52 protein-coding genes (2 of these 52 only partly in view) are annotated in these 55,548 nt (G+C 63.4%); 28 read left to right on the top strand and 24 right to left on the bottom strand.

From position 1 onward, the window contains the following. The 4 genes from ACK3BK_RS20310 to ACK3BK_RS20295 all read left to right on the top strand — a co-directional run. Positions 1-305: the 3' portion of a sensor histidine kinase gene (locus ACK3BK_RS20310; RefSeq protein WP_186710949.1), read on the top strand. The gene continues 1,015 nt to the left of window position 1, outside the view; 305 of the gene's 1,320 nt are visible here — the last part of the coding sequence; its start codon lies off the left edge, out of view; its stop codon occupies positions 303-305. A gap of 151 nt (positions 306-456) precedes the next feature. After that, on the top strand, positions 457-1,137 hold the full coding sequence (locus tag ACK3BK_RS20305) for a class I SAM-dependent methyltransferase (RefSeq protein WP_112899077.1): 681 nt from the start codon (positions 457-459) through the stop codon (positions 1,135-1,137). A 7-nt stretch (positions 1,138-1,144) separates the two neighbouring features. Continuing rightward, positions 1,145-1,846 carry a lipopolysaccharide kinase InaA family protein gene (locus ACK3BK_RS20300; protein WP_186667329.1) on the top strand — a complete coding sequence of 234 codons (702 nt, stop codon included), beginning with the start codon at positions 1,145-1,147 and terminating at the stop codon, positions 1,844-1,846. Beyond that, a complete protein-coding gene (locus tag ACK3BK_RS20295; protein ID WP_054893826.1) occupies positions 1,843-2,079 on the top strand; it encodes a hypothetical protein in 237 nt (78 codons plus the stop codon). The genes ACK3BK_RS20300 and ACK3BK_RS20295 overlap by 4 nt, the downstream gene beginning before the upstream one ends. Positions 2,080-2,126: 47 nt before the next feature. On the opposite strand, the gene ACK3BK_RS20290 is transcribed toward ACK3BK_RS20295, so the two are convergent. The 9 genes from ACK3BK_RS20290 to ACK3BK_RS20250 form a co-directional block, all read right to left on the bottom strand. Beyond that, on the bottom strand, positions 2,127-5,210 hold the full coding sequence (locus tag ACK3BK_RS20290; protein ID WP_411383177.1) for a multidrug efflux RND transporter permease subunit: 3,084 nt from the start codon (positions 5,208-5,210) through the stop codon (positions 2,127-2,129). Positions 5,211-5,223: 13 nt separating this feature from the next. After that, on the bottom strand, positions 5,224-6,354 hold the full coding sequence (locus tag ACK3BK_RS20285) for an efflux RND transporter periplasmic adaptor subunit (protein WP_411383176.1): 1,131 nt from the start codon (positions 6,352-6,354) through the stop codon (positions 5,224-5,226). 207 nt (positions 6,355-6,561) lie between these two features. Further along, positions 6,562-7,659 carry a DUF1513 domain-containing protein gene (locus ACK3BK_RS20280; protein WP_186667326.1) on the bottom strand — a complete coding sequence of 366 codons (1,098 nt, stop codon included), beginning with the start codon at positions 7,657-7,659 and terminating at the stop codon, positions 6,562-6,564. Positions 7,660-7,661: 2 nt separating this feature from the next. Beyond that, positions 7,662-8,726: an imelysin family protein gene (locus ACK3BK_RS20275; protein WP_411383175.1), complete on the bottom strand. Its 1,065-nt coding sequence runs from the start codon at positions 8,724-8,726 to the stop codon at positions 7,662-7,664. An 18-nt stretch (positions 8,727-8,744) separates the two neighbouring features. Further along, the gene (locus ACK3BK_RS20270; RefSeq protein ID WP_411383174.1) at positions 8,745-10,172 is read right to left on the bottom strand and encodes a di-heme oxidoredictase family protein; all 1,428 of its coding nucleotides are present in this window, start codon (positions 10,170-10,172) and stop codon (positions 8,745-8,747) included. A gap of 239 nt (positions 10,173-10,411) precedes the next feature. Further along, complete coding sequence (locus ACK3BK_RS20265; protein WP_411383173.1) at positions 10,412-11,743, bottom strand: imelysin family protein; 1,332 nt, start codon at positions 11,741-11,743, stop codon at positions 10,412-10,414. Positions 11,744-11,903: 160 nt separating this feature from the next. Continuing rightward, positions 11,904-13,955 (bottom strand): putative bifunctional diguanylate cyclase/phosphodiesterase, encoded by a 2,052-nt coding sequence (locus tag ACK3BK_RS20260; protein WP_411383172.1) that lies wholly within the window; start codon positions 13,953-13,955, stop codon positions 11,904-11,906. Between the two features lie 307 nt (positions 13,956-14,262). After that, on the bottom strand, positions 14,263-14,859 hold the full coding sequence (locus tag ACK3BK_RS20255) for a superoxide dismutase (RefSeq protein WP_186710808.1): 597 nt from the start codon (positions 14,857-14,859) through the stop codon (positions 14,263-14,265). 192 nt (positions 14,860-15,051) lie between these two features. Then, entirely contained in the window at positions 15,052-15,651 is a 600-nt protein-coding gene (locus tag ACK3BK_RS20250) for a LysE/ArgO family amino acid transporter (protein WP_186667320.1), read from the bottom strand. Between the two features lie 127 nt (positions 15,652-15,778). On the opposite strand from ACK3BK_RS20250, the gene ACK3BK_RS20245 reads away from it, so the two are divergent. The 3 genes from ACK3BK_RS20245 (at position 15,779) to ACK3BK_RS20235 (ending at position 18,613) form a co-directional block, all read left to right on the top strand. Next, positions 15,779-16,669 carry a LysR family transcriptional regulator ArgP gene (locus tag ACK3BK_RS20245; protein ID WP_186667319.1) on the top strand — a complete coding sequence of 297 codons (891 nt, stop codon included), beginning with the start codon at positions 15,779-15,781 and terminating at the stop codon, positions 16,667-16,669. A 49-nt stretch (positions 16,670-16,718) separates the two neighbouring features. Then, positions 16,719-17,714 (top strand): NAD-dependent epimerase/dehydratase family protein, encoded by a 996-nt coding sequence (locus ACK3BK_RS20240; RefSeq protein WP_054893815.1) that lies wholly within the window; start codon positions 16,719-16,721, stop codon positions 17,712-17,714. Positions 17,715-17,800: 86 nt separating this feature from the next. Beyond that, positions 17,801-18,613: an ATPase gene (locus tag ACK3BK_RS20235; protein ID WP_411383171.1), complete on the top strand. Its 813-nt coding sequence runs from the start codon at positions 17,801-17,803 to the stop codon at positions 18,611-18,613. Between the two features lie 12 nt (positions 18,614-18,625). On the opposite strand, the gene ACK3BK_RS20230 is transcribed toward ACK3BK_RS20235, so the two are convergent. Beyond that, positions 18,626-19,819 carry a DUF2599 domain-containing protein gene (locus ACK3BK_RS20230; protein WP_411383170.1) on the bottom strand — a complete coding sequence of 398 codons (1,194 nt, stop codon included), beginning with the start codon at positions 19,817-19,819 and terminating at the stop codon, positions 18,626-18,628. Between the two features lie 521 nt (positions 19,820-20,340). On the opposite strand from ACK3BK_RS20230, the gene ACK3BK_RS20225 reads away from it, so the two are divergent. Then, on the top strand, positions 20,341-22,185 hold the full coding sequence (locus ACK3BK_RS20225) for a hypothetical protein (protein ID WP_411383169.1): 1,845 nt from the start codon (positions 20,341-20,343) through the stop codon (positions 22,183-22,185). A 126-nt stretch (positions 22,186-22,311) separates the two neighbouring features. On the opposite strand, the gene ACK3BK_RS20220 is transcribed toward ACK3BK_RS20225, so the two are convergent. Genes ACK3BK_RS20220 through ACK3BK_RS20210 form a run of 3 tightly spaced genes read right to left on the bottom strand, consistent with a single transcriptional unit; the run spans position 22,312 to position 24,869 of the window. After that, entirely contained in the window at positions 22,312-23,361 is a 1,050-nt protein-coding gene (locus ACK3BK_RS20220) for an alkene reductase (protein ID WP_186710816.1), read from the bottom strand. A gap of 19 nt (positions 23,362-23,380) precedes the next feature. Further along, positions 23,381-24,553 (bottom strand): MFS transporter, encoded by a 1,173-nt coding sequence (locus ACK3BK_RS20215; RefSeq protein WP_411383168.1) that lies wholly within the window; start codon positions 24,551-24,553, stop codon positions 23,381-23,383. 13 nt (positions 24,554-24,566) lie between these two features. Then, positions 24,567-24,869 (bottom strand): ArsR/SmtB family transcription factor, encoded by a 303-nt coding sequence (locus ACK3BK_RS20210; RefSeq protein ID WP_186667313.1) that lies wholly within the window; start codon positions 24,867-24,869, stop codon positions 24,567-24,569. A gap of 152 nt (positions 24,870-25,021) precedes the next feature. Between ACK3BK_RS20210 and ACK3BK_RS20205 the strand changes: the two genes are divergently transcribed. After that, positions 25,022-25,594, top strand: a complete 573-nt coding sequence (locus tag ACK3BK_RS20205; protein WP_411383167.1) for an ACP phosphodiesterase — start codon at positions 25,022-25,024, stop codon at positions 25,592-25,594. A 137-nt stretch (positions 25,595-25,731) separates the two neighbouring features. Here ACK3BK_RS20205 and ACK3BK_RS20200 read toward each other — a convergent pair whose 3' ends face one another. Together ACK3BK_RS20200 and olsB are read right to left on the bottom strand one after the other, a co-directional pair. Next, positions 25,732-26,523, bottom strand: a complete 792-nt coding sequence (locus ACK3BK_RS20200) for a lysophospholipid acyltransferase family protein (protein ID WP_186667311.1) — start codon at positions 26,521-26,523, stop codon at positions 25,732-25,734. Further along, positions 26,523-27,278, bottom strand: coding sequence for an L-ornithine N(alpha)-acyltransferase (gene olsB, locus ACK3BK_RS20195; protein WP_411383166.1), 756 nt, complete (start codon positions 27,276-27,278; stop codon positions 26,523-26,525). Before olsB ends, ACK3BK_RS20200 begins: the two co-directional genes overlap by 1 nt. A gap of 136 nt (positions 27,279-27,414) precedes the next feature. On the opposite strand from olsB, the gene ACK3BK_RS20190 reads away from it, so the two are divergent. The 7 genes from ACK3BK_RS20190 to ACK3BK_RS20160 all read left to right on the top strand — a co-directional run bounded on the left by ACK3BK_RS20190 (position 27,415) and on the right by ACK3BK_RS20160 (position 32,879). Next, on the top strand, positions 27,415-28,302 hold the full coding sequence (locus tag ACK3BK_RS20190) for an acyl-CoA dehydrogenase (protein WP_411383165.1): 888 nt from the start codon (positions 27,415-27,417) through the stop codon (positions 28,300-28,302). Between the two features lie 42 nt (positions 28,303-28,344). Further along, the gene (locus ACK3BK_RS20185; protein ID WP_411383164.1) at positions 28,345-29,433 is read left to right on the top strand and encodes a serine hydrolase domain-containing protein; all 1,089 of its coding nucleotides are present in this window, start codon (positions 28,345-28,347) and stop codon (positions 29,431-29,433) included. Further along, a complete protein-coding gene (locus tag ACK3BK_RS20180; RefSeq protein WP_411383163.1) occupies positions 29,430-29,726 on the top strand; it encodes an amidase in 297 nt (98 codons plus the stop codon). Before ACK3BK_RS20185 ends, ACK3BK_RS20180 begins: the two co-directional genes overlap by 4 nt. Positions 29,727-29,771: 45 nt before the next feature. Next, on the top strand, positions 29,772-30,353 hold the full coding sequence (locus tag ACK3BK_RS20175; protein WP_186667307.1) for a YceI family protein: 582 nt from the start codon (positions 29,772-29,774) through the stop codon (positions 30,351-30,353). Between the two features lies 1 nt (position 30,354). Continuing rightward, positions 30,355-31,512, top strand: coding sequence for a phospholipase D-like domain-containing protein (locus ACK3BK_RS20170; RefSeq protein WP_186710823.1), 1,158 nt, complete (start codon positions 30,355-30,357; stop codon positions 31,510-31,512). Between the two features lie 79 nt (positions 31,513-31,591). Next, positions 31,592-32,170 (top strand): DJ-1/PfpI family protein, encoded by a 579-nt coding sequence (locus ACK3BK_RS20165; protein WP_186667305.1) that lies wholly within the window; start codon positions 31,592-31,594, stop codon positions 32,168-32,170. 118 nt (positions 32,171-32,288) lie between these two features. After that, positions 32,289-32,879, top strand: coding sequence for a GNAT family N-acetyltransferase (locus ACK3BK_RS20160; RefSeq protein ID WP_186667304.1), 591 nt, complete (start codon positions 32,289-32,291; stop codon positions 32,877-32,879). Positions 32,880-32,974: 95 nt separating this feature from the next. On the opposite strand, the gene ACK3BK_RS20155 is transcribed toward ACK3BK_RS20160, so the two are convergent. Further along, positions 32,975-34,498 (bottom strand): fumarate hydratase, encoded by a 1,524-nt coding sequence (locus tag ACK3BK_RS20155; protein WP_065864229.1) that lies wholly within the window; start codon positions 34,496-34,498, stop codon positions 32,975-32,977. Positions 34,499-34,739: 241 nt separating this feature from the next. Between ACK3BK_RS20155 and ACK3BK_RS20150 the strand changes: the two genes are divergently transcribed. Further along, the gene (locus tag ACK3BK_RS20150; RefSeq protein WP_411383162.1) at positions 34,740-35,660 is read left to right on the top strand and encodes an iron-sulfur-binding ferredoxin reductase; all 921 of its coding nucleotides are present in this window, start codon (positions 34,740-34,742) and stop codon (positions 35,658-35,660) included. 102 nt (positions 35,661-35,762) lie between these two features. On the opposite strand, the gene pyk is transcribed toward ACK3BK_RS20150, so the two are convergent. After that, positions 35,763-37,217, bottom strand: coding sequence for a pyruvate kinase (gene pyk, locus ACK3BK_RS20145; RefSeq protein ID WP_054893799.1), 1,455 nt, complete (start codon positions 37,215-37,217; stop codon positions 35,763-35,765). Between the two features lie 238 nt (positions 37,218-37,455). On the opposite strand from pyk, the gene ACK3BK_RS20140 reads away from it, so the two are divergent. From ACK3BK_RS20140 to sbcB, 3 genes are all read left to right on the top strand, one after another. Continuing rightward, positions 37,456-37,839, top strand: a complete 384-nt coding sequence (locus ACK3BK_RS20140) for a tetratricopeptide repeat protein (protein WP_186667302.1) — start codon at positions 37,456-37,458, stop codon at positions 37,837-37,839. A 114-nt stretch (positions 37,840-37,953) separates the two neighbouring features. Further along, positions 37,954-38,313 carry a PilZ domain-containing protein gene (locus ACK3BK_RS20135; RefSeq protein ID WP_411383161.1) on the top strand — a complete coding sequence of 120 codons (360 nt, stop codon included), beginning with the start codon at positions 37,954-37,956 and terminating at the stop codon, positions 38,311-38,313. A gap of 49 nt (positions 38,314-38,362) precedes the next feature. Further along, a complete protein-coding gene (gene sbcB, locus ACK3BK_RS20130; protein ID WP_411383160.1) occupies positions 38,363-39,799 on the top strand; it encodes an exodeoxyribonuclease I in 1,437 nt (478 codons plus the stop codon). Between the two features lie 57 nt (positions 39,800-39,856). Here sbcB and mvaT read toward each other — a convergent pair whose 3' ends face one another. After that, positions 39,857-40,234 carry a histone-like nucleoid-structuring protein MvaT gene (gene mvaT / locus ACK3BK_RS20125; protein WP_411383159.1) on the bottom strand — a complete coding sequence of 126 codons (378 nt, stop codon included), beginning with the start codon at positions 40,232-40,234 and terminating at the stop codon, positions 39,857-39,859. Positions 40,235-40,538: 304 nt separating this feature from the next. Between mvaT and purU the strand changes: the two genes are divergently transcribed. Further along, on the top strand, positions 40,539-41,390 hold the full coding sequence (gene purU, locus ACK3BK_RS20120; protein ID WP_411383158.1) for a formyltetrahydrofolate deformylase: 852 nt from the start codon (positions 40,539-40,541) through the stop codon (positions 41,388-41,390). A 15-nt stretch (positions 41,391-41,405) separates the two neighbouring features. Next, a complete protein-coding gene (locus tag ACK3BK_RS20115; RefSeq protein ID WP_238343260.1) occupies positions 41,406-41,639 on the top strand; it encodes a hypothetical protein in 234 nt (77 codons plus the stop codon). On the opposite strand, the gene ACK3BK_RS20110 is transcribed toward ACK3BK_RS20115, so the two are convergent. The 4 genes from ACK3BK_RS20110 to ACK3BK_RS20095 form a co-directional block, all read right to left on the bottom strand. Further along, positions 41,545-42,537: a lysylphosphatidylglycerol synthase transmembrane domain-containing protein gene (locus ACK3BK_RS20110; RefSeq protein ID WP_186718805.1), complete on the bottom strand. Its 993-nt coding sequence runs from the start codon at positions 42,535-42,537 to the stop codon at positions 41,545-41,547. The two genes, ACK3BK_RS20115 and ACK3BK_RS20110, sit on opposite strands and share 95 nt — an antisense overlap. Next, on the bottom strand, positions 42,534-43,298 hold the full coding sequence (locus ACK3BK_RS20105) for a DUF2334 domain-containing protein (RefSeq protein ID WP_411383157.1): 765 nt from the start codon (positions 43,296-43,298) through the stop codon (positions 42,534-42,536). The genes ACK3BK_RS20110 and ACK3BK_RS20105 overlap by 4 nt, the downstream gene beginning before the upstream one ends. Beyond that, the gene (locus tag ACK3BK_RS20100) at positions 43,291-44,412 is read right to left on the bottom strand and encodes a glycosyltransferase family 4 protein (RefSeq protein WP_411383156.1); all 1,122 of its coding nucleotides are present in this window, start codon (positions 44,410-44,412) and stop codon (positions 43,291-43,293) included. The genes ACK3BK_RS20105 and ACK3BK_RS20100 overlap by 8 nt, the downstream gene beginning before the upstream one ends. Before the next feature lie 171 nt (positions 44,413-44,583). Then, positions 44,584-46,458: a methyl-accepting chemotaxis protein gene (locus tag ACK3BK_RS20095; RefSeq protein ID WP_411383155.1), complete on the bottom strand. Its 1,875-nt coding sequence runs from the start codon at positions 46,456-46,458 to the stop codon at positions 44,584-44,586. A 168-nt stretch (positions 46,459-46,626) separates the two neighbouring features. Between ACK3BK_RS20095 and ACK3BK_RS20090 the strand changes: the two genes are divergently transcribed. Next, on the top strand, positions 46,627-48,102 hold the full coding sequence (locus ACK3BK_RS20090) for a helicase HerA-like domain-containing protein (RefSeq protein WP_411383154.1): 1,476 nt from the start codon (positions 46,627-46,629) through the stop codon (positions 48,100-48,102). 58 nt (positions 48,103-48,160) lie between these two features. Here ACK3BK_RS20090 and ACK3BK_RS20085 read toward each other — a convergent pair whose 3' ends face one another. Beyond that, positions 48,161-49,633 carry an inorganic phosphate transporter gene (locus ACK3BK_RS20085; RefSeq protein ID WP_186667292.1) on the bottom strand — a complete coding sequence of 491 codons (1,473 nt, stop codon included), beginning with the start codon at positions 49,631-49,633 and terminating at the stop codon, positions 48,161-48,163. 315 nt (positions 49,634-49,948) lie between these two features. Then, positions 49,949-50,149 carry a hypothetical protein gene (locus ACK3BK_RS20080; RefSeq protein WP_081255307.1) on the bottom strand — a complete coding sequence of 67 codons (201 nt, stop codon included), beginning with the start codon at positions 50,147-50,149 and terminating at the stop codon, positions 49,949-49,951. Positions 50,150-50,564: 415 nt separating this feature from the next. Between ACK3BK_RS20080 and pcaR the strand changes: the two genes are divergently transcribed. The 5 genes from pcaR to pcaF form a co-directional block, all read left to right on the top strand. Further along, positions 50,565-51,434, top strand: a complete 870-nt coding sequence (gene pcaR, locus ACK3BK_RS20075) for a pca regulon transcriptional regulator PcaR (protein ID WP_186667291.1) — start codon at positions 50,565-50,567, stop codon at positions 51,432-51,434. Between the two features lie 301 nt (positions 51,435-51,735). Next, complete coding sequence (locus ACK3BK_RS20070; protein ID WP_411383153.1) at positions 51,736-53,082, top strand: MFS transporter; 1,347 nt, start codon at positions 51,736-51,738, stop codon at positions 53,080-53,082. Positions 53,083-53,409: 327 nt separating this feature from the next. After that, positions 53,410-54,258, top strand: coding sequence for a CoA transferase subunit A (locus ACK3BK_RS20065; protein WP_186667290.1), 849 nt, complete (start codon positions 53,410-53,412; stop codon positions 54,256-54,258). Next, the gene (locus ACK3BK_RS20060) at positions 54,255-55,034 is read left to right on the top strand and encodes a CoA-transferase subunit beta (protein ID WP_186667289.1); all 780 of its coding nucleotides are present in this window, start codon (positions 54,255-54,257) and stop codon (positions 55,032-55,034) included. Before ACK3BK_RS20065 ends, ACK3BK_RS20060 begins: the two co-directional genes overlap by 4 nt. Next, positions 55,031-55,548: the 5' end (the start) of a 3-oxoadipyl-CoA thiolase gene (gene pcaF / locus ACK3BK_RS20055; RefSeq protein WP_411384499.1), read on the top strand. 688 nt of this gene lie beyond the right edge of the window; the window shows 518 of its 1,206 coding nt (coding positions 1-518); it begins with the start codon at positions 55,031-55,033; the stop codon falls past the right edge of the window. The genes ACK3BK_RS20060 and pcaF overlap by 4 nt, the downstream gene beginning before the upstream one ends.

The following is a 55,548-nucleotide window of genomic DNA, read 5'->3' as shown; positions in this document are numbered from 1 at the left end:
CGCATTACACCGATACCGGTTATATCCGCCTGAGCCTGGAGGCTCATGGTTTCAGTGTCGAAGACAGTGGCGTGGGCATTCCCGAGGAACAGCGCGAGGCAATGTTCAAACCTTTCGTGCGCGGTGACGAGCGGCGTGGCGAAGGGCTCGGCCTGGGGCTTTCACTGGTGCAGCGGATCTGTGACGACCAAGGCTGGCGCGTGACCCTGACCGCCACCTCGCCCCACGGCTGCCGCTTCCAGGTGGACCTGAGCCAGGGCACCGCGCTGTCGCATGAGCAGGAAACCGATGCCACGTTGCAGTAGAAATCGGGGCAGTACTACGGCCCCGATACAGAATGTTGTGTAATGCTTCGTAAGAATTAACCCTTTCGTGTGACAGTTTTTTCACATGGCGATGACCTGATGCCAACGCTTGCCCACCTAATGTGGTCGGCATTGAGTCAGGAGATGTCCCATGCGTAGCCCTATCAAACTCGAGTTTTCCGAAAAGTACGATCAGCAGCACGCCCGTGAGTACTTCATCAAGCATCAGGATGGCCTGGCCCGTCGCCTTTCCCACACCCGTGACGAGCAGCTTGCTCGCCGCGCCCTGACGCTCGCCGGTGAGCCGGGCCTGGTACTCGACCTGCCATGCGGCGCCGGCCGTTTCTGGCCTTTGCTGGCAGAAAAACCCAACCGCGTGATCATTGGCGCCGACAATTCCGCCGCGATGATCGAGACAGCTTGTGCGTCGCAACCGCCAGCCGTGGTCGAGCGGGTACGCCCCTTGCAGACCTCAGCCTTTGCCATCGACCTGCCGGACAACTCGGTAGACAGCATTTTCTGCATGCGATTGTTCCACCACATCGGTGATCCGGCCCATCGCAAGACAATTCTTTCTGAATTTCAAAGAGTTAGCCGCGATAGTGTGATCCTGTCGTTGTGGGTGGATGGCAATTTCAAGGCATGGCGTCGCAAGAAGCTCGAACAACGACGCAGCGCCAAGGCGGAGCAGGACAGTTACCAGAATCGCTTTGTGTTACCTGCTGCTACGGTTGAAGAAGAATTTGTGACAGCAGGCTTCAGGATTCAGGAACGTCTCGACTTCCTGCCGTTCTATGCCATGTGGCGAGTCTATGTATTGCGAAAGGGGTGAGGGATCCATGGCAACAACTCAGGGGCAGGTGTCGCAATTCGACTTCTACTGGCAACAGCAGGGGGAATGGGTCGAGGAGCCCAATCAGCGACGTGGCGGCGAAAGTGGCGTGCAACGCCTGGATGATGGCAACGGCCACCTGCTCTATGCCAAGCGCCAGGTCGGGCACATCTACCGCAGCCTGCTGCATCCTTTTGGTCGGCCCACGGTGTTGCGAGAGCTGGACGCCCTGAACAGTTTCGAGCAGTTGGGGGTTCGGGTGCCGCGCATCGTCTTTGCTGGTGCCGAGCGCGACGCCGAGCACCAATGGCGGGCACTGCTGGTCAGTGAAGCGCTGGATGGATTCGTCGATCTCGACACCTGGCACGCCCAGGGCGCCCGTGAGCATTACCCGCAGGTGCTGCATGAGCGCATGCTCAAGGACCTGGCTGACAATCTGGCGCGGATGCATCTGGGCCACTGGCAGCACGGCTGCCTGTACGGCAAGCATGTGTTCGTCAAGGTGAGCGGCGAAGGCGAGCAGGCGCGGGCCGAAGTGGCTCTGCTTGACCTGGAGAAGTGCCGCCGCCGCATCAGTTGCCAGCGCGCGGCCTACAACGACCTGCGCCAGCTGCGCCGCCATTCGTCGTTCAATGAAGCGGAGTGGCAAACCTTGCTCTACTTTTATGAGAGGGCGTTTGGCAGCGCTGTCAAAGGGTTAGGTCGATGAAACTAGAAATAGCTCGAGCTTTGTTCCTGGTGGCCGCGCTTGGCGTGACCAGCGTGGCCGTGGCGGCCTGGGAGGTGCCACGGCCGACCGTGTTCAGCAAGAGCGACGCGGCGGGTCAGTGTGCCACACCGAGGGTGACAAAGCCGGAGCAGGCGCAGGCCCAGGCTCAGCCGGATCATGACCTGCTGTTGTTCCTGTTTGGGATGCGCCAGGGGCTGCGGCCGTTTGGTTGAGCCATCTAACACAAGGCCCCGCAGAAGCGGGGCCTTGTTGTTTCTGGCTAATGGGTTTGTCGTCTTTCCGGGCGTGGGGTTGTGCCGTCCATCCCTTGGCGCTCGTCCGCCACCGTCCGATGCGCCAGCAAGGTGTACACGCAGGGCAGTACGAACAAGGTAAACAGCGTGCCGATCGACATGCCGGTGGCAATCACGATACCGATGTCGAACCGGCTCACTGCGCCGGCACCCGTTGCCAGGATCAGTGGCACCATGCCGAATACCATTGCAGCGGTGGTCATCAGCACCGGCCGTAGACGGATCGCCGCGGCTTCCTCGATCGCCTCGCGCACCCCCAGGCCCTTTTCCTCGCGCAGCTGGTTGGCGAACTCGACGATCAGGATGCCGTGCTTGCTGATCAGCCCGATCAATGTCACCAGCCCGACCTGGGTGTAGATGTTCATGCTCGAGACGCCGAGAAACAGCGGCAGCAGTGCGCCACAGATCGACAGCGGCACGGTCACCAGAATCACCAGTGGATCGCGGAAGCTTTCGAACTGTGCGGCCAGCACCAGGAAGATGATCGCCAGGGCCAGACCGAAGGTCACCCACAGGGCACTGCCTTCCTGGACGAACTGCCGCGCGGCGCCGGCATAGTCGAAGGCAAAGCCCTCCGGCGCCTCCTCGCGGGCGATGTTGCGGATGGTATCCAGCGCCTCGCCCATGCTGACCATAGGTACGCCCTGGATGATCGCCGAGTTCAACTGCTGGAACTGGTTGAGCTGGCGTGGTCGGGCACGTTCGCTGAGGGTGATCAGGGTCGACAGGGGCAATAACTGGCCCTGATCGTTCTTCACGTAATAGTTGTTCAGCCAGCCGGCGTTGTCGCGGTAGGCCCGTTCGACCTGGGCGATCACCTTGTAGCTGCGCCCTTCGAGGGTGAAACGGTTGATCTCCGCCTCGCCCAGCAGGGTGGCCAGCGTTCCACCGAGGGTGTCCATCGACACCCCCATCTGCGCCGCCTTGGCCCGGTCGATATCGACCACCACTTCGGGCTTGTCGAAGGCCAGGTCGATGTCGAGGAAGGCGAACTTGCCCGAGGCCTGGGCGCGCTCCTTGATGCGCTGGGCCACCTCCAGCAGGGCAGGGTAGTCGCCTGCGGTGTTGAGCACGAACTGGAACGGCAGGCCTTCGCCAGTACCCGGCAACGATGGCAGGTTGAAGCCGAAGATCTGCAGCCCGCCTATGTCCTCGAGCTTGGCCTGCACCAGCGGCAGCAGTTGCATCTGCGTACGTTCGCGCTCGTTCCAGGGCTTGAGCAGAAAACCGCCAATGCCGCTTTGTACCCCATTGAAACCGTTGATCTGGAACGAGGAGTAATACTCGGGGAAGGTCTTGAACAGTGGTGTGAAACGGTCGGTATAGGCGTTGAGGTAATCCAGGTTGGCCGGCTGCGGCGAGCTGCTCATCATGAAGATCACCCCCTGGTCTTCATTGGGCGCCAGCTCGTTCTGGGTGAACTTGAGCAGTACCGGGATCAGGCACAGGATGATCACGGCGAAGACGATGACCACCGGGCGGCTGTCGAGGGTGCCGTGCAGCAGGCGCTGGTAACGCACTTTCAGGCGCTCGAAGATCTGGTCCAGGCGATGGGCCAGGCCTTTCTCGCTCTGCTCGGGGCGCAGCAGCAGGGCGCACATCATCGGTGACAGGGTCAGGGCCACGATTCCGGAGATCACCACCGCACCCGCCAGGGTCAGGGCGAACTCCTTGAACAGCGCGCCGGTCAGCCCGGTGAGGAAGCCGATCGGTGCGTACACCGCCGCTAGGGTGATGGTCATCGACACCACCGGCATGGCGATTTCCCGCGCGCCTTCGAGGGCGGCGTCGAACGGCGTCTTGCCCTCCTCGATATGGCGGTGGATGTTCTCCACCACGACGATCGCGTCGTCCACCACCAGGCCGATGGCCAGCACCATGGCCAGCAAGGTCAGCAGGTTCAGCGAATACCCCATCATCTGCATGAAGAACAGCACGCCGATCATCGACAGCGGGATGGTGATCACCGGGATCAGCACCGAGCGCAGCGCACCGAGGAACAGGAACACCACGACGATGACGATCAGCACCGCTTCGCCGAGGGTCTTGATCACTTCATCGATGGAGGCCTGAATGAACAGCGTGGCGTCGTAGGCGATGGAGACTTTCAGTGCCGAGGGCAACTGGCTTTGCAGGTCCGGCATGATTCGCCGCACCTCCTTGATCACCTCCAGCGGGTTGGCCGAAGGCGTGGCCTTGATGCCGATATAGACAGACGGGATGCCGTCGAAGGAACTGACCGTGTCGTAGTTCTCCGCGCCCATCTCGATGCGCGCCACATCGCCGAGCAGCACACGACTGTCGCCGACGGTCTTGACCGGCAGGGCGGCGAAGGCTTCGGCGGACTTCAGTTCGGTGGTGGCATTGACGCTGGTGACCACGTATTCGCCTTTCACCTCGCCGGCGGCAGCCAGGAAGTTGTAGCGGCGCACCGCGCTGGTGACATCGGTGGCCGAAAGGCCGAACCCGGCCAGCTTCACCGGGTCGACCCAGATGCGCATGGCGAACACCTGGTTGCCGAGGATTTCGGCTTCGGCCATGCCTGGCAGGGTCGCAAGCTTGGGCTGGATGACCCGTGACAGGTAGTCGGTGATCTGCGGGTTGCTCATCTCGCTGCTGTAGAAGCTGATGTACATCAGCGCCGAGGCATCGGCGGCTTCCTTGCTCAGGACCGGGTCTTCGGAGTCCTGCGGCAGCTTGTTGCGCACCTCGTTGGCCTTGGCCAGCAGTTGGGTGAACAGGCGATCCGTGTCGGCACCGATGCGAGCGTAGACCGAGATCACCGAAAAGTTCTGACGGCTCACCGAGGTCATGTAGTCGATGCCGTCGGCGCTGGCCAGGCTCTGCTGCAGCGGTTGCGTGATGTAGCCCTGAATGGTCTCGGCGTTGGCACCGGGGTAGGCGGTGGTTACCGTGATCAGGGCGTTTTCCATCTGCGGGTACTGGCGGATCTGTAGCTTGCTCCAGGCCTGGAAGCCGAGCAGCAGGATCAGCAGGCTGACCACGCTAGCGAGCACGGGGCGGCGGATGAACGGGTCGGTGAATGCCATGCCAGCCTCCGCGTCAGTGGGTGGCAGCCGCGCCTTGGGCGTCGGCGGGCGACAGGGGCGGGTCCTGGCTGATGCGTATCGCAGCGCCGGGGCTGAGTTTGAGCTGTCCGGCAGTGACCACCTGCTCGCCGGCCTGCAGCCCCTTGCGCACCACCACCACGCCATCGCGGCGCTCGCCGGTCTGTACGGTGCGCTGTTCGGCAACCAGTTGTGTCTGGCCATCGTCGGCCTTCTTCTCGCCGACCACATACACCGAGTTGCCGTAGAGGGTGTAGGTGACCGCGCTCTCCGGCACCACCACCTGCAATTGCGGGTCGGGCAGCAGCACCAGCAGGCTGGCGAACATGCCCGGTAGCAGCTTGCCGTCCGGGTTGGCCAGAGTGGCGCGCAGCAGCAGGTTGCGCGTACTTTCCTCGACCTTGGGATTGATCGCGCTGAGGCGGGCGGGGAAGGTCTGGCCGGGGAAGGCCGCCACCTGCACCAGCACCTGCTGGTCGAGGGACAACTGTGGCAGTGCCTGTTCGGGCACGTTGAAGTCGACGTAGAGGCTGGAAAGGTCCTGCAGCGTGGCAATCACCGTGCCGCTGGCCAGATAGTCGCCGACATCCACCTGGCGAATGCCGATGGTGCCGCTGAACGGCGCCTTCATGCTTTTTTTGGCCAGCGAGGCCTTGAGCTGTTCGACCACGGCCTGGTTGCGCCGGTACTGGGCGGTGAGGCGGTCGAACTCACCGCGGGAGATGGCCGAGTCGCCTACGAGTTGGCTGCCGCGGCCGAAATCGACCTTGGCCAGGCCCAGGTCGGCCTGGGCGGTGCCCAGCAGCGCGGCCTCCTGTTCGCTGTCCAGTTCGAGCAGCAGTTGCCCGACCTTGACCTGTTGCCCGGAATCGAAATGCAGGCGCTTGACCGTTCCGGCCACTTCCAGGCTGAGCTCGACGCCCTGCAGCGCCTTGAGGCTGCCGACCGCGGGCAGGCGCTCCTGCCACTGGCGTTGTTCGGCCTTGGCGGCGGCGACGCTGATCGCGGGTTTGGGAGCGGAAAAGACCTGGATCTGGCGGTAGATCGAAAAGGCCTTGATGCCCCCCAGGGCGAGCACGATCAGCAGCACCACGGCCAACATGATCAGCATGCGGCGGCGTAGCATGGTCCGGTTCCTTGGATGTGATTGTTATGGGTATGGCACGAACACGGGCGATCCTGCCCACGTGCGGATGAAGGCAAGTATTGACTGTTTTTCGGGAAGTGGGAGATCTATCGACTGGGCAAGGCGAGCCTGCTCCCACCACCCGTGGATGCCGGGCCTGTGGGAGCGGGCTCGTCCCGCGATAGGGCCGGTGTGGCCAGTGCTGAATCAGACCAGATGCAGGTGATTGTCCCAAAGCCCGGATGGCAGATTCATGGGCTGCCCGACCAGCTCTGCCTTGCGGCAGTCGTAATAGCGGCAGCGCCCCTGCCCGGAGGTGACGACGAAGCCGTCCTTGACCGCGCCGACGCCGGCGCAGTCGGGCATCGGTGCATCGAGCTTCACCGCGCCGCTGTCCAGGTCCCAGATGAACAGGCGGTTGGCCCGCGGTGCGGTCAGTGCCACCAGGCGCAGGTCACTGTGCACGGCGACGCTGGCGGTGTACTGGGCCATGGACTGCAACTGATGCTCCGGCACCGGGAACGGCTTGAATGCCTCGCCCGGGCGTTTGATCGCCAGCAGTTCGGCGGTTTCTTCAGAACCTCCCATGAACTGCTGACAGGCAAGGACGGTGCCGTCGTTGCCCACCGCGAGATGGCGCACGCTGTTCATCTGCTGGGCCAGCGTCTCCTTGCTAAGCAGCGTGCCATCACGCTGCATCAGCACCAGGCTCGGCTCCATGGCGTCGAGGTTCATCTCTACCCGGCTTTCGGCCTCGGTGCGGATGCCACCGTTGGCCACCACCAGGGTTTCGCCGTCGGGCATCCAGGCCACCTCATGGGGGCCGACGCCATGGGTGGAGATCTCTCCGCTGTGTACCAGGCGCTGACCCTCGAAGCGGTAGACGCCGAGCACCCCGCGCCCGGGGTCGGTGGTGTCGTTTTCGGTGGCGTATAGCCATTCGCCATCCTTGTGGATGACCGCATGGCCGTAGAAGTGCCGGTTCGGTTGCGAGGTGAGCGTCTGCAGCAGACGCCCGTCGCGCAGGTCGATCAGGTAGCTTTCGGTACCCGGGCGACGGGCGACGAACAGGGCGATCGGCTGCTCGGGGTGATGGATGATCGCATGGCAACGCTGGGCCACCTGGGTGGCGAACACCTGGGTACCGTCGAGGCGGTAGCCTACGGCATGGTGGCCGCCATCGGCATCGTCACGCGCCGACAGCAGCAGGGGCTCGCTGCCCTTGTTGCGCAGCAGGGTCCAGCCGCCGAGCGTCAGGGCGCTGAGCAGCACGCTACCGAGTTTGAGGGCCTGGCGTCGCAGCATGATCAGTCACCGTCGTTGGCATTGAAGCCCAGCTGGATGTTCAACGCCTTGGCCAGCTCACCTTCGTGCAGGCGATGGACGACGTTGAGGCTGTCGTAGATCTGGTTGAGGGTCTGTTTGCCGGCATCGTCGGCGAGCAGTTCGCCCAGGGTCTTCTGGTTGTCGGCCAGCAGTTTGACAGCGGTGGCGTAGGCATCGTCGATCTTTTGCGCCAGCGCGCTCTGATCCTTGCCCAGCAAACCGCGCAGGCCTTTGTTGTCGACGCCGGTCCAGACGGCTTCGGCAGCCTTGAGCGAAGCCTCCAGGCTCTTGAGCGAGGAGTGGCTGCGCCAGGCTTCGGCCTGCAGGGGCTGAGGGATGCCCTTGCTCTGACGGCCCATGGGGGCGCCGAGTTTCTTCTTCAGCGTGTCCAGGGCGGTAACCTGCGCGCGCAGCAGGTCGGCGATCGCTTCATGCGAATCGGCGTAGCGCTGGTTGGGGAACTTGGTCATCTGCGACAGCATGCCATCGGTGCTGTTCCAGCTCTTGAGAATGTCTTCGGCCAGGGCTTTCTGGTGTTCGGCGATGGCCACCAGCAGCGGGCAGTAGCGGGCTTTCTGCTCGGCGGTGGCGATGTCCGGCTTGCTGTCGAAGAGGATGTACTCGTAGGCCGACAGGCCACGGACCACGACGCTGGCCTTGCCGAGAGCATCGGCATCGACCGGCTTGTCGCCGCTGACCAGTTGCTCGACCTGGCGACCGACCAGGTTCTTCTTGTCGGGCCAGAACTGCACCTGCCAGGCGCGGTTGCCTTCGGCCAATGGGCCGACCAGCAGCGGCTGCAGTTCGGCCCAGGCCTTCTGCGCGTTGAGGAAGTCGGCGCGGGCGGTGTCCAGGCTCTGCTTGCCTTCGCAATAGGCCAGGGCGCTGGCGGCCAGTTGGCGGTCGGCCTCGACCCAGCGGCTGTAGGTCGGCAGGATCACCTGCTGGGCGATGGCGGCGGAGGTCACCGCCTGCTGGTCCTGCGGCGAGCAGGCGCCCAGGGCGATGGCGGCGAGGCTGGTGAACAACAGTTTGGGTCGGAACATGCCCGGCTCCTTGCGCGTTTAAAGTGAGTTCAGGAAAGCCAGCAGCGCGGCGCGTTGCTCGGCATTGAAGGTCAGTACGTGACGGCGTGCAGCCTCGGCTTCGCCACCGTGCCAGAGCACGGCCTCGAGCAGGTTGCGGGCGCGACCGTCATGGAGGAACTGGGTGTGGCCGCTGACGGTTTCGGTCAGGCCGATACCCCACAGCGGCGTGGTGCGCCAATCCTGGCCACCGGCGGCGAACTCGCTGCGGTTGTCGGCCAGGCCCGGACCCATGTCGTGCAGCAGCAGGTCGCTGTAGGGGCGGATCACCTGGTTGGCCAGTTCTGGCTCGACGTTGTCGTTACCGGTGGTGAACTGTGGTGTGTGGCAGCCCTGGCAGCCCGCCTGGAAGAACAGGTTCTTGCCGGCCAGCACCTGCGGCGAATTCACCTCGCGGCGTGCAGGCACCGCCAGGTTGCGGGTGTAGAACGTCACCAGGCGCAGGATGTTGTCGCTGACTTCCTTTTCGCCGTTGTCACCGTCACCGTTGGGTGCGGCGCGGCATTCGACCTGCGCCGGCGTGCAATCGTCCTCGGGCTTGAGCGTGCTGGTCAGGCCCATGTCGCCAGCGAAGGCGTGGACGTTCTGCTGGTTGACGTTGGGCTGCCCGGCTTTCCAGCCGAAGCGGCCGACCACGGTCTTGCCCTGGGCATCGTCCCAGACCCGGTTGGCGCGGCCGCGGATGCCGTCGTTGTTGCGATCATCCGGGTCTTCGTTGGCCAAAAGCGCAGCCTCCGGGATGGCCTCGAGCAGTCCGAGGCCGATCATGGGCGGGGCGACGCGGGCGGAGATACGTGTGTCCGGATGCATCGGGCCGTAGCCGAGCTGGGTGATCTCCACGGTCGGGCGGCGCAGTTCGACCTGGTGGCCATCGTTGAACCTGACCGTTTCGTGCTCATAGCTGACCCGCACCTTGCCTTCGGGCGGCACGCCTGGGATCGACATGTCTTGCAGTTGCGTGCCGTAGACCGGCTCGGGAACCACGCCGAGGCGCTCGATTTCCTTGACGAACTGCGGCTGGTCGGGGATCGACAGGCGCACCAGCATGGAGACGGCATTGCGGGCGTCGGCCTCAGGCGGATGACCACGGCCGTCGCGGATGTGGCAGTTCTGGCAGGCGTTGGTGTTGAACAGCGGGCCCAGGCCATCGCGGGCAGTGGTGGTCGAAGGCGCAATCACCCAGGGGCTGCGGAAGAAGCTGTTGCCGACGCTGAAGTCCAGGCGTCGCTCGGGCGTGAGGTTGGCCGAGGGCATCGAGAAGGCGTTGCGGTCGCTGCGCAGGATCGTCGCCTTGCCGCCGGACAGCGCTTCGCCGGGCTCGGCCTGGGTGAAACGCGGAGCGTCGTCACAGGCGGCCAGGACGGTGACCAGCAGCAGAAGTGGGAGTCGGGACAGCGACGAGGACATCGAGAATCCTGGGCGTGAGCGAAAAACCGGCGTGCAAGCTTAGCAAAATGGGGATGTTTGAATAAGAGCAATTTGCAATTGCCTGCTGAATCCGCTGGCGACCCCTTCGCGGGCAAGCCCGCTCCCACAGGTACCAGTGGGAATGGGCTTGCCCGCGAAGGGGCGGGTTTGGTCAGCGCAAAGCCCGGACATGAAAAAGGCGACCCGAAGGCCGCCCCTTTCAACCCTTCACCCTGGCATCAGAACTCGTGGTCTGCGGTGTCCGGGTTCAGGTTGTCGATGCCCAGCTTGCCGGCGGCCTGCTCGATGGCACCGGTCTGCTTGACCAGTGCGGCGATGGCGTCGCGCACCACCTGGTTGCCTGCAGCGTTGTCGGCAGCGATCAGCTGGTCGTAGTGCTCGCCCTTGAGGGCGTGGTCGACGATCACCTGGATCTTCGCTTCGGTGTCCTGCAGGTCGGCCTTCAGGGTGGCGTCGGTGGCCGGGTCGACCTTGGCTACCAGCGACGACAGGCTCGGGCCGCTGACCTTGGAGCCGTCCGGACGGGTGTACTCGCCCAGGTAGACGTTGCGGATGCCCTTGGCGTCGTAGAAGTGCGACCAGTGGGTGTTGTCGCTGAAGCAGTCGTGCTCGTCTTCAGGCGAGTTGGCTTCCAGCGAGACCTTCATGCGCTCGCCCGCCAGTTCGCCCAGCGACAGGCTGCCCATACCGAACAGCATCTTGCGCAGGCCATCCTTGACCGGCTCGGCTTCCAGCGAAGCGCGGTAGTTGTCGGCGACGTTCGGTGCCCAGTTGCCGACCATCTCTTCGAGGTCGCTCACCAGCAGGTCGGTGACGGCCTTGAGGTAGGCGCGGCGACGGTCGTTGTGACCACCGGTGGCACCCTGGCCTTCGAGGTAGTCCGAAGCCGGACGGTTGCCTGCGCCTGGGCCCGTGCCGTTGAGGTCCTGGCCCCAGAGCAGGAATTCGATGGCGTGGTAGCCGGTGGCGACGTTGGCTTCGGAACCGCCCAGCTCGTTCAGGCTGGCCAGTTTTTCGGGAGTGATTTCCTTGACGTCGACCTTGTCTTCGCCGACCTGGATCTCAGGGTTGGCGATGATGTTGGCGTTGGCAGCCGGGTTGCCCAAGGCGTGCTCGTAGCTTTTGTCGACGTAGTCGATCAGGCCTTCGTCCAGGGGCCAGGCGTTCACCTGACCTTCCCAGTCGTCGATGATGGTGTTGCCGAAGCGGAAGGCTTCGCTCTGCAGGTAAGGAACGCGGGAAGCGACCCAGGCGTCCTTGGCGGCCTTCAGGGTTTCATCGTTGGGCTTGGCCAGGAAGGCGTCGATGGCGGTCTTCAGTTGCTTGGCGGTGCTCAGCGAGTCGCTGTACACGGCATGGACCATTTCGGCGTAGTGCTTGACCACGGCCTGGGCAGCAGCTTCATCGACAGCCCCCGGTGCGGCGGCGGTGCTGGCGGCAGGTGCCTGGGCTTGCGGAGCGGCGGCCTTGTCGTCCTTGCCTTCGCCGCAGCCGGCGAGAGCGATGGCGATGGCCAGCAGACTGGCGGAGGCCAGAGGCATTCGAATCATTGTTGGTTTCCCTGCGTCGTTTGGTTGGACCATGTGTTGGAAGCGCTGCGCCGTGGCACGCGAAACCGCAACATAATGCGAAAGATTTGCATTTGATGTAAAGGGTTGGCCGTGCTTTTCGTGCAAATGTCGTTTCCAGGGTCGTCAATGACGACCACGCTCAGAGTGCCGAGACCTGGTTGCGTTGGGCGTGCTTGAGGAAGGCGGTCAGCTCGCGCGAGGGCAGCGGCTTGCTGTAGTGGTAGCCCTGACCCTCATGACAGCCCTGGGCGATGATGTAGGTTTCCTGCTCGGCGGTTTCCACGCCTTCGGCGATGACCTGCATGCCCAGGCTTTTGCCCAGCTGGATGATGGCACGGACGATGGTGGCATCGTCATCGTCGTCCAGCAGGTCCTGAACGAAGCTCTTGTCGATCTTGATCTTGTCCAGCGGCAGCGACTTCAGGTAACTGAGCGAGGAGTAGCCGGTGCCGAAGTCATCGATGGCGATCAGCGCCCCTGAGCGGCGCAGGCTCAGCAGGTGTTGCGCGGCGGTGCTGATGTCTTCCATCAGGCCAGTCTCGGTGACTTCCAGCTCCAGGCTGCGCGGTGGCAGACGGTAGGCCTGCAGCAGGTTGTTGACCACTCGCGGCAGCTCGTTGTGGTGCAGTTGCACGGTCGACAGGTTGACCGCCATGCGCAGCTCGCTGAAACCCAGGTCGTGCCACTCGCGCAGTTGGCGGCAGGCCTGGTCGAGCACCCATTCGCCGATGGCGATGATGTTGCCGTTCTGTTCGGCCAGCGGAATGAACTGGTCCGGCGGGACCATGCCCAGCTCAGGATGCTGCCAGCGCAGCAGCGCCTCGACGCCGACCACGCGGTGGTCGCGGTAGCTGATCTGGGGTTGATACACCAGGTAGAGCTGGTTGCGCGGCAACGCCTCGCGCAGGTCTTTTTCCAGCTCGCGGCGCCGACGCATCTCGCTGTCGACGCTGGCAATATAGAACTGATAGCGGTTGCGCGAGCGGGCCTTGGCCAGGGTCATGGTCTGTTCGGCCTTTTGCAGCAGCTTCTCGGTGCTGTCGCCGTCTTCGGGGAACAGGGTGATGCCGATGGTGGCACGCAGGCGGATTTCCTGGTGGTCGAGGGCGAAGGGCACCTCCAGGTCGTCGAGAATGCTCTGTGCCAGCTCGGCGGCCTCGTAGGGCTGTTCGATGTTGGCCTGGACCAGGGCGAACTGGTCGCCACCCAGGCGAGCGAGGGCGCCGAGGCGGCCGCTGTGGGCGCGCAGGCGGTCGGCCAGGGCCAGCAGCAACTGGTCGCCGACCTGGTAGCTGAACTGTTCGTTGATGCCCTTGAAGTCGTCCAGGCCCACGCACAGTACGGCCACACGGTGCTGCAGACGCCCGCCATCGACGAGAATCTTGTCCAGTTGCTGTTGCAACTGCTGGCGGTTGGGCAGGCCGGTAAGGAAGTCGTACTGGGCCATGCGCTGCAGGCTGTTTTCCGCCTCGTGGCGCAAATGGGTGTTGCGTTCGATGGAGGCCAGCAACTGGTTGGCGGTGTCGACCCACAAGCCGAGCTCGTTGCGTTCGTGGCCCTTGAGTTGGGGAATCTGGTGCTGGCTGGGGCGATCAGGGTTGATCTGGGTGAGGTGCTCGATGATTTTCGACAGCGGTTTGGTCAGTAGCCAGTGGTACACGAGGTAAAGCACCAGGCCCATGGCCAGGGCGCGCAGCACGCCGGAAATGAAGATGATGACCGCGTTGACCAGAAAGCCCTCGCCATAGCTGGCGGTATCGAGGGTGATGCTCAGGTCGCCGTAGTATTCGCTGTAGGGGCCGCGGCCGACCAGTTGGGTGGTGTAGGTGCGCTCCTGGCCGAGGATCAGGTCGGTCAACCAGCGCAGGGGCATGTCCTGCAGGGGGCGGGACTTCTGCGCGAGCATGGTTTCATTGGGGTGGCCGATGGAGGCCATGCGGACCGATTCGTCCTGGAACAGGCCCTCCATGACCTGCATGCCCATCTCTCGGTCGAGGCTGTAGACCGCTTGGGTGGAGGGGTCGCGGAACATGTCGAGGATGCGCTGGGCATCGTTGTTGACGGCCTGGCGGGTCTTGTAGGTGTCATAGACGATCTGCGCACAACTGAGAACGACGCCCACCGCGAGCGCCGACAGCAGCACGACCCTGAGCAACTTGACCGACAAGCTGTTCCGAAATTCCAGCTTCAATGGGGTTTCCTTAATCCATGCGCATGCCATTATTTTGCCATCAACCTTGGCAATACACTATCGACCGATTGCCGCGGCAGGCGAGGGGCCCGTCGCTGGATGCACCCTGAGTACTGTATCGGTTACGCGGCCATGCGACTTGAATGTCCTGCATCAACTTTCCAGAAGGTTGATGTTAGCGCGCTATTGGGGGGGAGCAAGAGAGGGGACGCGGGGCGCTTGAAAATAAGCGGTGGTTTTTCCGTTTCCTGGACCCTGGAAACAGAAAAACCCGGCCAGGGCCGGGTTTTTCGGAGCGCTGAACGAATCAGGCCTTGAAGGTCTTGCCTTCGAACTGCTCGGCAACGAACTTCCAGTTGACCAGGTTCCAGAACGCCTCGACGTACTTGGGACGCAGATTGCGGTAGTCGATGTAGTAGGCGTGTTCCCAGACGTCGCAGGTCAGCAGCGGGGTGTCGCCGCTGGTCAGCGGGTTGCCGGCGCCGATGGTGCTGGCCAGGGCCAGGGAACCGTCGGCCTTCTTCACCAGCCAGCCCCAGCCGGAGCCGAAGGTGCCGACCGAAGTCTTGGTGAACTCTTCCTTGAACTTGTCGAAGGAACCGAAGGCCGCGTTGATCGCATCAGCCAGGGCGCCAGTCGGCTGGCCACCAGCGTTCGGTGCCAGGCAGTTCCAGTAGAAGGTGTGGTTCCAGACTTGAGCGGCGTTGTTGAAGATGCCGCCCGAGGAAGTCTTGACGATTTCTTCCAGCGACTTGCCTTCGAATTCGGTGCCTGGGACCAGGTTGTTCAGGTTCACGACATAGGTGTTGTGGTGCTTGTCGTGGTGAAACTCCAGGGTTTCCTTGGAGATGTGCGGCTGCAGGGCATCGTGGGCGTAGGGCAGCGGCGGCAATTCAAAAGCCATGGTGGATCTCCTGATTCAGGTCTGTTTGCGGTTTGCGCAAGGCCGATCACGGGCGGCCCGATGAGCGTCGGCGAGTTTGTACTCTTTGCGACGCAAGGGCTGGATCATAGCACCAGCCCCCGCGCATAACCACGCAACAACTATAGGGAATAGAGGTTCCAGAGCGGTTGGGCCCTGGCGACCAGTGGGGAATCAGCCGAGGATCAACTGCGCGGCCACGGCGAACATCATCACCGCCACCATCAGGTCCAGCAGCCGCCAGGTCCCGGGGCGCGCGAGCCAGGGCGCAAGCCAGGCGGCACCCAGGGCCAGGGTGAAGAACCACACCAGCGATGCGCTCGCCGCCCCGGCGACATAGGCACCGGGCACCGTCTGCTGGGCGCCGAGCGAGCCGATCAGCAGCACGGTGTCCAGGTAGACGTGGGGGTTGAGCAAGGTCACCGCCAAGGCACTGAGCAGTACGGCCCGGCGTGAACGCAGGCCCTGGCCTTGCTGCTGTTCCAGGCTCTGCTTGGAGCAGGCCCGCTGCAGGGCCTTGGCACCGTACCAGATCAGGAACACCGCGCCTCCCCAGCGTGCGGCGGCCAGCAAGGTCGGGTTGTGGGCCAGCACCGTCGCCAGGCCGAACACTCCGGCCGCCACCAGGATCGCGTCGCACAATACACACAGCAGGGCCACTGGCAGGTGATGTTCGCGGCGCAGGCTCTGGGCCAGGACAAAGGCGTTCTGGGTGCCGATGGCCATGATCAGGCCGAAGGCCACCAGCATGCCGTTCAAGTAACTCTGCCACATAGCGGGAACACTCCACGGGCGCCACCTTTGAAGGGCGACGCGGATTCACAAAGAAGATGCTGGCCATTGTGGGGAAGGGCGCTGTATAAGAAAAACAAATAGCACTCATCCGGCATTAGGAAAATCGATGTTCGACTACAAGTTGCTCGCTGCCCTCGCGGCGGTGATCGAACAAGGCGGGTTCGAGCGCGCCGCCCAGGTGCTCGGGCTCTCCCAGTCGGCTATCTCGCAACGTATAAAGCTGCTGGAGGCACGTGTCGGCCAGCCAGTGCTGGTGCGTGCCACGCCACCGAGCCCGACCGATGTCGGGCGACAGTTGCTCAACCATGTACAACAGGTGCGCTTGCTCGAACGTGACCTGCAGCGCCAGGTGCCCGCGCTGGATGAAGAGGGCATGCCCGAACGCCTGCGTATCGCCCTCAACGCTGACAGCCTGGCGACCTGGTGGGCCGGGGCGGTGGGGGATTTCTGTGCCGGGCAACGGTTGCTGCTGGACCTGGTGGTCGAAGACCAGGAAGTCGGCCTGCGGCGCATGCGTGCCGGCGAGGTGGCGGCTTGCCTGTGCGGTAGCGAGCGCCCGGTGGCAGGGGCGCGCAGCCAGCCGTTGGGGGCGATGCGGTATCGCGCGCTGGCCAGCCCGGCGTTCATGGCGCGGCATTTTCCGCAGGGGTTCGAGGTGGCGCGGCTGGCCCGCACACCGGCGGTGGTCTTTGGACCTGACGACTTCCTGCAGCACCGCTACCTGGCGTCATTGGGGATCGAGGATGGTTTTCTCCATCACCTGTGCCCGTCGTCCGAGGGTTTTCTGCGTCTGACCGAAGCCGGGCTCGGTTGGGGCCTGGTGCCCGAACTGCAGGCTCGCGAACAACTGGCCAGCGGCCAGTTGGTGGAAATCTGCAGCGATACGCCCATCGATGTACCGTTGTACTGGCATCATTGGCGCAATGGCGGGCAACTGCTCGCCCAACTGACAGAACACCTGCGCCAGGCGGCGCCAGGGTGGCTGGTGCCCTTGTAGGCACGGGCAGCGTCAACTGCATCTGTAATCTGGCAAGGCGGAGTCTTACATGCGAATTCTGGTCACCGGCGCGAGCGGCTTCATTGGCGGGCGCTTTGCGCGTTTTGCCCTGGAGCAGGGCCTGCAGGTGCGGGTCAACGGCCGCCGTGCCGAAGGCGTCGAGCATCTGGTCAAGCGCGGGGCGCAGTTCATTCCGGGCGACCTGGGCGATGCCGAGGTGGCGCGCCGGCTGTGCCAGGGCGTCGATGCCGTGGTGCATTGCGCGGGAGCGGTGGGCAACTGGGGGCGTTATCAGGATTTTCATCATGGCAACGTAGTGCTCACCGAGAACGTGGTCGAAGGTTGCCTGAAAGAACATGTGCGGCGCCTGGTGCACCTATCGTCGCCGTCGATCTATTTCACTGGGCGCTCGCGCCTGGACATCCGCGAGGACCAGGTGCCGCGGCGTTTTCACGATCACTATGCGCTGACCAAGCACCTGGCCGAGCAGAAAGTCTTCGGTGCCCAGGAGTTCGGCCTCGAAGTGCTCGCCCTGCGCCCGCGCTTCGTCACCGGCGCAGGGGATGCGAGCATCTTCCCGCGGCTGATGCGCATGCAGGGCAAGGGACGTCTGGCGATCATCGGCAACGGCCTGAACAAGGTCGACTTCACCAGTGTGCACAACCTCAACGAGGCGCTGCTCAGCGCCCTGTTCGCCGAAGAGCAGGCGCTGGGCCAGGCCTACAACATCAGCAACGGCCAGCCACTGCCATTGTGGGACGTGGTCAACTATGTGATGCGCCAGATGCAGTTGCCCCAGGTCACCCGTTACCGCTCCTATCGCCTCGCCTACAGCCTCGCGGCGGTCAACGAGGCAGCCTGCATGCTCTGGCCCGGGCGGCCGCAACCCACCCTGACACGCACCGCGATGCAGGTGATGAGCAAGGATTTCACCCTCGACATCAGCCGCGCCCGGCATAATCTCGACTACCGCCCCAAGGTCAGCCTGTGGACGGCGCTGGATGAATTCTGCGGCTGGTGGAAGCACCTGCCGGGCCAACAGTGAACCTGTCGGGCAGGCGGTGGTCAGCAGTGCGCCATCCCGGCGGTTTATAATATGTCTCTTTGCTATTAGTGTGGTCGAACCTACCCATGCGCAACGATGCCCACGATGATTTCGATGATGTGCCGGTCCTGAGGGCGGGTACTCCCGATGATGACGAGCTGCTCCCGGCCCATGTGGCACGTGGTCGGCAGAAAGCCGCGCGGCCGACCAGCAATGGCCCTTTGTGGGCGTTGCTGGTGGCCTCGTTCATCGCCCTGGCCGGGCTTGGCTGGTGGAGCTTCCAGCAGATTTCGCTGATGGAGCAGCAACTGGTGGCCACTCAGGAGAGCTTTGCCCGCATCAGCGAGGAAGCCGCCGGCCGCCTGCAGGCGATCAGCGGCAAGGTCGATGCCAGCGAGTCGAACAGCAGCACTGGCAGCGAAGCCCTGAAACTGCAGATTCGCCAGTTGCAGGCCAGCCTTGCCGAGCAGGGCAAGCAGCAGGAAGGCGTTGCCGGTCAGGCCGGCGATCTGGGCAAGCGCCTGGAACAGGTGCTGGCCGATACCCGCGCGCAGCAGAAGGCAGTGACCGAGCTACAGACCCAGTTGCAGGCGCAGCTCAAGGCGGTGAACACCGAGCTTGCGGCACTCAAGTCGGGCCAGGTCGATGGCGGCAAGCTCGATGGCCAGCTCAAGAGCCTGAGCAGCGAGGTGGCAGCGGTGAAGAAGCAAGGCGCTGCGCTCGAGAGCCTGGAGCAGGATGTGCTGGTGCTCAAGAGCCAGGCGGACAATCGCCCGGCAACTGCCAGTGGTGCCTCGGTGCAGGAGTTCGATGCTTTCCGTGGCCAGACCACGCGCAGCCTCAACACCCTGCAGAGCCAGATCCAGAACCTGCAGCAGCAGATCAACGCGCGGCCGTGAAAATGTAGCGTTTCAGCGCGGGTTGCAACCTTTGCGCAGATAGTCTTCCAGCGGCAGGTTCGGTCGGAACGGCTCGAGGTTCCATTCGGGCTTGTCGTGGGCGATACGCATGTGGCAGACCATCTGTTGGGTCATGCCACCCTTGTCATTATTCACCCAGCGTTGGTCTGCGCTGAATTTGTCGCGCATTTCCCGGTCAGCCGCGTTTTCCGCCTCTTCTGACGGGTTCGCTTTCACCGCCCTGGCGCAATCGGTCGGCACCAGTCCCAGCGCCCACTCCTTTTTACCCGGGTTGACGTCGCTGCGCTCGAACCAGTGGCCGGATACGAAGTAACGCTCACAGATCACGTCGCCCAGCTTTGCCTGGGAAGCTTCGACATAGTTGAAAAGCGCATCGCGATCTGCTTCTGGCAGTGTCAGTGTGATGATCGGGACGAAGGTTCCGGTTGCCTTGTAGAACTGACGTTGATCTTGCTGTGCCTTGAGCAGCCCCTGTGGACTGTCGTGCAGGTAGAAAAACGCCTGGATCGGCAGGTGAGCAGTGGGAATTCCCTCCCAGGTCTTGCCCCGCAGTTCGTTGTTCTGCTCGCCTGGCAGAAGCCCTGTGGCCTCTACCCCAGCATTGAAGCCGTTCACGGCGACCAGGCCCATCCCGTTAGCTACCGAGAAACCGCACTGCTTGGCGGGGTCATTGCCATAGTTGGCAAGCCAACCCTTGGCTGTGGTGATGTCTTGCAGATGGCAGGCGCGGCTGCTTGCGCCTCCCTCCTGTGATTCCCCGCAACCGTGGTCTGAACGCGTCCGTCGTCCACCGTCGACTGGAAAGAAGCACAGTAGCTGCAGCGTCCGACTTTCTTTCGGTTGTTGTTCTGCCGGGTAAATGATGTAGCCGTTGGTATCGTTCAAGGCCAGATGGCTGAAGGTGGCATCTTTGGCCAGATACGTGTAGGCCGTACCGCCATTCTCGCGCTCCTCTGGTGTCGGATCCCAGCTGTTCTCCTGATTCATGTGGGTCGTGCCCTTGAGTATCACGCCTGCGCACAGGAAGCGGGGTTTGTTGGTGCTGCCACAGTTCGCGGGGCTCTGCAGGTAGCGGACACTCAGGGCATGTGCCGTTTCCGGTCCTGGCGCCGCCAGTGCTGAGTGATTGAGAACCAGACTGGCTGCAAGCAGGCTCAGCCTAAATAGGACGGGAGGCAGGTACATGGCAGCTCCATTGCATGGTTGATGACGCTGTCCGCGTGATTTCGCTATGACAAACAGTTGCTGTTTCATCGACCTTAGGCAAATACGTATATCTGAGCAACTGGTAAAAATGATAGTGGCGTGCGGGCACCTGTTAATTTTGTCAGGTGTGCAGTCTTCAAGTTGTTGCTAGATTGTCATTGCAACTTCGTACTCCGGGTCAGGCGTCAAGCGAGATACGGTTTCACCGTTTTTATTGTTATTTCCAGTTTCGCTCGCGTTGGGAGTAGCAGGCCAAATTTCATCTCTTGTAAAACACTGAAGTTGCTCAGTTGTATCCTGGCAACAGCATTCACTGTGCGACAGCGGCCGGGTCATCGTTTCGTCGGTGCCTCTAACTGGATTCGAAGTAACTCCAATTTTCGAGCACTCTGGAGCCTCGGCGGGGCCGCGTTTTCTTAAATTTTGGGGGATTTCATGAAGGGGTCCAAACACGGGAAAGGTGCGTTCACCTACAACCCGGCAGATCAAGGAGTGACACCATGAAAGCTCTGGCATGGATAGCCGTAGTCGGCTCGCTACAGTTAGCGCTGGTTGCCTGTGTCCCCAACGGCAAAGAAACCGCAGTACCTGAGCAGGCCGTGCGTGCGGGCTTCGATGTACCCGCACCGGTGCTGGTCGAAGCGCGTGACAGGCAGATCGGCCTCGATAGCTTCAAAGATGAGCTCAGTGTGCATGTGGACTACCCGGCGATGGCTGCAGGGCATACCGTCGGGTTGCGCTGGCAAGGCAAGAAATCCAAGTATTTGCCGGTTCAGACCGTCAAGCAGGCAGGGCCTCTGGTGTTCAAGGTGCCCAGGGAACTGGTCGAGGAAGTTGTCGGTGGTACTGCGCGACTGACCTCCAGTGTCGGGGTAAATGGCTCGAACTTGATCATTTCCGACCCAATCGTTGTAACGGTGGTGAAGTCGTTGCCGTTCGACGTTCCTGCACCGAAGCTGCTCGGCATCGACAAGAACGGCGATTATCGTCCAGGCAGCGATGTCACGACGGTTGAAGTTGACTATCCCGGCATGAAAGTGGGTGACATGGTCGGACTTCGATGGAAAGGCCGCAAAACCCGCGATCTATCGCTCAAGGAGGTCAAGAAAGTTGCGCCGGTGTCATTCGAGGTACCGTTCGATACGGTCAGCCTCTTTACTGGAAGTGCGGTGATCATCTCCGCCAGTGTGGGTGGAGACGGAAATCCGTTGCGTATTTCCCAGGGGCTCAGTGCGCGAATACTGGAACGGATGATGATTGAGGCGCCCACAGCCGAGCAAGCCTCGAAGGGTGAACTCGACCTCAATCTGATCATGGGCAGCACGACGATCAAGGTGGATGGCCAGCAGTTGCGCAAGGGCGATACCGTCGGAATGCGCTGGCAAGGAGGGGCGCGTCTGGACCTGCCCACGCAACGATTCGGCGGTACGGGAGATATCCGCTTCCAGGTCGCCAAGGACGATGTGGCCAAGGACCTGGGCAAGACCGTGAGGCTCACTGCGAGCCTGGGGCGTGGCGGCAATCCGCTGGTGATTTCCGAGCCGCTGGATTTGAAGATCGTCAAGTCCGCACTTGCTCCCGGGGAAGTTGTCGCAGCACGCTTGAACGAGCGCTACCGCAAGGTTCCTGCCGCCTGTGCCGGCAATACCCCGGCGTACTACTGCAGCGGTGTGCTGGCGCGGGGCACGTACAACGATAATTTCGATCCCTGGAACCCGAGTCCGAACGCGGTGAAGCTGGGGGGCGTGTCGTTCACATACCTGCGCATGGACTCCCATGTCACCAGCCTCGCCATAAGCAGCGGCTTCATCTTCAGCGACCAGGAAACCGCCATCGCTCAGAACAAGGCCCAGGAGCTGCTCTGTATCTATCCCCATAACGCAGGCACTTCGAATAATTACAACCAGAACGGCTGTGGATCTCGACAGGGGCTTCTGGCTGCCGATCTGAGCTCCTGTGCTGCAAAAGGGATTACCACGGCAGCGCAGTGGATCACACATGCCTCTGGTCTCACCAGCTCAGGCTTCCAATGTTCGCTGAGCACACAGGTACCCTCGCAGTTCCTGGCTGCGTTGGAAGCGAAGGGCACACCGCTGAGAATTTCGACTCCCTGGAACGAGGTTCTCGTGCGGACCTGGGCGCAGGATATCGGTGAGAAACTGCCTCTCGAGGCTTTCTTCTACTTTGCCAATGTGGCCGGAGCGGACGCGAGCGCCAAGACATACCAGACAAAATTCAAAGCTCGCACCAATCTTTGGGTTCCGGTGATCAGGCTGGATCAGACCCAGTATGGCAAGGGCAATCCCTTCGAATACCGGGCTGTGGATCAGGCGGTGCAGCCATGAAGGCCCATGGCAGGTGGCGGATGAGTCACGCAGAGTAAACCGCTTCGGCATGATTGCCTGTGGGTTCTGGCCACTAAGCGGACACCAGCAGAGGATGAGCGGGTGCAGCTCATCCTCTGCCCTGCATCACAGGCGCGGGTAGTCGATGTAACCCACAGGACCCTTGCCGTAGAAGGTTTCAGGGTGCGGCTCGTTCAGCGGCGCATCGGCGGCCAGACGCGCCGGCAGGTCGGGGTTGGCGATGAACGGGATGCCGAAGGCCACGGCATCGGCCTTGCCGCTGGCCAGTGCCGCGTTGGCGGTGGCCTTGGTGAAGCGTTCGTTGACGATGTAGGGGCCGCCGAACGCCTCTTTGATCAGCGGGCCGATGCTGTCGTCGCCTTCTTTTTCCCGCGAGCAGATGAAGGCGATGCCACGCTTGCCCAGTTCACGGGCAACGTAGGTGAAGGTCTCGGCGCGGTCGGCATCGCCCATGTCGTGGGCATCGGCCCGTGGTGCCAGGTGCACGCCGACGCGCTTGGGGCCCCAGACGTCGACCACCGCGTCGGTCACTTCCAGCAGCAGGCGGGCACGGTTTTCCAGCGAGCCGCCGTATTGGTCGGTGCGCTGGTTGGTGCTGCTCTGCAGGAACTGGTCGAGCAGGTAACCATTGGCGCCATGGATTTCCACGCCGTCGAAACCAGCAGCCTTGGCGTTCTCGGCACCGGTCCGGTAAGCCTCGACGAGGTCGGCGATTTCTTCGGTTTCCAGCGCGCGGGGTGTCGGGTAGTCGCTCAGCGGGCGCACCAGGCTGACGTGGCCTTTGGGCTGGATTGCGCTTGGCGCCACCGGCAGCTCACCGTTGAGGTACGACGGGTGGGAGATGCGCCCGACGTGCCACAGTTGCAGGAAAATGCGCCCGCCAGCGCCATGCACGGCCTGGGTCACGTTGTGCCAGCCGCGGACCTGGTCGTTGGACCAGATGCCGGGAGTGTCGGGATAGCCGACGCCCATCGGTGTGACCGAGGTGGCTTCAGTCAGGATCAGGCCAGCGCTGGCGCGCTGCACGTAGTACTCGGCCATCAGTGCGTTGGGCACGCGGCCCTCGTCGGCGCGGCAACGGGTCAGCGGGGCCATGATGATGCGGTTGGGCAGCTCGAGGTCGCCCAGGGTGATCGGATCGAAAAGCGTGGTCATGTCGAAAGCCTCGCGTAGGTCAGTTGGATGCAGCGGCCAGTTCGGCATCGTTGTCGCCGCGCTGGTTGAAAGTGATCAGGGTGACGATCAGCGCCAGGACAGCCAGGGCGCCTGCGGCCAGCGGTACGCTGGTCAGGCCCAGGCCGTGGGCGATGACGCTGCCGCCAACCCAGGCGCCCAGGGCGTTGCCCAGGTTGAAGGCGCCGATGTTCAGGGTCGAGACCAGGTTCGGCGCATCCTTGCCGTAGGTGACCACGTTGACCTGCAGCGCTGGAACGGCGGCGAAGGCGGCGGTGGCCCAGAGGAACAGGGTGATTTCGGCGGGCACCAGCGCGTTGCTGGTCCAGCTGAACAGGGTGGAGACCACTGCCATGGTGGCGAACACACCCACCAGGGTGGCCGCGAGGCGGCGATCGGCGAGCTTGCCTCCGATGATGTTACCCAGCGTCAGGCCCAGGCCGATCAGGACCAGGGTCCAGGTCACGCCGCGTGGCGATACGCCGGTCACATCACCGAGCAGTGGCGCAACGTAGGTGAACAGGGCGAACACCGAGGCCGAGAACAGCACGGTCATGCTCAGCGACAACCAGATCCGGGCGCCCTTGAGGGAGGCGAGTTCAGCGCGCATGTCGACCTTTTCGGCATCCTGCTGCAGCGGCAGGAAGCGGATCAGGCCGATCAATGCGATCACGCCGATGCCGGTCACGGCCCAGAAGGTCGAGCGCCAGCCGGCGACCTGGCCCAGGGCAGTGCCCAGTGGCACACCCAGCACGTTGGCCAGGGTCAGACCTGTGAACATCAGCGCTACGGCCGAGGCGCGGCGGTTGGCTGGCACCAGACTGGCCGCCACCACCGAGCCGATACCGAAGAAGGCACCGTGGCACAGGGCGGTGACCACGAGGGCGAACATCAGCAGGTTGTAGTCGCTGGCCACTGCACACAGCAGGTTGCCGACGATGAACACGCCCATCAGCACCACCAGCGCAGCCTTGCGTGGCAGGCGGGCGGTGGCCAGGGCCATGAACGGCGCGCCGATCGCCACGCCCAGGGCGTAGCCGGTCACCAGCCATCCGGCTCCGGGAATGCTCACACCCAGGTCGCGCGCCACATCGGGCAGCAGGCCCATGATGACGAACTCGGTGGTGCCGATGGCAAAGGCGCTCAGCGCCAGGATCAACAGTGAAAGGGGCATTGCAAGGTCCTTGTCAGAGCTCTTGGCTCATCTGCTCGAGGAAGGCCTGGATGGTGTCCTCGTTGCGCTTGAAGAAATGCCACTGCCCGACCTTCTGGCTGCTGATCAGGCCTGCGCGCTGCAAGGTGGCCAGGTGGGCAGAGACGGTCGACTGCGACAGGCCGCAGCGTTGATCGATCTGCCCGGCACAGACGCCGAATTCGGTGCTGTGGTGCTGGTCGGGGAATTGCGCCGCAGGGTCCTTCAGCCAGTTGAGGATGTCTCGGCGGACCGGATGGGCCAGGGCTTTTATTATTTCGTCGAGGTCGAGAGGCATGGTTGGGCTCGTGGTGTGTAGCGGTATATCGCGATGGAGCGAAATATAAATCGGTATTTCGCGATATACAAATATGAAGAGGTTCTGAGCTCAGCCGAAATCGCTATATCGCGTTATAACGATATACGCGGCGACAGTGCTAGACTGCCGCCATGAACTACCTCGCACACCTGCACCTTGGCGGCCCGGCGCCGCAGCAAATGCTCGGCAGCCTGTACGGCGATTTCGTCAAAGGCCCGCTCGAAGGGCGCTTTGCGCCTGAGCTGGAGGCGGCGATCCGGCTGCACCGACAGATCGATCGCTACACCGACAGCCATCCGCTGGTACTGGCGGCGCTGGCGCGCTTCCCGCAAGAGCGTCGGCGGTTTGCCGGGATCGTGCTCGACGTGTTCTTCGATCACTGCCTGGCACGGCATTGGGCGGATTACGCCGAGCAGCCGCTGGCGCAGTTTACCGAGACCTTTTACCGGGTGCTGTTGGCCGAGCCGCAGTTGCCGGGGCGCTTGGCACGTATTGCGCCGTTCATGGCAGCGGATGACTGGCTGGGAGCCTATGGTGATTTCGCCACGCTGGAGCAGGTGTTCGGGGGGATCGCGCGGCGGCTGTCGAAGCCGCAGGGCATGAATGGGGTGATGGCGGAGCTGGAGCGGTTGTATGAGCCGTTGCTGGCGGATTTTCGTGAGTTCTACCCGCAGTTGCAGGTGTTTGCGGCGGCGGGGCGGTGAGGTTTTTTGCAGTGTTTGCCAGGGCCCTATCGCGGGGCAAGCCCGCTCCCACAGGTACCGAGCTGATTTTAAGTACAGCGGGGTGCCTGTGGGAGCGGGCTTGCCCCGCGATAGGGCCGCTCGCCCCACCCCAGCAATCAGGCCGCTTTTGCCTGCCGACGCGGCACCGCCACCTCGACGTCCTCGACCCCGAACAAAGCCACCTGAATCGCCTGCTGCGCCATGAAGGCCAGCGCCGCACGTTCCTTGCCCTGGCTCTCCACCGGCGCCAGCAGGTGAATCACCACCTCCCCCCGCTCCCTGCCAAACAAGCGCATCAGGTGCGAAACCATGTCGTCATCGCCGATGAACGGTGCGATCGGGTCCGGTTCGCCGTTGCGCAGGTACTGGATCGCCACTGGCTGCACGGGTGTGTCCTGATCGATGGCGCCGGCCAGCAGGCGTCCGTGGAAGGTGCGCAGGCCGCGACCGTCGGTGGTCGTGCCTTCAGGGAAAATCAACAACGGTCGGGCCTGGCCCAGTTGCTCGCTGATCTGTTCGCGCAGACGCTGGGCATCACCCCCGCCACGGCGAATGAACAAGGTGCCGGCCTTCTGCGCCAGCCAGCCGGCCAACGGCCATTGGCGTACCTCGGCCTTGGACAGGAACGACAGCGGCGTGAGCATGCCCAGCAGGGGAATGTCGGTCCATGACACGTGGTTGCTGACCCACAGCATCGAGCGCTGTGGCAGTTCACCGACGACCCGCACGTCAAAGGGCAGGGCGCCGATCAGGCGTTTCATGAACAGGCAGGTCCAACGTTGCCGCCGCTCGATGGAGGCGTGCAGCCCCAAGCGTTCGCCCAAGGCGATGACGCTGGCCATGGCGATCCCCAGCAACAGCACCAGTACCAGGCGCAGGAGGCGGGCGCAGGCCCGCAGGCCCGGCATCAGACTGCCGCCTTGAAGTGACGGGCGTAGCGCGGGCAGAGGTCATCGCGCTTGAGCAGGATGAACACGTCGGCGACCTGGAAGTCTTGGTCCCAGCAGGGCTCCCCACAGATCTTCGCCCCCAGGCGCATGTACGCCTTGAGCAACGGTGGCATCTCGGTGATGACGTTGTTCGGCAGGGCCAGGGTGGGGAGCGGTTTTTTCGGCTCGGCGCGCAGGTGCTCGGTGCACAGGTAGCGTTCGCGCAGGCGCTGCATGATCGCGTGGGCCTGGATGCCGCCGTCCTGCATGGGGATGCTGGCGCAGCCCATCAGGTAGCTGTAGCGGCCTTCGTTGAGCACTTCGGCAAGCTCGCCCCAGAGCACGGCGATGGTGCCGCCGTTGCGGTAGTCGGGATCGACGCAGGTGCGACCCAGTTCCAGGATCGGGCCTTGCAGTTGCAGCAGCCCGTGCAGGCTGAATTCTTCTTCGCTGTAGAAGCGGCCCAGGCTGCTGGCGGCCTGGTGGTCGAGCAGGCGGGTGGTGGCGACCAATTGGCCGGTGGCCAGGTCGCGCACACCGATGTGGCGGCAGTGGATATCGTAGTCATCCATGTCCAGGCCCAGTTCCGCGCCCTTGAGCTTGGCCTTGAATTCGGCGCTGAACACCTTGAAACGCAGGGCCTGTGCTTCCTGCAGGGCCGCGGCGCCGACCAGGCGTTCGGCTTGCAGACGGCGTTCAGTGCTGTTGTCGCCAGAGCGAGCGATCTGAGTCATTGCGAGTCTCCATAAGCCAGCCAAATAGGGTTGCGGCCGGTCGGCTTTGTTGTGCAAAGTCAGCCTAGGTAGGCGCGGTGTCACCTCCGTGAATCTTTGGTGATGCTTGCGTGACACCCCTCACGAGGAGCATTCGATGACCTGGTTGCAACGACTCAACGACCCGCTGCGCCAGGCGCTGGCGGCCACTCTGGGCGAGACCTATGCGGCCACGCTGGAGCGTCTGGGCGCAGTCACGCCGTTCGAACTGGCGGCGCTGGGTGGGCGCGCGATGGACACGCCGGGATTGGCCTTTCTGGTCGGTTACCAGGCCGCCTTGCGTGTGCTCTGGCCCAGCGCGCCTGCGGGGTTGGGGGCCTTGTGCGCCACCGAGCGACGCAGTGTGCGTCCGGCCGACATGCACACCCGTCTCGATGGGCTGCGGCTGAGTGGTCGCAAGGATTTCGTCACCGCCGGTCTCGACGCCGAATGGTTGCTGGTGGCGGCCCGCAGCGAAGCGCAGGGCGAGAGCGCGCGGCTGAGCCTGGCGGTGGTCTACCCCGGTGAGCCCGGCGTGACCCTCGAAGCGTTGCCGACCCTGCCGTTGATGCCTGAGGTCGGCCATGCCCGTGTCGAACTGAAGCACGCGGCCTGCGAGCTGCTGGCGGGGGATGGCTGGGAGGCCTATGTCAAACCGTTCCGCTCCCTCGAAGACCTCTATGTACTCACCGCGCTGCTCGGGTGGCTGCACGGCGTTGCCCAGGAGTGCACCTGGCCCCAGGTGTTGCGCCTGCGCCTGATCGGCCTGCTCGCTGCCTGTGCCGAGGCCAGCCGACAATGCGCCGACAGCGTGGGCTGTCATCTGTTGCTGGCCGGCCTGTTCGCCCAGTTCCAGGCACTGCGTGGCGATATCGACGCGGCCCTGGCCAGCGGCCCCGGGCACTGGGCGCAGCTTTGGCAGCGCGACCAGGGGCTGCTGGCACTGGCCGCTGCGACCCGGGAAAAACGCCTGGCCAAGGCCTGGGCTGCTGCAGGATTGTCATGAAGCCCAGGCATGCTCCGCCGATTGACCGCGCGTGAGGTATCGATGGGCAGACTGAAGGTGGTGCTGGGCATTCTCGGATTGATCGCCCTGCCGGTGTTCGCCGAGGAGTGGCCGGGCAGCCAATGGCAGCAGGATCCGACGCGGTACGACTGGCAGGCTGTCGACGACTATGCCTTCGCGCTGCGCAACGATGTCGATCGCAGCGGTGTGCGCAGCGATGCACTGCTGATCATTCGTGACGGTCGCGTTCTGTACGAGCGCTACGCAGCGCCTACAGGCGTCGACACCCCGCACCTGACCTGGTCGATCAGCAAGAGCGTGCTGGCCACGTTGCTGGGCGTCGCCCGCGGCGAAGGGCGTTTCCAGCTCGATGATCCGGCCGCCCGTTACTACCCCGCCTTGCGTGAGCATCCGCAACTGCGCCTGGTCGACCTGCTGCACTGGGCCAGCGGCCTGGCCTGGCAGGAAGACTATGAATACGCGCCGCTCAAATCCTCGGTCGTGGCAATGCTCTATACCCGCGGGCGCAATGACATGGCGGCCTACACCGCTGGCATGGCCCAAGCCGAGCTGCCGGGGCAGCACTTTGCCTATTCCAGCGGCGACAGCAATCTGCTGGCCGCGGCGCTACGCGGCATGCTCGGGGCGGACCAGTACGCCGACTATCCCTGGCAGGCGCTGTTCACCCCGCTGGGTATCACGCATGCGGTGTGGGAGCGCGACGGTGTTGGCACCTATGTCGGCTCCTCCTACCTCTACCTCAGTGCCCGCGATCTTGCGCGCATCGGCCTGCTGATGCAGCGCGACGGGCGCTGGCGTGAGCAGCAACTGCTGCCTGCCGATTGGGTGGCCTTCAATCGCACCCTGTTCACCCATGCCGAGCCGGTGCCGGGCGATGCCAACCCCGGCGGGCACTGGTGGCTGAACCAGCCGCTGCCGGGCAACCCACCGCCCTGGCCGGATGCCCCCACCGATACCTTCGCCGCCCTCGGTCACTGGGGCCAGGCGTTATATGTGCTGCCCACGCAGAAGCTGGTGATCGTACGCTACGGCGACGACCGCGACGGCAGCTACAGCCATAACGAACTGCTCAAGCGCGTGCTGGCCGTGCTGGCGAAGGCGGGTGCATGAAGCGGATCTTGCTGGTGTTGCTGCTGGTCCTGCTGGCCTGGGCATGGACCGAACGTCAGGCCCTGTCGGACTTTCCGAGCATTCTTTCGGCGTACTCGGCAAAGGAGTACTGCTCGTGCCGCTTCGTCATGGGTTTTGACGAGGCCTATTGCCGCGCCTATGTGAGGCAGTACCTGCCATTGGAGCGCCTGGAAGAGGACAGCCGCGCACGCAGCGTGCTCGCCGAAGGCCTAGGACGGCATAGCATGGCTGTCTGGCAGGGGCCGCGCGAGGGTTGTCGCTTGCTGCCGTGAAGGCCTGCGGGGTAAGGTTGTCGGCCTTGCTTCAAGAGGTTTCACATGCCCACCTTGCTCCGCCTGCTACCTGCCCTGTTACTGGCCCTGTGCCTGCCTGCCCATGCCAACTGGCACCTGGACGGTGAGTCTTCGCGCCTGTCGTTCATCACCGGCAAGAACGGCGATACTGCCGAAGTGCACCGCTTCCTGGTATTGCACGGCACCATCGACCGCAAGGGTGTGGCTGGCTTGAGCATCGAGATGGATTCGGTGAGCAGTGGTATCCCGCTGCGTGACGAGCGCATGCGTGACACCCTGTTCGAGGTCGAGCGCTTCCCCGAAGCGACGGTCAAGGCCCAGCTCGACCTGCGCCCGATCAACGACCTTGCCAACGGTGCCCAACTGGAACTGCGCCTGCCGCTGACCGTGACGCTGCATGGCCAGTCCCACAGCTACAACGCCCTGCTGCTGGCCACCCGCCTCGATGAGCGGCGATTCCAGGTGGTGACCCTCGAGCCGCTGCTGTTGCGTGCCGAAGACTATGGCTTGCTGCCAGGGCTGGAACGCCTGCGCACCTTCGCCGGGCTCAAGTCCATCAACCCGTCGGTGCCGGTGAGCGCGGTGCTGATCTTCACCGCGCGCTGACATGCCAGGGCCGGTCTTCCCCTGGCGGGATGGCAACCAGTTCGAACTGCTGATCGACGGCCCCGAATTCTTTCCCCGCATGCTCATGGCCATCGTGCGCGCCGAGCGCCAGGTCGATCTGGAACTTTACCTGGTGGAGGCGGGGGCCTGTGCCGATGCGGTGGTCGAGGCCCTGGAGTCTGCGGCCGCGCGTGGCGTGCGCGTGCGTTGCCTGTTCGACGATTATGGCGCCCTGGCCTTCCCTTCGGCCTTGCGTCAGCGTTTGCAGGCCGCCGGAGCCGAACTGCGCCTGTACAACCGTCTGCGCTGGCGCCGGGGCCTGCGCAACCTGTACCGCGATCACCGCAAGCTGCTGCTGGTGGACGAGCACTGGGCGGTGGTGGGTGGCACCGGCGTGACCGATGAATTCTGGACACCGGGCCAGGAGGCGAGCGAGTGGCATGAAGTGATGGTGCGTATGGAGGGACCGGTGGTGGCCGATTGGCAGCTGCTGTTCGACCGACAGTGGCACGCCAACCACCGTCGCACGGCCTGGCGCCCGCCGGAAAACTTCGGCCTGTCGCGCCTGCCGAAGATGCCGGCGCAGGGCGAGGGCCTGGGCCGGGTGGCCTACGCCGACGCGCGCCAGCACCGCGATATTCTGCATTCGCTGGTCCGTGCACTGAACAGTGGGCAGCGTCGCATCTGGCTGGCGACGCCGTATTTTCTGCCAACCTGGAGCGTGCGCCGGTCGCTGCGCCGGGCGGCGCAAAAGGGTATCGACGTGCGCTTACTGCTCACGGGGCCACGCACCGACCACCCTTCGGTGCGTTACGCTGGCCATCGTTACTACCCGCGTTTGCTGCGCGCCGGGGTGCGGATCTTCGAGTACCAGCCATGTTTCCTGCACCTGAAGATGGCCGTGGTTGACGACTGGGTCAGCATTGGTTCGTGCAACTTCGACCACTGGAATCTGCGCTTCAACCTCGAAGCCAACGTCGAAGCCCTCGATCCGCCGCTGACTGCTGCGGTGCTGGCCAGTTTCACGCGGGACTTCGCCTTGAGCGAGGAGGTCGACCTGGATCACTGGAAGGCCCGGCCGCTGTGGCGGCGGGTGCAGCAGCGGATCTGGGGCTGGCTGGATCGGCTGGTGGTCAATCTGCTGGATCGTCGCAACTGAGACCTGCGCCGTATATCGTTCATCGACAAAGCGGACTATCGTGCAGTGATTGTTCCCTGCAAACGAAGGAGTGGATGCGATGACGGCGAAGAAGATTCTCATGCTGGTGGGCGACTACGTCGAAGACTATGAAGTGATGGTGCCGTTCCAGGCCTTGCAGATGGTTGGCCACACGGTGCACGCGGTGTGCCCTGAGAAGATCGCCGGGCAGACCGTGCGCACGGCCATTCACGACTTCGAGGGCGACCAGACCTACAGCGAGAAGCCTGGGCACAACTTCGCCCTCAACTTCGATTTCGTCCAGGTGCGTGCCGAGGGCTATGACGCGCTGCTGATCCCTGGTGGGCGGGCGCCGGAGTACCTGCGTCTGGACGAGCGGGTGCTGAAACTGGTCAAGGAGTTCGACCAGGCGGGCAAGCCGATCGCGGCGGTGTGCCATGGCGCACAGTTGCTGGCGGCGGCAGGGGTGCTCGAAGGGCGTGCGTGCAGCGCCTATCCGGCGTGCGCGCCGGAGGTGCGGTTGGCCGGGGGACGGTTCGTGGATATTGCCATCGACCAGGCGCATGTGGATGGCAATCTGGTGACGGCGCCCGCTTGGCCGGCGCATCCGGCCTGGTTGGCGGCGTTCCTCAAGGTGTTGGGGACGCGTATTGCCTGATCTGGCAGCGGTTCTGGAGAAATACCTGTCGCGCAGGGGAAAGGGCTCATGTCGCAGCCGATGATAGGGTTTCCCCTCAGGCCCGGCTTGGCCGGGCGCGACAGAACGACTGCTCCGCATGGAAATCCGCCTGCTTCACGGCGCTGCCATCGCGCCTTACATCGATGATATCGCTCGCCTGCGCCTGACGGTGGTCCGCGAGTTCCCCTATCTTTACGACAGCACGCCGGCGTACGAGGCTGACGGTCTTCGCCGCTATATCGACTCCGAGCGCAGCCTGGCGATCCTGGCGATGGACGAGGGGCGGGTGGTAGGCGTTTCCACCGGCATGCCGTTGGGCGACAAGCCTGAGGCTTTCCGCCAGCCGTTTTTCGAGCAGGGACGCGATCCGCGCACCGTCTATTATTTCGGCAAGTCGGTGCTGCTGCCGGCTTATCGCGGGCGAGGGCTGGGCGTGCGCTTTTTCATCGAGCGCGAATCTTATGCGCACAAGCTGGGTGGCTTTCATTACTGCGCATTCAGTGCCGTCGAACGGCCCAATGGCCATCCGCGCCGGCCAGAAGACTACAAGCCGCTACACGCCTTCTGGCGTAATCGAGGGTTTCTGCATCAGCCTTCGCTGCGTGCGTCGTGTGCGTGGCGGGATCTGGGCGAGCCGGATGAGTCGGACAAGACGCTGTCGTTTTGGCTCAAGGATCTGTTGCTGTGATCCTGTGCTGAAACAGCAGCGCCCCGTTCGCGGGCAAGCCCGCTCCTGCAAGGAGTGGGCTTGCCCGCGAACGGGGCGCCGTGATTACCGCAGTCTTACTTCACTTCAACAGCCAGGCTCTGGGCAATCTTGTTCTGCCACAGCGCAGGGCCGGTGATGTGCACCGACTCACCCTTGCTGTCCACCGCGACGGTGACCGGCATGTCCTTGACGTCGAACTCGTAGATCGCTTCCATGCCCAGCTCGGCGAAGGCCAGGACCTTCGACTTGCGGATGGCCTGGGCCACCAGGTACGCGGCGCCGCCAACGGCCATCAGGTACACGGCCTTGTTGTCCTTGATCGCCTCGATGGCGGTCGGACCACGCTCGGATTTGCCGATCATGCCCAGCAGACCGGTCTGCTCGAGGATCTGGCGGGTGAACTTGTCCATCCGCGTGGCGGTGGTCGGGCCGGCTGGGCCGACCACTTCGTCACCGACCGGATCGACCGGGCCGACGTAGTAGATGAAGCGGCCTTTCAGATCCACCGGCAGCTCTTCGCCACGGTTGAGCATCTCGACCATGCGCTTGTGCGCAGCGTCGCGGCCAGTGAGCATCTTGCCGTTGAGCAGGATGGTCTCGCCCGGTTTCCAGCTGGCGACTTCTTCCGGGGTGATCTCGTCGAGGTTGACGCGACGCGCGCTCGGGCCGGCTTCCCAGACGATTTCCGGGTAGGCATCCAGCGACGGCGCTTCCAGCTCTGCCGGGCCGGAGCCGTCGAGCACGAAGTGGGCGTGACGGGTGGCGGCGCAGTTGGGGATCATGCACACCGGCAAGGAGGCGGCGTGGGTCGGATAGTCCATGATCTTGACGTCGAGCACGGTGGTCAGGCCGCCCAGGCCCTGGGCGCCGATGCCCAGCTGGTTGACCTTCTCGAACAGCTCCAGGCGGATCTCTTCGATGCGGTTCTGCGGGCCGCGGGCTTTCAGTTCATGGATGTCGATGGATTCCATCAACACTTCCTTGGCCATGACCGCGGCTTTTTCGGCAGTACCGCCGATGCCAATGCCCAGCATGCCAGGCGGGCACCAGCCAGCGCCCATGGTCGGGACGGTCTTGAGCACCCAGTCGACGATCGAGTCGGACGGGTTGAGCATGGCCATCTTCGACTTGTTCTCCGAACCGCCGCCCTTGGCTGCGACGTCGACTTCGACCTTGTCGCCGGGCACGATGGAGTAGTGGATCACCGCCGGGGTGTTGTCCTTGGTGTTCTTGCGGGCACCGGCCGGGTCGGCCAGGATGGAGGCGCGCAGGACGTTTTCCGGCAGGTTGTAGGCGCGGCGCACGCCCTCGTTGATCATGTCGTCCAGGCTCATGGTCGCGCCGTCCCAGCGCACGTCCATGCCGACGCGCACGAACACGGTGACGATACCGGTGTCCTGGCAGATCGGGCGGTGGCCGGTGGCGCACATGCGCGAGTTGATCAGGATCTGGGCGATGGAGTCGCGGGCAGCGGGCGATTCTTCACGCAGATAGGCTTCGTGCATCGCCTGGATGAAATCGACGGGGTGGTAATACGAGATGAATTGCAGGGCGTCGGCAACGCTCTGAATCAGGTCGTCTTGCTTGATCACGGTCATGCAGCGCGCTCCTCTTAAAGACGGGAACATTCGTAAAGGCATCGACACCGCCGACCAGCGCGTCGAAAGGCCTTGCAAGGCGCACCGGCAGGTCAGGCCGGCACAAAAAGGGCGCGGCAGTATAGCGCGGCTGCCCGTGGGAAACACCTGCGCGTGGGCTGGACCTTGGTCTGCCGCTGCCAGGCATCGTTCTTGCTGGCGTTCTGTACAATGGCAACAGACTCCAGGAGACCTTTCGTACATGCCCGATCTTCGTGTGGGCGAGCGCCGCATCAGCGTTCCGACCGGCAGCAACCTGCTCGACGCCCTCAACGGCGCCGGCCTGAACGTGCCTTACAGTTGCCGGGCCGGCAGTTGCCACGCCTGCCTGGTACGGTGCGTCGATGGCGAGCCTGAGGATGCCTTGCCCGAGGCGCTGCAGGCCGACAAGCGCGAGCAGGGCTGGCGCCTGGCTTGCCAGTGCCGGGTGACGGCTGATCTGCAGGTTATGGTGTTCGATCCGCAGCGTGATGGTGTGCCGGCGCGGGTGTGCGCGCTGGACTGGGTCGGCGATGTACTGCGCTTGCGACTGAAGCCTGCGCGGGCGTTGCGTTATCAGGCGGGGCAGCATGTGGTGCTGTGGCTGGGCACGGTGGCCCGACCTTACTCGCTGGCCAGCCTGCCGGGGGAGGATGATTTTCTCGAGTTCCATATCGACTGCCAGCGGCCGGGTGCGTTTTGCGATCTGGCTCGGGGCTTGAAGATCGGTGACTCGTTGGGTTTGGGAGAGTTCAGAGGGGGCGCGCTGCACTACGACCCCGACTGGCAGGACAGGCCGCTGTGGTTGCTGGCGGCAGGTACTGGCCTTGCCCCGCTGTGGGGTGTTGCGCGGGAGGCTTTGCGCCAAGGCCATCGGGCAGGAATAAAGGTCATGCATGTGGCACGCGATGATGCCGGGCACTACCTGCAACCCGCGCTGCAACAGACGCATGGCATCGATACCGAATACGTGCTGCAGGAGCATCTCGAGGAGGCGCTTGCGAGATTGCGTCCGACCTCTCGCCAGACCATCGCCTTGCTCTGCGGGTCGCCCGTGAGTGTCGAGCGCTTCGCTCGCAGATTGTTCATCGCCGGCGTGCCAAGAAACCAGGTGCTGGCTGACGTGTTCGTCGAGCATGCCTGACTCTCTGGCAGCACCATGCCCCATCGCGGGCAACCCAAAAAAAAGACCGCTCCTGAGAGCGGTCTTTTTTGCTGACCTGAAGTCGTTGCTACAACTCAGGCATCAACCGACCAGCGGATCACCCACGTGCAGGATCTTCATGCCATTGGTGCCACCGATGGTGTGGTAGCTGTCACCCTTGGTCAGGATCACCCAGTCGCCCTGTTCGACCAGGCCACGCTTGAGCAGCTCGTCGACAGCCGCCTGGCTGACCTTGTCGGCCGGCAGCGAAGCCGGATCGAAGGCGATCGGGTAGACGCCGCGGAACATCGAGACGCGGGCCTGGGTCGCGCGGTGCGGCGACATGGCGAAGACCGGCACATGCGAGCGCAGGCGCGACATGATCAGCGGGGTGTAGCCGCTTTCGGTCAGGGCGATGATCGCCTTCACGCCAGGGAAGTGGTTGGCGGTGTACATCGCCGCCAGGGCGATGCTCTCGTCGCAGCGCTCGAAGGTGGTGTGCAGGCGATGGCTGGACTTCTGGTTGGTCGGGTGCTTTTCGGCGCCCAGGCAGATGCGCGCCATGGCTTGCACCGCTTCGATCGGGTACGAGCCGGCGGCGCTTTCGGCCGACAGCATCACCGCATCGGTGTTGTCCAGCACGGCGTTGGCCACGTCGGAGACTTCGGCGCGGGTCGGCATCGGGTTCTGGATCATCGACTCCATCATCTGGGTCGCAACGATCACCGCTTTATTGTTGCGGCGAGCGTGCTGGATGATCTTCTTCTGGATGCCGATCAGCTCGGCGTCGCCGATTTCCACGCCGAGGTCGCCACGGGCAACCATCACGGCGTCGGAAGCCGCGATCAGGCCGTCGAGGGTTTCGTCGTCGGCAACGGCTTCGGCACGCTCGATCTTGGCCACCAGCCAGGCGCTGCCGCCGGCTTCGTCACGCAGCTTGCGTGCGTATTCCATGTCCTTGGCGTCACGCGGGAAGGAGACGGCCAGGTAGTCCAGGTCCATTTCCGCGGCCAGTTTGATGTCGGCCTTGTCTTTTTCGGTCAGGGCCGGTGCAGTCAGGCCGCCACCTTTGCGGTTGATGCCCTTGTGGTCGGACAGTGGGCCACCGACGATCACCACGCAATGCAGCGCGTCGGCGGTAGCGGTTTCGACGCGCATGACCACGCGACCGTCGTCGAGCAGCAGCTCGTCACCTACACCGCAGTCCTTGACCAGGTCGGGGTAGTCGATGCCGACGATATCCTGGTTGCCTTCGGTGAGCGGGTGAGCGGTGGAGAAGGTGAACTTGTCACCGATCTTCAGTTCGATGCGCTTGTTGCTGAACTTGGCGATACGGATCTTCGGACCTTGCAGGTCGCCCAGCAGTGCGACGTGGCGGCCGTTCTTGGCGGCGATGTCGCGGATCAGGCGGGCGCGGGCCTTGTGCTCGTCCGGAGTGCCGTGGGAAAAGTTCAGACGTGCCACGTCCAGGCCGGCGAGGATCAGTTGTTCGATCACTTCCGGCGAGTTGCTGGCGGGGCCCAGGGTGGCCACGATTTTGGTACGGCGGATGGTCATGCACAGACTCCTATGTTGAAGCGCAGCGAAAGGCTACTCCTCAATTGCGCTGTAGTCATTGTTCCGTTGCACTACCTTGCAGGTTGGCGAGAGGGCGGTTGCACCGTCGGCAGCACCCTACAAGCAGGAGGTTGCAGGTAGACGCTCGGCGCCGCGCGTCAGCTGGATGAAGCGTGCATCGGCACGCTGAAGAAATCGGGGCGCAGGCCGATATACTGGCCATCAAAGGAGAATTCCCATGCGAGCCCTGATCGTGTTAACCATGGCGGCCAGTGTCGTCGGCTGCACCCGCTGGTCCATGGACCATCACCTGAACAATGCCTACCGCGCGTACGATCGTGGCGATTGCCAGCGGGTGATGCTGGAGCTGTCGCAAGTCGATCGCACCAGCCGTGCCCGTCCGTTCATCCATCCGGAAGTGGCGATGCTGCGTGGCCAGTGCCTGGAGCGGCAGAAACTCTATGTCGATGCAGCGCAGACTTACCAGTTCCTGATCCAGCGCTACCCGCAGAACGAGTACGCCTACCGTGCCCAGGCGCGCCTGCAGACCCTGGAGCAGCTCGGCCATCTGCGCGGTGAGCCGGCGGTGACCAGCCCTGCGCCGACTACGCCTTTGCGTTAATACCAAGGTGACAATGATTTCATCCGGGCCGTCGCTCAGGCTAAGCTAGGCTGTAAAGTAGGTGTAACGCTCACCGCCAGTACCTGGTCTTCCTGGCATAAGGTACGGAGAATCATGTTCATCGAACGTCAGATCGACCGTCATCAACTGCCTTACGTGCTCAAGGTCTTCAACCGGTTGACCGATCAGGAGATTGGTTATCTGGGGAATGCCTCCGAGGATGGGCTCATGGTGATCAGCCAGCTCCCGATCATGGTCGGACCGGATTTCGATCTGCAGCTGCGTGTGCCGCTTGCAGGCGGGGGCTATCAGTTCATCAATCTCACCGCCAGTTGCCTGTGGAGCCGCGAGGACCAGACCCCGGGGCATTTCGATGCTGGCTTCATGCTATTGCAGGCGCCGCGCGAGTACGACGAGTTCGTGCGCTCGCTGCGCGACTTCTTCAGCTTCAAGCCGATGAACGAGTCGGCCTGAAGGCGTTCCTCCGGTAGACTCGTCCGCGAACTTTGTACAGGACGACACCGTGAGCTCCAGCATCTTCTGGCACGACTACGAAACCACCGGTATCAACCCGCGCTGCGACCGACCGCTGCAGGTTGCAGGCGTACGCACCGATTTCGAGCTCAACGAGATCGACGAACCGGTCAACCTGTATTGCCGCCCCTCCGACGATATCCTGCCGCACCCCGCCGCCTGCCTGGTGACGGGCATCACCCCTGAGCAACTGATGGCAAAAGGCTTGGGGGAAGCGGAGTTCATGACCCGGGTGCATGAACAGTTGTCGCGCCCCGGCACCTGTGGCGCAGGCTACAACACCTTGCGCTTCGATGATGAAGTCACCCGCTACAGCCTCTACCGCAACTTCTTCGATCCCTACGCCCGTGAGTGGCAGGGTGGCAACAGCCGCTGGGACTTGATCGACGTGGTGCGCACCGCCTATGCCCTGCGCCCGGAAGGTATCGTCTGGCCGCAGCAGGACGGACGCACCAGCCTGCGCCTGGAGTTGCTGAGCAAGGCCAACAAGATCGATCACGGCCATGCTCACGAGGCATTGTCCGATGTCCGCGCCACCATCGCGTTAGCCCGCCTGGTTCGCCAACGCCAGCCCAAACTCTATGACTGGTTGTTCCAGTTGCGTAGCAAGCACAAGGTCATGGAGCAGATTCGCCTGCTTCAGCCACTGGTGCATATCTCCGGGCGTTTCTCCAGCGAGCGTAGTTACCTGGGGGTGGTATTGCCGTTGGCCTGGCACCCGCGTAATCGCAATGCACTGATTGTGTGCGACCTGCACATGGAAAACTCGCCTTTAATAAGGGAAAGTGCCGAGGTATTGCGTTTGCGTTTGTACACGCGGCGCGAGGAATTGGCTGACGCGGAATTGCCGGTTCCGCTGAAGTTGGTGCACATCAACAAATGTCCTGTGGTTGCGCCATTGAGCGTATTGCGCCCGGCCGATCAACAGCGACTGGGTCTTGATATGTCGCTTGTTCTGTCTCGAGCCGATCAATTGATTCAGCAGCAAGACGCTTGGCGGGACAAGCTGGAGAGCCTCTACAGCGCAGATGAGTTCGCACCCAGCGAAGATCCCGAGCAACAGTTGTACGAGGGATTTCTCGGGGATCGTGATCGTCGCTTGTGTGAACAAGTTCGTTTGAGCGATCCGCGACAGTTGGGGCAGGGGCACTGGATGTTCGATGATGCACGCATGCCTGAGCTATTGTTCCGCTACCGGGCGCGCAACTTTATCGACACCTTGAACGAACAGGAGCAACAACGCTGGCACCGCTTCTGCCAGCAGCGCCTGAGCGATCCGCGCCTGGGAGCGCCCAACACCCTGGGCGATTTCGAGCAGGCGGCGCAGGCCCGTCTGGTCGATACGGACGATGCCGGGCGGCAGGTCCTGGAGGCATGGCTTGCACATGTCCGTACACTGCGAACGCACTATGCGTTGGCAGAATAAATAAAAACGCCGGCGATGAGCCGGCGTTTTGCTGAAGCCTTAAGGCAGTTGCCGGGATCAGCCCAGCAGGGTTGCCCAGCTTTCAACCACGTCACCACCCCACTTGGCTTTCCATTCTTTCAGGGTCTTGTGGTTGCCGCCTTTGGTTTCAATCACTTCACCGTTGTGCGGGTTCTTGTATTGCTTGACCTTGCGAGCACGTTTGGTGCTGGTGGTCTTGGTAGCGCCGCGAGGGGCTTTGCTCAGTTTGGATTCCGGGTCGAGCAGGGCAATCACGTCACGCAGCGACTTGGAGTATTCGCCCATCAGTGCGCGCAGTTTGCCTTCGAATTCCAGCTCTTTTTTCAGCTTGTCATCTTGCGACAGGTTGGCGAGGCGAGCTTGAAGTTCCTTGATGGCTTCTTCGGTGGCGCGGTATTCGTTGATCAGGGACATGGAGTGTTCCTTGGTGAATGTACAGAGAGACAGTGGGCCAATAATAGACAGGCAATACTCGCAAGTAAACAATTAATAAGGGGCTCAAATGTCAAATCATTTTGAAGCAACAATAACAGCGCTTCGGTAAAGAAAAATTTACATATTGCGTCTCTGTGCCTCGTCAATCCTCATCCGCCTGCTTGCGGGTGCTCAGAGTCTGCATTGAGCTGCCACGCAGGAGCGCGCAGGCCAATGGTTACTGCCTTTTTCACGGCAGATGGCTAGAATGTGCGCCTTTGCGAAGTTTTCCGGAGTCTCATCCATGCGCACCTACCGTCTGACGATTGCCTGTCCCGACCGCGTCGGCATCGTGGCAAAAGTCAGTAACTTCCTGGCCTTGTACAACGGCTGGATCAACGAAGCCAGCCACCACTCCGACGAGCAGAGCGGGTGGTTCTTCATGCGCCATGAAATCCGCGCCAAATCCCTGCCATTCGGTATCGAGGCCTTCCGCGAGGCCTTTGCGCCGATCGCCGAAGAGTTCTCCATGAGCTGGAACATCACCGACTCGGCGCAGAAGAAGCGCGTGGTGCTGATGGCCAGCCGCGAGTCGCACTGCCTGGCCGACCTGCTGCACCGCTGGCACACCGATGAACTGGACTGTGATATCCCGTGCGTGATCTCCAACCACAACGACCTGCGCAGCATGGTCGAGTGGCACGGTATTCCGTTTTTCCACGTGCCGGTCGATCCGAAAGACAAGGCCCCGGCCTTCGCCGAAGTTTCGCGCCTGGTTGCCGAGCATGGCGCTGATGTAGTGGTACTGGCGCGCTACATGCAGATCCTGCCGCCACAGTTGTGCCAGGACTACGCCGGGCGTGTGATCAACATCCACCACAGCTTCCTGCCATCGTTCGTCGGCGCCAAGCCCTACCACCAGGCTGCACTGCGCGGTGTGAAGCTGATCGGTGCCACTTGCCACTATGTCACCGAAGAGCTGGACGCAGGTCCCATCATCGAGCAGGACGTGGTGCGTGTGAACCACGCCGACAGCATCGAGGACATGGTCCGCTTCGGTCGTGACGTGGAGAAGATGGTGCTGGCCCGCGGTCTGCGCTATCACCTGGAAGACCGCGTGCTGGTACACGGCAACAAGACCGTGGTCTTCGACTGACCGGAGCCTGCACAGATGGCCGATCCGCGTGACAAGGCTGGTGCCCAGCCACCGCCGACACTCGGTGAAGGCTGCCTGGCGCGCTACGACCCCGAAGCGTTGAGCGATGAAGACGGCACCGAGTTCGAAGGTGCCGCCGAGCTCTGGGAGCAGCTCAACCCGCCTGACGCCGCCAGCGCTCCAGCAACGGACGCGCCAGCAGACAGACGAACACCGGCCCCCCGGCGAGCAGATAGAAGTAATAAGTGACGGCGCGCCAGATCAGGATCGCCGCCGCTGCTGTCGAGCTGCCCACCAGTGGCGACAGCAGGGTCGCCGACGTCAGCTCGGCGGCCCCTGCGCCGCCTGGCAGCAGGCTGAACTGGCCGGCACTGAGCGAGAGCATCTGCACCAGGAAGCTCGGAATCCACGACAGCTCTACCCCCAGCCCCCTCAATACCAGATACAGCACGCTGTAGCGCAAGCTCCAGTGCGCGCAGGTGAGGGCGAATACCAGCGCCAGCGTGCGCTTGGGCAGGCGCCAGGTGTCGGCCAGTGCCCGGGTGAAGCGTAGCAGCGTGCGCGCCCAGCGCCGCCGACGGCCGGTCGACAAACCCAGGCGTTGCAGCAGTCGACCGTTCCAGCGCATCACGCCACGCCGGTAGCGCAGCAGCACGACGATTGCCGCCAGCGCGCCACACAGCAAGGCGGCGCTGCCCAGCAGCATGCTTTCCTGGCTGCGACCCAGGCTGTGGAACAGGGCGTAGCCGGCGATTGCCAGCATGGCGCAGAAGAAGAACAGCAGGTCGTTCAACTGGTCCATGGCGAACACCGCGCCACTGCGGGCCGGGCCAATGCGTTCGCGGGCCAGCAGTGTCATCAGGGTCAAAGGACCTCCGCTACCGCCGGGGGTGGTGCAGATGGCGAACTCAGTCGCCATTACCACGCCCAGGCTGCGTACCCTGCCCAGTTGTGCACCCTGCTGGCCGAGCAGCAAGCGCAGGCGCACGGCGTTGATGATCCAGCACAGCAGGATCATGCCCAGCAGGGTCGCCATCAGCCCTGGGTCGAACGTCTGCAGGCGCGGCAGCAGTTGGCTGCCGCCCAGAATGCCCGGAACCAGCACCGCGAGCAGCAGCGTCAGCCCCAGCCAGGCGAGGCGGTTCATGGGCAGGTCCTGCGCTCCAGCCAGGCGGATTTGGTCAGAGGCTCACGCCCTTGCTCGATCAATTCACGCAGGGTTCGCAACCAGTAGTTGCGTGCGCTGGAGTGGCGCATATCCACCGGATGCAGGCCCAGGCGCAGGGTTTCGGCCTGGCGCCAGCGCCGGGCCTGCCAGTCACAGAGCACCCGTGACAGACCGCGGCGCCATGCACTGCGGGCGCTCCAGACCAGCCCGGGAGCTTCGATCGCGGTGAAGTCCGGCAGCCGATAAAGGTGCTGCGGTGTGCTGGTGTAGCGCAGCGGCAGGCCGCGCAGGGCCTGGCGGGTGCCTTCGCTCATCAGCCAGGCGGGCGCGACGAAGCCTGCGACCGGCCAGCCCTGGCTGGCGAACAGGGCCAGGCCCGCCTCCAGACGTTGCAGGGCTTCGCGCTGCTCCAGCGCATAGAACTCGCCCTCATGGGTGTAGATCCGGCGCATGAAGTACTCGGCAGGCCCGCGTGGGGCTGGGCCATCGTCGGCGTGGTAGAAACCGTGCAGTGCCAGCTCGTCGCCGCGCGCCAGGCGCCTATCGAGGAGGCGGCAGAAGTCCGGGGAGCGGGCCAATGCGTTGCGGTGGTGGAAGTCCGGGACCACCAGCCAGGTCATGGGCACGTCGCCCATTGCATCGACGGCTTCGACGAAGGGACGGTAGTCGGGCCAGGTTTCGGGCGCCACATCGTGCAGCACCAGCATCAGGCTACGCGAATCGGCGGGCGCTTCACGCATGGGCGCGTACCTGTGGCGACAGGCCAAGCACGGCCTGGTAGTGCAGCAACAGGCCATCGACCACGCTATCCCATGAGTAATGCTGCTCCACATGGCGACGGGCCTGGGCGCCTAGGGGGCGCACGCCGGCTTCGAAGATTTCGCGCACTGCCCCGGCCATTGACTGGCTGTCGTTGGCCTGGCACAGGCGCCCGCACTGGTCGTTGACAATTTCGCCGAAAGCCCCGGCGCGCACGGCGACCACCGGTGTGGCGCTGGCCATGGCCTCGAGTATCACCAGGCCAAAGGTTTCCTGGTCACCGGCGTGCAGCAACAGGTCGGCACTGGCGAGCAGGCGGGCCACTTCATCGGCGGGGCAGAAGTGGTCGATCACGCTGACATTGTCCGGCACGTTGGCCGGCATGTTCGAGCCGACCAGCAACAGGTGGTAATGGCGACCCAGGTGGCCCATGCACTCGAGCAGCACTGGCAGGTTCTTCTCCCGCGAGCCGCGACCGGCGAAGACGAGCAGACGAGTGGTATCGGGAAGGCCGAGCTGGGCGCGCAGGTGCGGATCGCGCCTGTCGGGGTGGAAGGTATTCAGGTCGACTCCCAGGGGCTGTACATGCACATCGCGCACGCCAAGACGGCGCAGTTTGTCGGCCATCACCTGGCTCGGCGCCAGCACCCGGTCGAAATTGCCGTAGAGCTTGCTGACATAGGCTTCGACATTGGGGGTGAACCAGTTGCCCATGCGGTTGCTGACCAGCAATGGCAGGTCGGAGTGATAGAAGCCGATCACCGGCACGTCCAGCTTGCGTCGCGCTTCCAGGGCGGCCCAGGCGGTGAGGTAGGGATCGCCGACCTCGATCAGGTCAGGCTTGAGATCGCGCAGCACGTTGCACCAGGGCGTCAGGCGTACCGGAAAACGGTAGCCCTTGCCGAACGGCAAGGGCGGGGCTGGCACCTGGTAGATGCCATTGGCGTCACGGGCGCTGGGGCCGGGGATCAGCAGACTGTGGCGTACGCCGGGCATGGCGTCGAGGCGATGGTGTTTGGCATCAAGATAGGTCCGTACACCGCCGCTGGCCGGGGCGTAGAACATGGTGATGTCAGCGATGTGCACGATCAGCATCCCTCCGGGATCGTCTTCGGGTCTGTCATCCGGCGGTAACAGACCGACGGTGACGCGCCTAAAGGTTGACCTTTATGAAGGATAGTTTGTTCGATCGGGATTGGGCGGCGGGGCGCCACGCTGTGGGGGCAGGCAGGTCGGGACGAACCACCGCACCCACAGGGGCTGCATTCAGATACGGAAACTGCCCACCAGTTGCTTGAGGCGCGTGGCCTGCTGTTCCAGGTCGGAGCAGGCGCGCAGGGTGGCCTGCAGGTTTTCCACGCCCTCCTGGTTGAGGGTGTTGATCTCGTTGATGTCCATGTTGATCGACTCCACCACCGAGGTCTGTTCCTCGGTGGCGGTGGCCACCGACTGGTTCATGCCGTCGATCTCGCCAATGCGCTGGGTCACACTGCCCAGGCGCTCGCCGGCCTGGTTGGCGATCTGCACGCCGTCCTGGCTGTGGCGTTGACTCTGGTCCATGGTCTCGACCGAGGTGCGGGCGCCGACCTGCAACTCCTCGATCATCCCCTGGACCTGCTGCGCCGACTCCTGGGTACGGTGGGCGAGGTTGCGCACCTCGTCGGCCACCACCGCGAAGCCGCGGCCGGCCTCACCGGCACGGGCGGCCTCGATGGCCGCGTTCAGCGCCAGCAGGTTGGTCTGCTGGGAGATGCTGGTGATGACCTCGAGGATCTGGCCGATGTTGACGGTCTTGTCGTTGAGGGCCTCGATATGCGCGCTGGAACTGACGATCAGTGCCGACAGGCGGTTCATCGCCTGGATATTGTGCTCGACCACTTGCTGCCCCTCTTCGGCGAGCAATCGCGCGGAGCTGGCATGTTGCGAGGCTTGTGCGGCATTGCCGGCGATTTCCTGGGCCGCGGCGCCCAGCTCGTTGATGGCCGCCGCGACGCTGTTGGTGCGGTTGGCCTGCTCGTCGGAGTTGAGCATTGAGGAGTTGGAGGCGCTGACCACCCGCAGCGCCACTTCGTTGACCTGCTCGGTGGCCGAGGAGACTTCGCGAATCGAGCTGTGCACCCGTTCGACGAAGCGGTTGAATGCGCTGCCGAGCACACCGAACTCGTCATGGTTGTGGATGTTCAGGCGCTTGGTCAGGTCGCCTTCGCCTTCGGCGATGTCTTCCATGGCGCGGGTCATGGTGTGCAGCGGTTGCATCAGTATGCGGATCAGCAGGCCGAGCAGGGCGATGATGATCACCACCGCCACCAGCGTGGCAATCACCGCCGAGTTGCGGAAGGTGCTGAGCATGCTGAAGGCCTTGTCCTTGTCCACCGACAGGCCGATGTACCAGTTGGCCGAAGGCAGGCCCTTGATGGGGGTGAAGGTGAGCAGGCGCGCCTTGCCGTCGACCTGCACTTCGGTCAGCTCGCGAGACAGTTTCGGGGTGTTCTGCGGGAAGGCCTCCGACAGCGATTTCATCACCAGGGCATTGTCCGGGTGCACCAGGATCTTGCCCTGGTCGTTGACCAGGAACGCGTAACCCATGCCGCCGAAGTTCAGCGAGTCGATGATCTGTACCAGGCCGTCCAGCGCCAGGTCGCCGCCGACCACGCCGACATCGCTGGAGACCTTGTCGAGGATGCCGATGACCATCTTGTTGGTGGTCATGTCGATGTAGGGTTCGGTGAGAAGGGGACCGCTGGCGGCCATCCCGTCCTTGTACCAGGGGCGTACGCGCGGGTCGTAGCCGTCGGGCATCTTGCTGTCGGGGCGCACGCTGAAGCCGCCGTCGACCTTGCCCAGGTAGACCGTGAGGAAGCTGGAGATCAGCGCCTGTTGGCCCATCAGGGTTTCGGCATCGGCCGGATGCTGGGCGATATTCTGCGCAAGGTTTTCCACCAGCCGGATCCGCCCTTCGAACAGGTTGCGGATCGTGGTGGACGTGGACTGGCCCATTTCTGCCAGGTAACTCTCCAGATTGGCGCGAATGGCATTACGCTGGAGATAGTCGTTGTACAAGGTGAACAGCGCAAAGGCCAGTATCACGATCAGAGAGGCCGCCAAGAGAATCTTGTGGCTGAAACGAAGGCTTTTGTTCATGACGTCGTCGGGTCCGCTAAGGTTTTATCGGGTCGCTCGCACGAAGCACAGCAGAAAACAGTGCAACAATCCGGTGAGCCTTGGTGGGTTGTGTCCTGTATTTCGGGTCAATATCGCCTCTGCATATCGGCCGCTTTTAGGCAAAGCTTGAGAAGAGGATGAAATAAGATGTCGGATTCTTCGCAAATCGTTGTAGGTGCCGGTCTAGACGGCTTGCCCGTCAGCCAGGCCATGCGCTTGGCCAACCGCCATGGACTGGTCGCCGGAGCAACCGGCACCGGCAAGACCGTGACCCTGCAGCGTCTGGCCGAGGTGTTCAGCGACGCGGGGGTGGCGGTGTTCGCCGCAGACGTGAAAGGCGACCTGTGTGGCCTGGGGGCGGCGGGTTCGCCCCAGGGCAAGGTGGCCGAACGCATTGCCGGGATGCCGTGGCTCGCCCACCAGCCCAAGGCCTACCCGGTGAGCCTGTGGGACATCGCCGGGCAGAGTGGTCATCCGTTGCGCACTACCCTCAGTGAAATGGGCCCGTTGCTGCTGGGCAACCTGCTTGAACTGACCGACAGCCAGCAGGCGGCGCTCTATGCGGCGTTCAAGGTTGCCGACCGCGAGGGCCTGTTGCTGCTCGACCTGAAAGACCTCAAGGCGTTGCTTGGGCATCTGAAGGACAACCCGCAGTTGCTGGGCGAGGACAGCGCACTGATGACCACCGCTTCGACCCAGGCCTTGCAGCGACGCCTGGCAACGCTGGAGCAGCAGGGGGCCGAGGCGTTGTTCGGTGAGCCGGCGCTGCAACTGGAGGATCTGCTGCGGGTCGATGGCGATGGTCGCGGGCGCATCCACCTGCTTGACGCCAGCCGCCTGGTGCATGAGGCGCCGAAGGTCTATGCGACCTTTCTCCTGTGGCTGCTGGCCGAGCTGTTCGAGCAACTGCCGGAGCGCGGCGACGCCGACAAGCCGGTGCTGGCGCTGTTCTTCGACGAAGCGCACCTGTTGTTCAACGGCACTCCCAAAGCCCTGCAGGATCGTCTGGAGCAGGTGGTGAGATTGATCCGCTCCAAGGGCGTGGGGGTGTACTTCGTCACCCAGTCCCCGGGCGACCTGCCCGATGCCGTGCTTGCGCAGTTGGGCTTGCGCATCCAGCACGGGCTGCGGGCCTTCACCGCCAAGGAGCAGAAGTCGCTCAGGGCCGTGGCTGACGGCTTTCGTCCCAATCCAGCGTTCGACACCCTGGCGGTGCTCACCGAGTTGGGGATCGGCGAGGCGTTGGTGGGCACCTTGCAGGACAAGGGGACGCCAGAGATCGTCCAGCGCGTGCTGGTAGCACCGCCGCAATCGCGGATCGGCCCGCTGACCACGGCGGAGCGCAGTGCACTGATCGCGGCATCGCCCCTGGCGGGGCGCTATGACAAACCGATCGACCGTGAGTCTGCCTACGAGCTGCTGACCCAGCGCAAGGGCGAGCCGGTGGAGCCGGTGCCTCAGCCCAAGGTTGAGACGGACAGTCTGGCCGACAAGGCGGGAGAGTTCTTGCAGAGCGCGGCAGGGCAGGCGATCAAGTCGGCGGTACGCCAGGCCGCCAACCAGCTGGGCAGGCAACTGGTGCGGGGCTTGATGGGGTCGTTGCTGGGGGGCAAGAAGCGCTGAGTTTTCCCAAGGCATGAAAAAGGCGCCGTCGCGGGCGCCTTCTTCAATGCTGCAGGTGTCAGCCGATTGCTTTGGAGGCAAGCCAGAACAGGCCGGCCGCCAAGCCCATCGAGGCTGGCAGGGTCAGTACCCAGGCCAGCAGGATGGTCTTCACCGTGCCGCCTTGCAGGCCGCTCTTGTTGGCGACCATGGTACCGGCAACACCCGACGACAGTACGTGGGTGGTCGAGACCGGCAGGCTGAACACGTTGGCCATGCCGATCGCGCAAGCCGCGGTGATCTGTGCCGACATGCCCTGGGCGTAGGTCATGCCTTGCTTGCCGATCTTCTCGCCGACAGTCAGTACCACACGCTTCCAACCGACCATCGTGCCCAGGCCCAAGGCCAGGGCGACGGCGACGATCACCCAGAACGGGGCGTATTCGGTGGTTGCGGTCAGGTCCTTGCGCAGTTTTTCCAGGTCGGCCTTCTCGCGGCCATCCAGCCCTGGCAGCTTCCCGACCTTTTTCGCGGTGTCGTCCAGGCACAGCAGGTAACGACGTACTTCCACACGCTGTTCGGCGCTCAGGTCGCGGTAGTCGGTCACGCCCTGGAGCGAGGTCTGCAGCGCGGCAATGGTCGGCTCGGTCTGTTGTGGGTTGCAGCTGAACTGCTCCGGCAGGTCGGTCGACTTGGCCTTGCCCAGCGCCAGGAACTCGCCAAGCGTGGCGGCATTGCGCTGGTAGAACTGGCTCATGTGCAGGGTGGCGTCGCGGGTACGCTCGATCTGGTAGGTGGTGCTGTTCAGGTCGAGCACGAACTTGGCCGGGACGATACCGATCAGCACCAGCATGATCAGGCCGATGCCTTTCTGGCCGTCGTTGGAGCCGTGCACGAAGCTCACGCCCATGGCCGAGATCACCAGCACCAGGCGGTTCCAGAAGGGCGGATGCTTCTTGTCGTCGAGCTTGCGGCGCTGTTCGGGGGTCTTGTGCATCTTCGACAGCGGGCGCCACCATTTCAGGCCAATCAGCACCAGTGCGGCGACGGCGAAGCCGGCCATCGGCGAGACCACCAGCGACATGGCGATGTCGATCGCTTTCTGCCAGTTCACGCCGTCACCCAGCGGGATGTCGCTGAGCAGCGCGTTGGCCAGGCCAACCCCGAGAATCGAGCCGATCAGGGTGTGCGAGCTGGACGCCGGGATACCGAAATACCAGGTGCCCAAGTTCCAGGTAATGGCGGCGGCGAGCAGGGAGAAGACCATGGCCAGGCCGTGCCCGGTGTTCACGTTGATCAGCAGCTCGACCGGCAGCAGGTGCACGATGGCATAGGCCACCCCGACACCGCCGAGCAGAACCCCGAGGAAGTTGAACACACCCGAGAAGAACACGGCCAGGTGCGGCGGCATGGCTTTGGTATAGATGACGGTGGCTACCGCGTTGGCGGTGTCATGAAAGCCATTGATGAACTCGAATGCGAGCACGAAGGTGAGGGCGAGCACCAGGCTCACGGCTACCCAGGCATCCAGTCCGCTGAATAAATCGATCATGAAGGTTTTCTGGCGGTCGTAGGGGGGCCGGATTATGCCAGAAAACCATGGCAATCGATGCACCCGTGACAGACAGATGGCAGCTTTTCTACTGCTGCCACGACGGTTCGTCGGTAGGGAACGAGGCGGAATCGACGAACAAAAAAGCGTTAATTTCGGTTAAATACCGCGAATTGGCGATTAAAAGAAGGGTTTTTCAAGATTAAAACGGGCGTATGAAATTTGTGTAATTCCATTTCATCATCGGCTGCGGCATAAGAACGCGTGGCGCCAGGGCGTTCAGTACCGTGGCGCGCTGCGATCAGGCCCCGAGGCTCAAGGCTCTTCGGGGCGCCGTTCCTTTTCCATCTTTTCCAGTTCCTCGGAGAAGGCTTGGTCAAGGAGGCTGGCACGTTTGCGCCAGGGTTTGCGCTCCGGTTCCGGTTGGGCAGCATAGGTGGTGACTTCACCACCATAAACATCCTTGTAACGTTCTGCCTGGCGCTCGAGTTCGGCGCGCAGTTCATCTTTCGTCACAGTATCGACCTGATAAATTGAAGAGGTTCTCGGTACAGGGCTGTACCACGCGGTGCGCGTGGATCCCTTTCCCATCGTGCGTACAGACCTGAGCGCCGAATTATAACCGTCGAATCAGCAATGGCCACGGCCTTTATTCAAGCCTGATTGTGCAACGGAAAGTTGACCCGTTGTACTTGGGAAGTTGGAGGCGACGTACCGAGTAAAGTTCGGATAAACAGTGCAGAAATGAAAACGGCCTCGCTGGTAAGCGAGGCCGCTGCCTTTAGTCTTCTACGGTGGGTACCTGACCAGTCTCTCCAAAGAAGCCACAAGGGCATGAGAAAGGTATAAGCAAACGTGTCGGCGGTCAATTGCGATTATCGGCCGCTTGTTCGATAATCGCACGAAGCGCCGTTTTTTTTGAGGTCTGCCGATGAACGATGAAACCAACGCTTCCACGCCCAGCGATCCGCAGCGTGCCGTCACGCCTTCCCTGGCCCCGCCGATCGTCGCATCGCCGGCCAAGCGCATCCAGGCGTTTACCGGCGACCCCGACTTCATGACCTCTCTGGCCCGGGGCCTGGCGGTGATCCAGGCCTTCCAGGAGCGCAAGCGCCACCTGACCATTGCCCAGATCAGCCACCGCACGGAAATCCCCCGCGCCGCTGTGCGCCGTTGCCTGCATACCCTGATCAAGCTCGGTTACGCCACCTCCGACGGGCGCACGTATTCGCTGTTGCCCAAGGTGCTGACGCTGGGTCACGCGTACCTCTCCTCGACGCCGCTGGCCGTCTCGGCCCAGCCCTACCTGGACCGTATCAGCGAGCAACTGCACGAAGCGGCGAACATGGCGACCCTCGAAGGCGACGACATTCTCTACATCGCCCGCTCGGCGACGGTGGAGCGCCTGATTTCGGTGGACCTGTCGGTGGGCGGGCGCCTGCCGGCGTATTGCACCTCCATGGGCCGGATTCTGCTGGCGGCACTGGACGACACCAGCCTGCGCGAGTATTTCGAGCGCGCTGATCTCAAGGCCCGGACCAGCCGCACCTTGCATGATCCCGAGTCGCTGTTCGCCTGCATCCAGCAGGTGCGCGCCCAAGGCTGGTGTGTGGTCGACCAGGAGCTGGAGCAGGGATTGCGTTCGATCGCCGTGCCAATCTACGACGCGTCAGGGCAAGTGCTGGCAGCACTGAATGTCAGCACTCACGTTGGACGGGTGACGCGCAATGAACTGGAACAGCGCTTCTTGCCCATCCTGCTGGCGGCCAGCCGTGATCTTTGCCACCAGTTGTTCGGTTGAGCGCCGGGTAGCGCGCCGTTCCGGCAGGTAGATAAGCGGTAAAACCATTCTTGTGCGATAAACGCACAATGTCGCTCCTCGTGAATTGCGCCCGCCGCAGGCGCTGATTAATGTTTCTCGCAACGGTCGGCGCTGCCGACCGGACAATAACAACACGAGACAAGCCCATGACCACTGTCCCTTCGCTGCCTTGCGCAGTTGCATCGTTACCCAGCTGATTTCAACGCCCGTACTGGTTTCTCCAGCCCTGCGCCTTACTTGTCGCAGCGGTGTACCCGCGCCCATCTTCTGGATAACAACAATGAACAAACCGCAAACTGCTGTCGGCAACTGCCTCGATGTACAGTCGTTCATCAACGACCAGCCGCTGTCCCGCTATCAATGGCGGGTGGTGATCCTGTGCTTCCTGATTGTCTTCCTCGATGGCCTGGACACCGCAGCGATGGGGTTCATCGCTCCGGCGTTGTCCCAGGAGTGGGGCATCGATCGCGCCAGCCTCGGCCCGGTAATGAGCGCCGCGCTGATCGGCATGGTCTTCGGCGCCCTGGGTTCCGGGCCGCTGGCCGACCGCTTCGGTCGCAAAGGTGTACTGGTCGGCGCGGTACTGGTGTTCGGCGGCTTCAGCCTGGCGTCGGCGTACGCCAGCAATGTCGATCAACTACTGGTGCTGCGCTTCCTGACCGGCCTTGGCCTGGGAGCTGGCATGCCCAATGCCACGACCCTGCTGTCTGAATACACCCCGGAGCGTTTGAAGTCGCTGCTGGTGACCAGCATGTTCTGTGGCTTCAACCTGGGTATGGCCGGCGGTGGCTTCATCTCTGCCAAGCTGATCCCGGCCTACGGCTGGCACAGTCTGCTGGTGCTGGGCGGCGTGCTGCCGTTGCTGCTGGCGGTGGTGCTGCTGGTGTGGTTGCCGGAGTCGGCGCGTTTTCTGGTAGTGCGCAATCGCGGCACCGACAAGGTGCGCAAGACGCTCGCCCCGATCGCTCCGGCCGTGGTAGCCCAGGCCGCGACCTTCAGCGTACCGGAGCAGAAAGCCGTGGCTGCGCGCAATGTCTTCGCGGTCATCTTCTCCGGCACCTACGGCCTGGGCACTGTGTTGCTGTGGCTGACCTATTTCATGGGGCTGGTGATCGTCTACCTGCTGACCAGTTGGTTGCCGACGCTGATGCGCGACAGTGGCGCCAGCCTTGAAACGGCGGCCTTCATCGGTGCGCTGTTCCAGTTCGGCGGCGTACTCAGCGCCGTGGCGGTAGGCTGGGCGATGGACCGCTTCAATCCACACAAGGTCATCGGCATCTTCTACCTGCTGGCCGGGGTGTTTGCCTACGCGGTGGGTCAAAGCCTGGGCAACATCACTCTGCTGGCCATTCTGGTGCTGGTCGCGGGGATGTGCGTGAACGGGGCGCAGTCGGCGATGCCGTCGCTGGCGGCGCGCTTCTATCCGACCCAGGGGCGTGCCACAGGGGTGTCGTGGATGCTCGGCATCGGCCGTTTCGGCGCGATTCTCGGGGCCTGGAGCGGGGCGACGCTGCTGGGGCTGGGCTGGACCTTCGAGCAGGTGCTGACTGCGCTCCTGGTGCCGGCGGCGCTGGCGACCGTCGGGGTGATCGTCAAAGGCTTGGTGAGTCACGCTGACGCCACCTGATCGAGCATGGGTGGTGACCTTTTCGCGGGCAAGCCCGCTCCCACAGGGGTGGACTGCCCCCAAGAAGTTGGACACAAATCCAACCCTTGGGGGCAGTCCAGGGATTGGGCTGGCCTTTAGGTTTGAGCAAGACAGTTGCTCCCTGGTGGGAGCGGGCTTGCCCGCGAAAAGGTCACCGCCAGTTATCAGCGATCCCTCATTCAAACCGTTCGATAACCGCACAAAAGGTCGATTATCGGATTGTTTCCCCACCCCCGGTCTCCTTAATCTGAGCCCATCGCAGCGACGCTGCACTCAAACCCGACTCAGCCTGACCAGGAGTCTCCAATGGCAGCAATCCTCTCGCTTCATGATGCCGTGAAGCAGTTCGTCCACGACGGCGACAGCGTTGCCCTCGAAGGTTTCACCCACCTGATTCCGACCGCCGCCGGTCACGAGATCATCCGCCAGGGCAAGCGCGACCTCACGCTGGTGCGCATGACTCCGGACCTGATCTACGACCAACTGATCGGTGCCGGTTGTGCGCGCAAGCTGATCTTCTCGTGGGGCGGCAATCCGGGGGTCGGCTCGCTGCATCGCCTGCGCGATGCGGTAGAGAAACAGTGGCCGCACGCGATCGAGATCGAAGAACACAGCCACGCTGACCTGGCCAACGCCTACGTTGCCGGCGCCTCCGGCCTGCCGTTCGCGGTACTGCGTGCCTACGCAGGCTCCGACCTGCCCAAGGTCAACCCGCTGATCAAGTCGGTCACTTGCCCGTTCACGGGCGAAGTGCTGGCTGCCGTGCCTTCGGTTCGCCCGGACGTCACCGTGATCCACGCACAGAAAGCCGACCGCAAGGGCAACGTGCTGCTGTGGGGCATCCTCGGGGTGCAGAAGGAAGCGGCCCTGGCCGCCAAGCGCTGCATCGTCACCGTGGAGGAAATCGTCGACGACCTGCAAGCGCCGATGAATGCCTGCGTACTGCCGACCTGGGCGCTCAGCGCGGTGTGCCTGGTGCCGGGCGGTGCGCATCCGTCCTACGCCCATGGCTACTACGAGCGTGACAACCGCTTCTACCAGGCCTGGGACCCGATCGCGCGCAACCGTGAATCCTTCACTGCCTGGATCGACACCTACATTCGCGGCACCACCGACTTCACCGAATTCAAGCGCAAGCTGGAGGCTGCACAATGAGCTACTCCACCTCCGAAATGATGACCGTGGCCGCGGCCCGTCGCCTGCGTAACGGCGCCGTCTGCTTCGTGGGGATCGGCCTGCCGTCCAAGGCCGCCAACCTGGCGCGCCTGACCTCGTCGCCCGATGTGGTGCTGATCTATGAGTCTGGTCCGATCGGTGCCAAACCGAGTGTGCTGCCGCTGTCGATCGGCGATGGCGAGCTGGCCGAGACCGCTGACACCGTGGTGCCGACCGGCGAGATCTTCCGCTACTGGCTGCAGGGCGGCCGTATCGACGTAGGCTTCCTCGGTGCCGCCCAGGTCGACCGCTTCGGCAACATCAACACCACCGTGGTCGGTGACTACCACGCGCCCAAGACCCGCCTGCCGGGTGCCGGCGGTGCGCCAGAGATCGCAGGCTCCGCCAAGCAGGTGCTGATCATCCTCAAGCAGTCGCCGCGCGCTTTCGTCGACAAGCTCGACTTCATCACCTCGGTCGGGCACGGCGAGGGCGGCGATTCGCGCAAGCGCCTGGGCCTGCCCGGCGAGGGGCCGGTGGGCATCATCACCGACCTGTGCATCATGGAGCCGGAAGCCGGCACCCACGAATTCGTGGTGACCTCCATCCACCCGGGCGTGACCCGCGAACAGATCGTCGCCGCCACCGGCTGGGCGATTCGTTTTGCCGATGACGTGCAGGTCACTGCCGAGCCGAGCGAGACGGAATTGGCTGCCCTGCGCGATCTTGAGGCCCGTACCGCAGCAGCCCATGGCCAGAGCGCAGGAGAAGCCTGATGCGTGACGTATTCATCTGCGACGCGATCCGTACCCCGATTGGCCGTTTCGGCGGCGCCTTGGCCGGTGTGCGTGCCGACGACCTGGCGGCGGTGCCACTCAAGGCGCTGGTCGAGCGCAACCCGCAGGTTCGCTGGGTTCAGCTCGACGAAGTGTTTCTCGGCTGTGCCAACCAGGCCGGCGAGGATAACCGCAACGTCGCGCGCATGGCGCTGCTGCTGGCGGGCCTGCCCGAGAGCATTCCCGGCGTGACCCTCAACCGCCTCTGCGCCTCGGGCATGGATGCGGTCGGCACGGCGTTTCGCGCCATCGCCAGTGGTGAGATGGAGCTGGCCATCGCCGGTGGCGTCGAGTCGATGTCGCGGGCGCCGTTCGTGATGGGCAAGGCCGAGAGTGGCTATTCGCGCAACATGAAGCTTGAAGACACCACCATCGGCTGGCGCTTCATCAACCCGTTGATGAAGGCCCAGTACGGTGTCGATGCCATGCCTGAGACCGCCGACAACGTTGCCGA

This window comes from Pseudomonas sp. L7, assembly GCF_046605565.1.
In the GTDB taxonomy this organism is placed as follows: Bacteria; Pseudomonadota; Gammaproteobacteria; order Pseudomonadales; family Pseudomonadaceae; genus Aquipseudomonas; species Aquipseudomonas wayambapalatensis.
Note: the sequence above shows the minus strand (reverse complement) of the source record. Positions and strands in the feature narration are given on the sequence as shown.

Coding starts and splice junctions, on each gene's coding strand:
- ACK3BK_RS20305 (WP_112899077.1), top strand. CDS start 457: ATGCGTAGCCCTATCAAACTCGAGTTTTCCGAAAAGTACGATCAGCAG.
- ACK3BK_RS20300 (WP_186667329.1), top strand. CDS start 1,145: ATGGCAACAACTCAGGGGCAGGTGTCGCAATTCGACTTCTACTGGCAA.
- ACK3BK_RS20295 (WP_054893826.1), top strand. CDS start 1,843: ATGAAACTAGAAATAGCTCGAGCTTTGTTCCTGGTGGCCGCGCTTGGC.
- ACK3BK_RS20290 (WP_411383177.1), bottom strand. CDS start 5,210: ATGGCATTCACCGACCCGTTCATCCGCCGCCCCGTGCTCGCTAGCGTG.
- ACK3BK_RS20285 (WP_411383176.1), bottom strand. CDS start 6,354: ATGCTACGCCGCCGCATGCTGATCATGTTGGCCGTGGTGCTGCTGATC.
- ACK3BK_RS20280 (WP_186667326.1), bottom strand. CDS start 7,659: ATGCTGCGACGCCAGGCCCTCAAACTCGGTAGCGTGCTGCTCAGCGCC.
- ACK3BK_RS20275 (WP_411383175.1), bottom strand. CDS start 8,726: ATGTTCCGACCCAAACTGTTGTTCACCAGCCTCGCCGCCATCGCCCTG.
- ACK3BK_RS20270 (WP_411383174.1), bottom strand. CDS start 10,172: ATGTCCTCGTCGCTGTCCCGACTCCCACTTCTGCTGCTGGTCACCGTC.
- ACK3BK_RS20265 (WP_411383173.1), bottom strand. CDS start 11,743: ATGATTCGAATGCCTCTGGCCTCCGCCAGTCTGCTGGCCATCGCCATC.
- ACK3BK_RS20255 (WP_186710808.1), bottom strand. CDS start 14,859: ATGGCTTTTGAATTGCCGCCGCTGCCCTACGCCCACGATGCCCTGCAG.
- ACK3BK_RS20250 (WP_186667320.1), bottom strand. CDS start 15,651: ATGTGGCAGAGTTACTTGAACGGCATGCTGGTGGCCTTCGGCCTGATC.
- ACK3BK_RS20245 (WP_186667319.1), top strand. CDS start 15,779: ATGTTCGACTACAAGTTGCTCGCTGCCCTCGCGGCGGTGATCGAACAA.
- ACK3BK_RS20240 (WP_054893815.1), top strand. CDS start 16,719: ATGCGAATTCTGGTCACCGGCGCGAGCGGCTTCATTGGCGGGCGCTTT.
- ACK3BK_RS20235 (WP_411383171.1), top strand. CDS start 17,801: ATGCGCAACGATGCCCACGATGATTTCGATGATGTGCCGGTCCTGAGG.
- ACK3BK_RS20230 (WP_411383170.1), bottom strand. CDS start 19,819: ATGTACCTGCCTCCCGTCCTATTTAGGCTGAGCCTGCTTGCAGCCAGT.
- ACK3BK_RS20225 (WP_411383169.1), top strand. CDS start 20,341: ATGAAAGCTCTGGCATGGATAGCCGTAGTCGGCTCGCTACAGTTAGCG.
- ACK3BK_RS20220 (WP_186710816.1), bottom strand. CDS start 23,361: ATGACCACGCTTTTCGATCCGATCACCCTGGGCGACCTCGAGCTGCCC.
- ACK3BK_RS20215 (WP_411383168.1), bottom strand. CDS start 24,553: ATGCCCCTTTCACTGTTGATCCTGGCGCTGAGCGCCTTTGCCATCGGC.
- ACK3BK_RS20210 (WP_186667313.1), bottom strand. CDS start 24,869: ATGCCTCTCGACCTCGACGAAATAATAAAAGCCCTGGCCCATCCGGTC.
- ACK3BK_RS20205 (WP_411383167.1), top strand. CDS start 25,022: ATGAACTACCTCGCACACCTGCACCTTGGCGGCCCGGCGCCGCAGCAA.
- ACK3BK_RS20200 (WP_186667311.1), bottom strand. CDS start 26,523: ATGCCGGGCCTGCGGGCCTGCGCCCGCCTCCTGCGCCTGGTACTGGTG.
- olsB (WP_411383166.1), bottom strand. CDS start 27,278: ATGACTCAGATCGCTCGCTCTGGCGACAACAGCACTGAACGCCGTCTG.
- ACK3BK_RS20190 (WP_411383165.1), top strand. CDS start 27,415: ATGACCTGGTTGCAACGACTCAACGACCCGCTGCGCCAGGCGCTGGCG.
- ACK3BK_RS20185 (WP_411383164.1), top strand. CDS start 28,345: ATGGGCAGACTGAAGGTGGTGCTGGGCATTCTCGGATTGATCGCCCTG.
- ACK3BK_RS20180 (WP_411383163.1), top strand. CDS start 29,430: ATGAAGCGGATCTTGCTGGTGTTGCTGCTGGTCCTGCTGGCCTGGGCA.
- ACK3BK_RS20175 (WP_186667307.1), top strand. CDS start 29,772: ATGCCCACCTTGCTCCGCCTGCTACCTGCCCTGTTACTGGCCCTGTGC.
- ACK3BK_RS20170 (WP_186710823.1), top strand. CDS start 30,355: ATGCCAGGGCCGGTCTTCCCCTGGCGGGATGGCAACCAGTTCGAACTG.
- ACK3BK_RS20165 (WP_186667305.1), top strand. CDS start 31,592: ATGACGGCGAAGAAGATTCTCATGCTGGTGGGCGACTACGTCGAAGAC.
- ACK3BK_RS20160 (WP_186667304.1), top strand. CDS start 32,289: ATGGAAATCCGCCTGCTTCACGGCGCTGCCATCGCGCCTTACATCGAT.
- ACK3BK_RS20155 (WP_065864229.1), bottom strand. CDS start 34,498: ATGACCGTGATCAAGCAAGACGACCTGATTCAGAGCGTTGCCGACGCC.
- ACK3BK_RS20150 (WP_411383162.1), top strand. CDS start 34,740: ATGCCCGATCTTCGTGTGGGCGAGCGCCGCATCAGCGTTCCGACCGGC.
- pyk (WP_054893799.1), bottom strand. CDS start 37,217: ATGACCATCCGCCGTACCAAAATCGTGGCCACCCTGGGCCCCGCCAGC.
- ACK3BK_RS20140 (WP_186667302.1), top strand. CDS start 37,456: ATGCGAGCCCTGATCGTGTTAACCATGGCGGCCAGTGTCGTCGGCTGC.
- ACK3BK_RS20135 (WP_411383161.1), top strand. CDS start 37,954: ATGTTCATCGAACGTCAGATCGACCGTCATCAACTGCCTTACGTGCTC.
- mvaT (WP_411383159.1), bottom strand. CDS start 40,234: ATGTCCCTGATCAACGAATACCGCGCCACCGAAGAAGCCATCAAGGAA.
- purU (WP_411383158.1), top strand. CDS start 40,539: ATGCGCACCTACCGTCTGACGATTGCCTGTCCCGACCGCGTCGGCATC.
- ACK3BK_RS20115 (WP_238343260.1), top strand. CDS start 41,406: ATGGCCGATCCGCGTGACAAGGCTGGTGCCCAGCCACCGCCGACACTC.
- ACK3BK_RS20110 (WP_186718805.1), bottom strand. CDS start 42,537: ATGAACCGCCTCGCCTGGCTGGGGCTGACGCTGCTGCTCGCGGTGCTG.
- ACK3BK_RS20105 (WP_411383157.1), bottom strand. CDS start 43,298: ATGCGTGAAGCGCCCGCCGATTCGCGTAGCCTGATGCTGGTGCTGCAC.
- ACK3BK_RS20100 (WP_411383156.1), bottom strand. CDS start 44,412: ATGCTGATCGTGCACATCGCTGACATCACCATGTTCTACGCCCCGGCC.
- ACK3BK_RS20095 (WP_411383155.1), bottom strand. CDS start 46,458: ATGAACAAAAGCCTTCGTTTCAGCCACAAGATTCTCTTGGCGGCCTCT.
- ACK3BK_RS20090 (WP_411383154.1), top strand. CDS start 46,627: ATGTCGGATTCTTCGCAAATCGTTGTAGGTGCCGGTCTAGACGGCTTG.
- ACK3BK_RS20085 (WP_186667292.1), bottom strand. CDS start 49,633: ATGATCGATTTATTCAGCGGACTGGATGCCTGGGTAGCCGTGAGCCTG.
- pcaR (WP_186667291.1), top strand. CDS start 50,565: ATGAACGATGAAACCAACGCTTCCACGCCCAGCGATCCGCAGCGTGCC.
- ACK3BK_RS20070 (WP_411383153.1), top strand. CDS start 51,736: ATGAACAAACCGCAAACTGCTGTCGGCAACTGCCTCGATGTACAGTCG.
- ACK3BK_RS20065 (WP_186667290.1), top strand. CDS start 53,410: ATGGCAGCAATCCTCTCGCTTCATGATGCCGTGAAGCAGTTCGTCCAC.
- ACK3BK_RS20060 (WP_186667289.1), top strand. CDS start 54,255: ATGAGCTACTCCACCTCCGAAATGATGACCGTGGCCGCGGCCCGTCGC.